The sequence below is a fragment of the Paenibacillus artemisiicola genome, from assembly GCF_017652985.1.
GTDB lineage: Bacteria > Bacillota > Bacilli > Paenibacillales > Paenibacillaceae > Paenibacillus_Z > Paenibacillus_Z artemisiicola.
This window is the reverse complement of record NZ_JAGGDJ010000040.1, coordinates 1-51,396: the sequence shown is the minus strand read 5'-3', so window position 1 is coordinate 51,396 and position 51,396 is coordinate 1. Positions and strand designations below refer to the sequence as shown.

The 51,396-nt window shown below is 48.7% G+C and carries 43 protein-coding genes; 40 read left to right on the top strand and 3 right to left on the bottom strand.

The window, feature by feature from the left end; all coding sequences use genetic code 11:
- Positions 1 to 700 (top strand): YhgE/Pip family protein (locus tag I8J29_RS26900; protein ID WP_208850452.1); only part of this gene is annotated, 700 nt, incomplete at its 5' end.
- 345 nt (positions 701 to 1,045) lie between these two features.
- Here the strand turns inward: I8J29_RS26900 and I8J29_RS26895 are convergent.
- Positions 1,046 to 2,404: an SGNH/GDSL hydrolase family protein gene (locus I8J29_RS26895; RefSeq protein WP_208850451.1), complete on the bottom strand. Its 1,359-nt coding sequence runs from the start codon at positions 2,402 to 2,404 to the stop codon at positions 1,046 to 1,048.
- A 446-nt stretch (positions 2,405 to 2,850) separates the two neighbouring features.
- Here I8J29_RS26895 and gltB point away from each other — a divergent pair, with 446 nt between their 5' ends.
- A complete protein-coding gene (gene gltB / locus I8J29_RS26890) occupies positions 2,851 to 7,455 on the top strand; it encodes a glutamate synthase large subunit (RefSeq protein ID WP_208850450.1) in 4,605 nt (1,534 codons plus the stop codon).
- Between the two features lie 897 nt (positions 7,456 to 8,352).
- Here gltB and I8J29_RS26885 read toward each other — a convergent pair.
- Both I8J29_RS26885 and I8J29_RS26880 read right to left on the bottom strand, forming a co-directional pair.
- Complete coding sequence (locus tag I8J29_RS26885; protein ID WP_208850449.1) at positions 8,353 to 10,629, bottom strand: right-handed parallel beta-helix repeat-containing protein; 2,277 nt, start codon at positions 10,627 to 10,629, stop codon at positions 8,353 to 8,355.
- A gap of 1,186 nt (positions 10,630 to 11,815) precedes the next feature.
- Entirely contained in the window at positions 11,816 to 12,199 is a 384-nt protein-coding gene (locus tag I8J29_RS26880; RefSeq protein ID WP_208850448.1) for a helix-turn-helix domain-containing protein, read from the bottom strand.
- 252 nt (positions 12,200 to 12,451) lie between these two features.
- Here I8J29_RS26880 and I8J29_RS26875 point away from each other — a divergent pair, with 252 nt between their 5' ends.
- The 38 genes from I8J29_RS26875 to I8J29_RS26690 all read left to right on the top strand — a co-directional run bounded on the left by I8J29_RS26875 (position 12,452) and on the right by I8J29_RS26690 (position 51,222).
- Positions 12,452 to 13,207 (top strand): tyrosine-protein phosphatase, encoded by a 756-nt coding sequence (locus I8J29_RS26875; protein WP_208850447.1) that lies wholly within the window; start codon positions 12,452 to 12,454, stop codon positions 13,205 to 13,207.
- 33 nt (positions 13,208 to 13,240) lie between these two features.
- Positions 13,241 to 13,984: a YveK family protein gene (locus I8J29_RS26870; protein WP_208850446.1), complete on the top strand. Its 744-nt coding sequence runs from the start codon at positions 13,241 to 13,243 to the stop codon at positions 13,982 to 13,984.
- A complete protein-coding gene (locus I8J29_RS26865; protein ID WP_208850445.1) occupies positions 13,971 to 14,648 on the top strand; it encodes a CpsD/CapB family tyrosine-protein kinase in 678 nt (225 codons plus the stop codon). Before I8J29_RS26870 ends, I8J29_RS26865 begins: the two co-directional genes overlap by 14 nt.
- 281 nt (positions 14,649 to 14,929) lie before the next feature.
- The gene (gene galU, locus I8J29_RS26860; protein WP_208850444.1) at positions 14,930 to 15,817 is read left to right on the top strand and encodes a UTP--glucose-1-phosphate uridylyltransferase GalU; all 888 of its coding nucleotides are present in this window, start codon (positions 14,930 to 14,932) and stop codon (positions 15,815 to 15,817) included.
- An 18-nt stretch (positions 15,818 to 15,835) separates the two neighbouring features.
- Positions 15,836 to 16,534, top strand: coding sequence for a sugar transferase (locus I8J29_RS26855; RefSeq protein ID WP_208850443.1), 699 nt, complete (start codon positions 15,836 to 15,838; stop codon positions 16,532 to 16,534).
- Positions 16,535 to 16,570: 36 nt separating this feature from the next.
- The gene (locus I8J29_RS26850; protein ID WP_208850442.1) at positions 16,571 to 17,509 is read left to right on the top strand and encodes a GDP-L-fucose synthase family protein; all 939 of its coding nucleotides are present in this window, start codon (positions 16,571 to 16,573) and stop codon (positions 17,507 to 17,509) included.
- A 21-nt stretch (positions 17,510 to 17,530) separates the two neighbouring features.
- Positions 17,531 to 18,517 (top strand): GDP-mannose 4,6-dehydratase, encoded by a 987-nt coding sequence (gene gmd, locus I8J29_RS26845; protein ID WP_208850441.1) that lies wholly within the window; start codon positions 17,531 to 17,533, stop codon positions 18,515 to 18,517.
- A 28-nt stretch (positions 18,518 to 18,545) separates the two neighbouring features.
- Positions 18,546 to 19,811: a glycosyltransferase family 4 protein gene (locus I8J29_RS26840; RefSeq protein WP_208850440.1), complete on the top strand. Its 1,266-nt coding sequence runs from the start codon at positions 18,546 to 18,548 to the stop codon at positions 19,809 to 19,811.
- 13 nt (positions 19,812 to 19,824) lie between these two features.
- On the top strand, positions 19,825 to 20,376 hold the full coding sequence (locus I8J29_RS26835; RefSeq protein ID WP_208850439.1) for an acyltransferase: 552 nt from the start codon (positions 19,825 to 19,827) through the stop codon (positions 20,374 to 20,376).
- 44 nt (positions 20,377 to 20,420) lie between these two features.
- Positions 20,421 to 21,329 carry a glycosyltransferase family 2 protein gene (locus I8J29_RS26830; RefSeq protein ID WP_208850438.1) on the top strand — a complete coding sequence of 303 codons (909 nt, stop codon included), beginning with the start codon at positions 20,421 to 20,423 and terminating at the stop codon, positions 21,327 to 21,329.
- Between the two features lie 37 nt (positions 21,330 to 21,366).
- Positions 21,367 to 22,521, top strand: coding sequence for a glycosyltransferase family 4 protein (locus I8J29_RS26825; RefSeq protein ID WP_208850437.1), 1,155 nt, complete (start codon positions 21,367 to 21,369; stop codon positions 22,519 to 22,521).
- The gene (locus I8J29_RS34300) at positions 22,518 to 23,066 is read left to right on the top strand and encodes an acyltransferase (RefSeq protein WP_338113292.1); all 549 of its coding nucleotides are present in this window, start codon (positions 22,518 to 22,520) and stop codon (positions 23,064 to 23,066) included. The genes I8J29_RS26825 and I8J29_RS34300 overlap by 4 nt, the downstream gene beginning before the upstream one ends.
- Position 23,067: 1 nt before the next feature.
- Positions 23,068 to 24,135: a glycosyltransferase family protein gene (locus I8J29_RS26815; RefSeq protein WP_208850436.1), complete on the top strand. Its 1,068-nt coding sequence runs from the start codon at positions 23,068 to 23,070 to the stop codon at positions 24,133 to 24,135.
- A 41-nt stretch (positions 24,136 to 24,176) separates the two neighbouring features.
- Positions 24,177 to 25,544: a hypothetical protein gene (locus I8J29_RS26810; protein ID WP_208850435.1), complete on the top strand. Its 1,368-nt coding sequence runs from the start codon at positions 24,177 to 24,179 to the stop codon at positions 25,542 to 25,544.
- 47 nt (positions 25,545 to 25,591) lie between these two features.
- Positions 25,592 to 26,752 carry a glycosyltransferase family 4 protein gene (locus tag I8J29_RS26805; RefSeq protein ID WP_208850434.1) on the top strand — a complete coding sequence of 387 codons (1,161 nt, stop codon included), beginning with the start codon at positions 25,592 to 25,594 and terminating at the stop codon, positions 26,750 to 26,752.
- 21 nt (positions 26,753 to 26,773) lie between these two features.
- The gene (locus I8J29_RS26800; RefSeq protein WP_208850433.1) at positions 26,774 to 27,748 is read left to right on the top strand and encodes a phosphoribosyltransferase family protein; all 975 of its coding nucleotides are present in this window, start codon (positions 26,774 to 26,776) and stop codon (positions 27,746 to 27,748) included.
- Positions 27,749 to 27,822: 74 nt separating this feature from the next.
- Positions 27,823 to 29,286, top strand: a complete 1,464-nt coding sequence (locus tag I8J29_RS26795) for a lipopolysaccharide biosynthesis protein (protein ID WP_208850432.1) — start codon at positions 27,823 to 27,825, stop codon at positions 29,284 to 29,286.
- Between the two features lie 35 nt (positions 29,287 to 29,321).
- Positions 29,322 to 30,698 carry a sugar phosphate nucleotidyltransferase gene (locus tag I8J29_RS26790; RefSeq protein ID WP_208850431.1) on the top strand — a complete coding sequence of 459 codons (1,377 nt, stop codon included), beginning with the start codon at positions 29,322 to 29,324 and terminating at the stop codon, positions 30,696 to 30,698.
- Positions 30,699 to 31,478: 780 nt separating this feature from the next.
- Positions 31,479 to 32,816 carry a UDP-glucose dehydrogenase family protein gene (locus I8J29_RS26785; RefSeq protein WP_208850454.1) on the top strand — a complete coding sequence of 446 codons (1,338 nt, stop codon included), beginning with the start codon at positions 31,479 to 31,481 and terminating at the stop codon, positions 32,814 to 32,816.
- Between the two features lie 28 nt (positions 32,817 to 32,844).
- A complete protein-coding gene (locus tag I8J29_RS26780; protein WP_208850430.1) occupies positions 32,845 to 34,035 on the top strand; it encodes a nucleotidyltransferase domain-containing protein in 1,191 nt (396 codons plus the stop codon).
- Positions 34,036 to 34,187: 152 nt separating this feature from the next.
- Positions 34,188 to 36,110: an asparagine synthase-related protein gene (locus I8J29_RS26775; RefSeq protein ID WP_208850429.1), complete on the top strand. Its 1,923-nt coding sequence runs from the start codon at positions 34,188 to 34,190 to the stop codon at positions 36,108 to 36,110.
- A gap of 29 nt (positions 36,111 to 36,139) precedes the next feature.
- A complete protein-coding gene (locus I8J29_RS26770; RefSeq protein WP_208850428.1) occupies positions 36,140 to 36,277 on the top strand; it encodes a paeninodin family lasso peptide in 138 nt (45 codons plus the stop codon).
- 76 nt (positions 36,278 to 36,353) lie between these two features.
- Positions 36,354 to 37,295 carry a phosphoenolpyruvate carboxykinase (ATP) gene (locus tag I8J29_RS26765; protein WP_208850427.1) on the top strand — a complete coding sequence of 314 codons (942 nt, stop codon included), beginning with the start codon at positions 36,354 to 36,356 and terminating at the stop codon, positions 37,293 to 37,295.
- On the top strand, positions 37,292 to 37,579 hold the full coding sequence (locus I8J29_RS26760; RefSeq protein WP_208850426.1) for a lasso peptide biosynthesis PqqD family chaperone: 288 nt from the start codon (positions 37,292 to 37,294) through the stop codon (positions 37,577 to 37,579). Before I8J29_RS26765 ends, I8J29_RS26760 begins: the two co-directional genes overlap by 4 nt.
- 30 nt (positions 37,580 to 37,609) lie before the next feature.
- Positions 37,610 to 38,053 (top strand): lasso peptide biosynthesis B2 protein, encoded by a 444-nt coding sequence (locus I8J29_RS26755; protein WP_208850425.1) that lies wholly within the window; start codon positions 37,610 to 37,612, stop codon positions 38,051 to 38,053.
- 34 nt (positions 38,054 to 38,087) lie between these two features.
- Entirely contained in the window at positions 38,088 to 39,890 is a 1,803-nt protein-coding gene (locus I8J29_RS26750) for an ABC transporter ATP-binding protein (protein ID WP_208850424.1), read from the top strand.
- A gap of 35 nt (positions 39,891 to 39,925) precedes the next feature.
- A complete protein-coding gene (locus I8J29_RS26745) occupies positions 39,926 to 40,882 on the top strand; it encodes an LCP family glycopolymer transferase (RefSeq protein WP_240546520.1) in 957 nt (318 codons plus the stop codon).
- Positions 40,872 to 41,390: a VanZ family protein gene (locus tag I8J29_RS26740; RefSeq protein ID WP_208850423.1), complete on the top strand. Its 519-nt coding sequence runs from the start codon at positions 40,872 to 40,874 to the stop codon at positions 41,388 to 41,390. The genes I8J29_RS26745 and I8J29_RS26740 overlap by 11 nt, the downstream gene beginning before the upstream one ends.
- Positions 41,391 to 41,424: 34 nt before the next feature.
- On the top strand, positions 41,425 to 41,910 hold the full coding sequence (locus tag I8J29_RS26735; RefSeq protein ID WP_208850422.1) for a hypothetical protein: 486 nt from the start codon (positions 41,425 to 41,427) through the stop codon (positions 41,908 to 41,910).
- A gap of 47 nt (positions 41,911 to 41,957) precedes the next feature.
- The gene (locus I8J29_RS26730; RefSeq protein ID WP_208850421.1) at positions 41,958 to 42,413 is read left to right on the top strand and encodes a PilZ domain-containing protein; all 456 of its coding nucleotides are present in this window, start codon (positions 41,958 to 41,960) and stop codon (positions 42,411 to 42,413) included.
- Positions 42,414 to 42,570: 157 nt separating this feature from the next.
- The gene (locus I8J29_RS26725; protein WP_208850420.1) at positions 42,571 to 44,493 is read left to right on the top strand and encodes an asparagine synthase-related protein; all 1,923 of its coding nucleotides are present in this window, start codon (positions 42,571 to 42,573) and stop codon (positions 44,491 to 44,493) included.
- A 29-nt stretch (positions 44,494 to 44,522) separates the two neighbouring features.
- Positions 44,523 to 44,657, top strand: a complete 135-nt coding sequence (locus I8J29_RS26720; protein ID WP_208850419.1) for a paeninodin family lasso peptide — start codon at positions 44,523 to 44,525, stop codon at positions 44,655 to 44,657.
- Between the two features lie 86 nt (positions 44,658 to 44,743).
- Positions 44,744 to 45,673 carry a phosphoenolpyruvate carboxykinase (ATP) gene (locus I8J29_RS26715; RefSeq protein ID WP_208850418.1) on the top strand — a complete coding sequence of 310 codons (930 nt, stop codon included), beginning with the start codon at positions 44,744 to 44,746 and terminating at the stop codon, positions 45,671 to 45,673.
- Positions 45,674 to 45,686: 13 nt separating this feature from the next.
- The gene (locus tag I8J29_RS26710; protein WP_208850417.1) at positions 45,687 to 47,489 is read left to right on the top strand and encodes an ABC transporter ATP-binding protein; all 1,803 of its coding nucleotides are present in this window, start codon (positions 45,687 to 45,689) and stop codon (positions 47,487 to 47,489) included.
- A 223-nt stretch (positions 47,490 to 47,712) separates the two neighbouring features.
- The gene (locus I8J29_RS26705) at positions 47,713 to 47,967 is read left to right on the top strand and encodes a hypothetical protein (protein WP_208850416.1); all 255 of its coding nucleotides are present in this window, start codon (positions 47,713 to 47,715) and stop codon (positions 47,965 to 47,967) included.
- A gap of 164 nt (positions 47,968 to 48,131) precedes the next feature.
- Positions 48,132 to 49,067, top strand: coding sequence for an ABC transporter ATP-binding protein (locus I8J29_RS26700; RefSeq protein WP_208850415.1), 936 nt, complete (start codon positions 48,132 to 48,134; stop codon positions 49,065 to 49,067).
- Positions 49,060 to 49,854, top strand: a complete 795-nt coding sequence (locus I8J29_RS26695; RefSeq protein WP_208850414.1) for an ABC transporter permease — start codon at positions 49,060 to 49,062, stop codon at positions 49,852 to 49,854. The genes I8J29_RS26700 and I8J29_RS26695 overlap by 8 nt, the downstream gene beginning before the upstream one ends.
- A 180-nt stretch (positions 49,855 to 50,034) precedes the next feature.
- Positions 50,035 to 51,222 (top strand): YbfB/YjiJ family MFS transporter, encoded by a 1,188-nt coding sequence (locus I8J29_RS26690; RefSeq protein ID WP_208850413.1) that lies wholly within the window; start codon positions 50,035 to 50,037, stop codon positions 51,220 to 51,222.
- The last annotated feature ends 174 nt before the right edge of the window (positions 51,223 to 51,396 follow it).

Sequence of the window (51,396 nt, the reverse complement as noted above, 5' to 3'; positions counted from 1 at the left end):
ACAAAGCGCGGGCGTCGCCGGCACCGACGCCCTGTACGACATGTTCGCGAATCCGGTCCATGTCGAGGAGCGGAAGCTCACGAGCGTGCCGAACTACGGAACGGGGTTCGCGCCGTACGCCTTGTCGCTCGGCCTGTTCGTCGGCGCGCTGCTCTCGACGATGGTCATCCCGATGCGGGAGACCGGCGCGAAGCCGCGCTCCGGCTGGAGCTGGTACCTCAGCAAGGCGCTGCTGTTCATCGGCGTCGGCATCGTGCAGGCGCTGATCGCCGACGCGATCCTGCTGTATGGCATCGGCCTGCACGCCAACCATCTCGGCGCGTTCGTCGGCTTCTCCATCCTGACCAGCGTCGCGTTCATGATGATCATCCAGTTCCTCGTGACGCTGCTGGACCAGCCGGGCCGCTTCGTCTCCGTCATGCTGCTCATCCTGCAGCTGACGGGCAGCGCCGGCACGTACCCGGCGGAGCTCGTGCCGGCTTGGCTGCAGCGCATCGGCGACTGGCTGCCGATGACGTATTCCATCCGCGCGTTCCGGGAGATTCTGACGGGCAACGACCTGCGGGTCGCGGGCGGCTGCGCGGCGTTCCTCGCGGTCGTCGCCGTCGTCTTCGCGGCGCTGACGCTGGCCGTGTTCCAACTGATGCACCGCAAGGAACGGAATCGCGGCGCAGGAGCTACGGCCGAGCTGTCGGTATGATGATCGAACAGTCGGTTTGAGGACTGAGCTGTCGGGATGATGATCGAACAGTCGGTTTGAGGACTGAGCTGTCGGTATGATGTTTTTAACTGTCGGCTTGAAGATCGAACTGTCGTATGTTGACCAGGCTGACGGTCACTGATCGGTCGGGTCGGCATGTAGGCGACTCCTGTATAAGGCACCGTAAGGCTTTATGCATGCCATTTGCACGACGAAAAGGGCGGGATCCCCGGCGCAGCGAAGGCTGCCCGGGCGATACCGCCCTTTTTGATTCGTCCTCTAATTGTATAGCCGGCCCTGGCGTACTGTGCTATTGCCCTAGGGAGCAGCGTCGCGCCGGCCGTGCTACGAATTAATAAACACCGTCGCGATCGGCTTGCGGTACTCGACCTGGTAGCCCAGCCCGCGCGAGAGCGCGGCGAGCGGCAAGTACGTGTAGGCATTGCCCCCGGACGTTTGCAGGTAGGCCGGCGTCTCGAGCGGCACGGTTTGGCCGTCGACCTTCATCGTGTTCGCGCCGATCGTGAACGCGACCTTCTTGCCGTTCGAGGCGATCGTCGCCGTCCGCGTCTTGGGCTCCCAATTCAGCGTCGCGCGCAGCGCGTTCGCCACGTCGCGCATCGGCAGGAACGTCGTGCCGTTCTTCAGGACGGGCTTGTTGCCGCCCTTCAGGTCCGCGCCGTTCACCACGACGCGCAGCGGCGTGCCGGCGGAAAGCGCGGCCGGCTCCCGGTAGCTCCCCCAGATGCCGTCCGCGAACGCGCGGCCCATGAGATCGTAGCCGTATTGGTTCGGATGGATGTCGCCTTTCGCGATATAGGTGTACGTCAGCTCTTTGCCGCGGAACGGCTTGGAGACGTCGACCGCGCGGACGTCGTAGCCTTCCTTCGTCAGCTTGGCGGCGAGCGCCTCGTCCAGCCCCTTCAGCCGGTCGACGCCCGCGGTCAGAACGTCGTACTGCGACTGCGTGATCGCCTTATTGATGACCGAAGGCGCCGGCACCGGCAAATACTGGTCCGCGAACACGATCGTCGCCTTCGGGTTCAAGCCCAGAATCGTGCGCAGCGACCCTTCGAGCTGCGGGATGTACCCGTCCAGCATGGCGTTCAGCTTGTCTCCGAGCTCGGCGTCCGTCAGACCGCCCTGCTTGATCGCGTCGAAGATGGGGGTAAAGTCGTTGCCCCCGATCGTCACCGTCACGAGATCGGCCTGCTTCAAGTCCGCCGCGAGCGCCGCCGTCTTGGCGACCGTTTCCGGGGCGAGCGGATACGTCGACAGGTCCGCTTGGACGTCCTCGGCGGTGATCGTCTTGCCGCCGGCCGCCGCTTGCAGGAATTTGCCGAGTCCCGGCGTCTTGAGCGCGATGATGCCGTAGTTCTTGAGGTCGGCCCGGCCGTGGTACAGCGCCTGCTCATAGACGCGCTCCGCGTAGCCGTACGGCACGGAGGCCGTACTCATGCCGAGCTCGTACCCCACCGTGAGCGAATCGCCGACGGCGACGATATGCAGCGGCTCGTTCGACTCCGCTTTCGGCGCGGCGGGGGCGGCCGCGGCCGCGTAGAGCCGAAGTCCGGCAGCCGCGGCGCCCGCGGATGTCCGGTTCCCTTCCGCGACGGCGCTTCCCGCGGCTGCCGTTACGGCAAGCAGCGCAGCCGCCGCGAGCAGGGCCGCGAGGCTGGACGGTTTTCGAATCGAATGGAACAAGGCCAACACATCCTTTTGCATAATTATGCGCCCGAGTGAAAAGAAATGTACAAATAGTACAAGTCTTGCCCGCGGGTGCGCGTTGCTTCGTTAAAGAACTCTTATCACTTTCATAAAAATATTAAATTGATATCGTTTGGGGGTGATGATAAAATAATATAATAACGAAAATCCATCTAGATGTTTGCTTTGCCGAGGGATGCTGATGAATACGGCATTTTTATCCAGCCGCAGCTCAGCGTCTTTTTTTGAAGCGAGCCATGAAAGCTTGGAGGAAGGTTTTTCATGTCTTCTCCATTGTACGCGATCTTGGCCCGGAAATGAAGTCGCGACCGATGCATAAGAATCCATCCCTTGGGACGTTCCCAGGATGCGGCCAGGGGCCGGGGGGACCTGCCGTTTGCTTCGTTTATCCAAAAATTTCTTTATAGAAAGGTTGCATCCAAGTGAAAGAGAACCGTTTAGGATTGCCGCCGAAGCAAGGCCTGTACGACCCGCAGTTCGAGAAAGACGCCTGCGGCATGGGCTTTGTGGCCAACATCAAGGGATTGAAGTCGCACACGATCATTCAGCAGGCGCTGACGGTGCTCGAGAACATGGAGCATCGCGGCGGGCAAGGCAGCGAGCCGAACACGGGGGACGGAGCCGGCATTCTGCTGCAGATTCCGCACGCGTTTTTCGCGCGCGAGCTGAAGGCGCAGGGCGTCGAGCTGCCGGCGGACGGCGACTATGCCGTCGGCATGCTGTTCCTGTCGCAGGACGAGCGCGTCCGCGGCATGCAGGAGCGCGAATTGGAAGCCATCATCCGCGAGGAGGGCCAAACGCTTCTCGGCTGGCGGACCGTTCCGACCAACGACGAGAAGCTGGGCCAATCCGCCAAGTCGGTAAAGCCGTACGTGCGCCAGGTATTCATCGGCAAAGACGCTTCGCTTCGGGATGAGCTCTCGTTCGAGCGCAAGATCTACGTCATCCGCAAGCGCGCCGAGCTGGCGATCCGCTATGCCGGCATGGAAGGCGCGGACACGTTCTATTTCTCGAGCTTCTCGAGCAAAAAAATCGTCTACAAGGGGATGCTGACGACCGAGCAGGTCCGTTCGTTCTACGTGGATCTGAACGACGAAGCCGTGGAAACCGCGCTCGCGCTCGTTCACTCCCGCTTCTCGACGAACACGTTCCCGAGCTGGGAGCGCGCACATCCGTACCGTTACCTGATCCACAACGGCGAGATCAACACGCTGCGGGGCAATGTCAACTGGATGCACGCCCGCCAGACGCTGTTCGCGTCCGAGCTGTTCGGCGACAGCCTGGATCAGATCAAGCCGATCGTCAACCCGGACGGCTCCGATACGGCGATGTTCGACAACACGCTGGAGTTCCTGTACCTCTCCGGCCGCTCGCTTCCGCACGTCGCGATGATGATGGTGCCGGAGCCGTGGGCGAACCACGAAGGCATGAGCGACGAGAAGAAAGCCTTCTACGAGTACCACAGCACGCTGATGGAGCCGTGGGACGGACCCGCCGCGATGGCGTTCACGGACGGCACGCAGATCGGCGCGATTCTCGACCGGAACGGCCTGCGTCCCGCACGTTATTATGTAACGAAGGACGACGTCATCATTCTCGGCTCCGAGGCGGGCACCGTCCACGTTGATCCGGAGAACGTCCTATACAAGGACCGTCTCCGTCCGGGCCGCATGCTGCTGGTCGACACGAAAGCCGGCCGCATCGTCTCCGACGAAGAAGTGAAGGCGCAGATCGCCGCCGAGCACCCGTACCGCGAATGGCTCGACGAGCATCTCGTCGGCCTGGATGAACTGCCGGACGCGCCGGAGCTTCCGGAGCCGGACCACGAGACGGTCGAGCGGCGCCAGCAGTCGTTCGGCTATACGTTCGAGGACCTGCGCAAGGTGCTCGAGCCGATGGCGGGCAGCGGCGTGGAGCCGATCGCGTCCATGGGCTACGACGCGCCGCTCGCGGTGCTGTCGGAACGTCCGCAGCGCTTGTTCAACTACTTCAAGCAAATGTTCGCGCAGGTGACGAACCCGCCGATCGACGCGATCCGCGAGGAGATCATCACGGCGACGGGCACGACGCTCGGTCCGGAGCGCAACCTGCTGAACCCGGAGCCGGAGAGCTGCCGCCAGATTCGCCTGGCGACGCCGGTGCTGTCCAACGAGGAATTCGCGAAGCTGCGCCACGTTCGCCGTCCGGGCTTCAAGTCGATCACGCTGCCGACGCTGTTCAACGCCGCCGACGGCGTGGAAGGCCTGCGTTTCGCGCTGAAGCAAATGTGCGAAGCCGCGGACCGCGTCATCAAGAAAGGGCATAACGTCCTGATCCTGTCCGACCGCGGCGTGGACCGCGAGAACGCGGCGATTCCTTCGCTGCTGGCGGTATCCGCCCTGCATCACCATCTCATTCGCGAAGGCACGCGGACGAAGGTCAGCCTGCTGCTGGAATCCGGCGAGCCGCGCGAGGTGCATCACTTCGCGCTGCTGCTCGGCTACGGCGTGAGCGCGGTCAACCCGTACCTGGCGTTCGAGACGCTCGACGACATGATCCGCCAGGGCATGCTGAAGGGCGTGACGCACGAGAAGGCGGTCAAGAACTTCATCAAGGCGGCGACCAAAGGCGTCGTGAAGATCCTGTCCAAGATGGGCATTTCCACGATCCAGTCGTACCGCGGCGCGCAAATCTTCGAAGCGGTCGGCCTGACCGAGGAAGTCGTCGACGCGTACTTCACGTGGACGCCGACGCGGATCGGCGGCATCGGCCTCGAGACGATCGCGGAAGAGACGCTGAAGCATCATAACCGCGCGTTCGCCGAGCAGGAAGGCCGCGTGCGCGAGCTCGATTCCGGCGGCGAATACCAATGGCGCAAGGACGGCGAAGACCACCTGTTCAGCCCGCAGACGATCCACACGCTGCAGATGGCTTCCCGCGCCAACGATTACAAGCTGTACAAGAAGTTCTCGCAGCTCGTGCAGGGCGAAGACAAGAAGCATCTGACGCTTCGTTCGCTGCTCGACTTCAACTATACGGCGGATCCGGTGCCGCTCGACGAGGTCGAATCGGTCGAATCCATCGTGAAGCGGTTCAAGACGGGCGCCATGTCGTACGGCTCCATCTCGAAGGAAGCGCACGAGTCGCTGGCGATCGCGATGAACCGCATCGGCGGCAAGTCCAATACCGGCGAGGGCGGCGAAGATCCGGCGCGCTACGTTCCGGACGCGAACGGCGATTCCCGCCGCAGCGCGATCAAGCAGGTCGCTTCGGGCCGCTTCGGCGTCACGAGCAACTACCTGGTCAACGCCGACGAGATTCAAATCAAGATGGCGCAAGGCGCGAAGCCGGGCGAAGGCGGGCAGCTGCCGGGCCGCAAGGTGTACCCTTGGGTCGCCGAGGTTCGCGGCTCCACGCCGGGCGTCGGTCTCATCTCGCCGCCGCCGCATCACGATATTTATTCGATCGAGGATTTGGCCGAACTCATTCATGACCTGAAGAACGCCAACCCGCGCGCGCGCATCAACGTCAAGCTCGTTTCCGAAGCGGGCGTCGGCACGATCGCGGCGGGCGTCGCCAAGGGCCGCGCGGACGTCATTCTCGTCAGCGGCTACGACGGCGGCACGGGCGCGTCGCCGCTCGCGTCGATCCGCCACGCGGGCATGCCGTGGGAGCTGGGCCTCGCGGAAACGCATCAAACGCTCATGATCAACAACCTCCGCGACCGCGTCGTCGTGGAGACGGACGGCAAAATCATGAACGGCCGCGACCTCGCGATCGCCGCGCTGCTCGGCGCGGAAGAATACGGCTTCTCGACGGCGCCGCTCGTCGTGCTCGGCTGCATCATGATGCGCGTCTGCCAGCTGGACACGTGTCCGGTCGGCGTCGCGACGCAAAATCCGGAGCTGCGCAAGAAGTTCATGGGCGATCCGAGCCACGTGGCGAACTACATGCTGTTCGTCGCGCAGGAGTTCCGCGAAATCATGGCGGAGCTCGGCTTCCGCACCGTCAACGAGATGGTGGGCCGCGTCGACCGCCTGCAGACGAAGGACCTGATCGACCACTACAAGCTGAAAGGCATCGACCTTCGTCCGCTGCTGCACCAAATGGACGTCCCGCAGGACGCCGCGCGGTACAACACGCAGGCGCAGGATCATAAGCTCGAAGAGTCGCTCGACCTGCAGAAGCTGCTGCCGCTGGCGCAGCCGGCCATCGAAACCGGCGAGCGCGTCCGCGCGACGCTGCCGATCACGAACATCAACCGCGTCGTCGGGACGATCGTGGGCAGCGAAGTGACGCGCAAGCACGGAGCGAAGGGCTTGCCGGAGGACACGATCTCGTTCCACTTCGTGGGCTCCGCCGGCCAGAGCTTCGGCGCGTTCGTGCCGAAGGGCGTCACGCTCTCCCTGGAAGGCGACTCCAACGACTACGTCGGCAAAGGCCTCTCCGGCGGCAAGATCATCGTCGCGCCGTCGCCGAAAGCGACCTTCAAGGCCGAGGAGAACGTCATTATCGGCAACACCGCGTTCTACGGCGCGACGAACGGCGAAGCGTACATCCGCGGCATCGCGGGCGAACGGTTCGCGGTTCGCAACTCCGGCGTGAATGTCGTCGTCGAAGGCGTGGGCGACCACGGCTGCGAATACATGACGGGCGGACGCGTCGCGATCCTCGGCGCCACGGGCCGCAACTTCGCGGCCGGCATGTCCGGCGGCGTCGCGTACGTCCTGGACGAGAGCGGCGACTTCTACAAGCACTGCAACATCGAAATGGTGCTGCTGGAGCGCGTCGAAGAAGCCCGCGACATCGACGAGCTGCAGGGCATGCTGAAGCGCCACGCCGAGTACACCGGCAGCGCCGTCGCCGACCGCCTGCTGTCCGACTGGGACAACGCCTTGACGAAGTTCGTCAAGATCATCCCGAAAGACTACAAGCGGATGCTTGAGCAGATCGAGAAGATGGAACAAACCGGCCTCGCCGGCGAAGAAGCGCTCCTCGCGGCGTTCGAAGCCAACATGAAAGAGCTGGCGCGCGTGGGCGGGAATTAAATAACGAAAATCAAAAAGCTAGTAGTGATTGTACCATCCCCTACAAGTAGACATTCAAAAACCTCATCATGGTATCATGGAGGTTGGAGTGCCACTTGGAGGGGATTTTTTATGGTTAAAAAACATAGACATTCCAGATTGTGAATCATGCGTGAATTAGCCAGCCAATCCGTTATAAGGCGGGAAGCAAAAACAAGCCGGTACAAGCTTTTCGTTGTCTATCCCAATCGCCTGCAACGTCAATTCATGACACAGCGCCGCATTGAAAATTGTTGGCCGATAGTACATACATTAACGACGGAACGAACTTTCATGACCTGTCCGTGATGCAGGACCTTTTCAAAAATGAGATTGTTGTGTGACAGTTGACTGAACGGAATGACGTGCAGCTCGTGCTGGGTTACCATCGCGAAGTGGGAAGAAAAAGAGACGACTTGAAATCCGTGCTCCATTCGGCAGGGCTTCCAATAAACGTCTCAGGCGTACAGTACACAATTAGAGGCATCGGCGTTAAAGGCAGCCACTCTCGCAAAGCAACCTGCCTGGATAACGCATGCATTGAATCCTTCTTATCGCCTCAAAAAGAGTGGAACTATACCTCAGTCAGTGTCATTCAGGAACGGAAATTCAGCAAGCGGTGGAGGAGTATATCTATGTACTTCAACTTCCACCGCCTTCAGGGCAAGTTCAAATAACGCGCACCATTGAGTATCGATGCGCGTTAGCAGCTAAGCTTTTCAGTTATTTACTTGACAGTATGACCAGTCCATCTGCTTTTTTGGTAACTAACATCATTCTCGATTGCGGTATCGTCAGCCGGTAATGAATTAAGTTCGGTTACGTGTAACGTTCGATAACCTTCAGGACAGAATCTTAATGAGGTTCAGCTCCTTTGTGTTATGAATTGCTATTGTCGTTAAAATAACCTTGTAGTAGTTTGAGCATGACTTGTTCATTATCTGTATTGATGGAACACAGCCGCGTAACCAATAGCTCGGCTCCGGCATTATCCAATGGGCAGAAAAAAACGTTGTAGTTAGGAAGTGTACTACAAAATAAACAAACGCGTTTCCATTCCCCTGCTTTGATCTTCACATCCATTGCGCTTCCGTTCGGTTCCCCAAGCTCCACTCTCAGCAATGTGTCAACATCTGTCTTCAAATTGACTGCCAAGCCGGAATATTTCTTGCCTACACCATTTGGGAAAATATTAGATGCATAAATGACGGCCTTATCTGTTCCGACAGTTACTCTATTACTGAATTTCACTGCTTTAACAGAGCCCATCTCCGTATCATTCTTGTTCGAAACGGATACGATTCCTCCTGTACCGAGTTTAACAATTGATGGTACAAGGGGGTTGACTGCTGCATTGAGCATGTACTTATCGTATTTGGTATTGTCTTTCATAAGGAAAGCGTTTCTGCTTCTGACAATTAATGCAGAAGGGACCGAGCTGACATTCTCGAAGTTGCCTACGGCATCGAACTTCCCTGTCAGAGATACACTGCTTGTGAAATCGCATGCGACATGGGAGTAGGAAGGCTGACCGTAACCTCTTGGATTTCCATAGTCTAATACGCTTTCATTTTCGAGAAGGATAGATGGTTTGACGGTAGCGTCATTATTCTGCAAGTTATCGATACATAGAATGGAATTGCTGCTGTAGATAGTGGCCTTCTTAATCGTCTTCCCTTTCATATCAATCGACGCTGGATTGGGTGCAGTATTGCCAGTAGCTTCAGGACAACCACCATGAATATAGTTGGTTAAGCAGTCAAAGAAAGCAAAGCAGCTGACGCGATTCCCGAGCGGGATGGTCATGTAGAAATAATTTCCCGATACATGATGCACTAGACAGCCGACAATATTGCTGATGATTGATAAATTGTAGAATGTATTGGAATTGCCGCCGGTAAGGGTCTGATTGCCTGTTCCTGCGTTCATAAAGAGGCCGATTTTATTGTTAAACAATATGAGATTATAAAATTGATTGAATTGAGATTGATTCAACTCGAGTCCAGTATCCTGACAGTTCTCAATGATACAATCATAGAAGATCAGATTAATTGCATTGAACACTTTTATACCAATAACATTCTTGTTCAGACCATTAATCCTTAGACCTGTGAATGTCGTTCTATCGTTTTGCACTTGATACACAGGGAACTCGAACATGTTGAAATTATCCGCAGCAGCAGATGGTTTGAATACGGTGGTGTTACCGCATATCATGCTTACTTTGGGTTTTAATTTGATTGTCTGACTAATGAGATAATCGCCATCTGGTACATAGATCGTGCCTCGGGTCAGATTATTAATGGCGTTCTGCAGAATGGTCGTTATGTCTGAATTTGGTGCTGCATTATAAGGCGGGCGCGTGATGTTGACCCAATTAGGAATCTTCGAAACGTAATTATTGAACGAAAGGATTTGCGGTGCATTATTAATCAGTGGAATAAGCTCAGCTTTTGTTAAACCATTCTTGCTTACCAGATCATTGTCATGTGATTTCTCACCAACTGCAATGCTGTGAAACTTACCTATAAACTGCGCATTGGCTAAAGGTGCAATTTGTATAGTTGCTCTACTAGGATCGATAAGAACAAAGTCATCGTCTGTTGCAGAATAGATATCTGAGCCATTCGTGATGGTCAGCACATTGCCTTCCAATTCCATTTCCATGCTATAAGGGAAATCGTCGATTCGCTTGTCATTCACGATATCCGTTACTTTAGTGACGGGAACGATGATAAAGCTTCCGTTGCTTAGTCTCTTCATCAGCGTGAAGTTGTTTTTGCCTATCAGCAAATGAATCATTGTGCCTAAATTAAAAGTTCCACCTTGCAATATCATAACGATATTGTCGTTGATCCCTGAAGTTTGTCCGTTTACTTTCGTGAAACTAAATGTAGTTTGCATATATTTGATCGGTTTTCCATAGTCAACGCTGGCATAAAAGTTTATACCTTCTGATACTAGTTCGCCATTTTTAATTTTGGCCGACATGTAACCGGTACCGGCTACTTGCCAAGTATGGCCGCTAATCGTCTGCGTACCATTTAGAATAGTATCTGGTTTATCAAAACTATCATAAATTTGACCGTCAATATTTCGTAACCCGAACATTCTGCGCTGCATTTGTATGATTTGCTCTTGATCAGAACTCGCCACTTGAAATCCACCTCCTACTGTAATTCAATTTTTCTTTCTATAAATCTATGTTTAAATGAGACAAATGGTGTGGGCAAACTGTCCATATCAAGCAGTTGTTTGACTCTTACACGAAGGGGGAGTAACGACTTATTAAATTGGAACTAACTCCTGAAAGCTTCAATCTCCTATTAGAGCGTTGACGCCTATTCCGATGATTTTGAAACCGATTCGTATGAATCTCAACCGTTTACCCGCCTCAGCGAGCAGTGAAGCAAGACAACGATCATTGAGATCAAGGAGCATATGATGGCGATTCTTTTTACGCATTCAGAATACGGCTACCCTCGCGTGACGACCACTCTGCGGGAAGCAGGCTACAAAATAAATCACATGAAAGTATGGCGAATGCGTGGCTGTTGTCACAACAGAACGACGTGCAGCATCATTGCGCAAGTGGACAAAAAAGATACGTGTAGTGGAAGCCATTCTAACCAGGGCTTCCAATACACGTCTTAGGCGTGCAACACACGATGGCAGCCACTCTTGCAAAGCAACCAGGCTGGATAATGTATGCATCAAACTACAACTACCACCGCTTTCGGGTTAAACTCAAACAACGTGCACCACTGAGTATCGATACGCGTTAGCAGCTTGCTTTTTTCAGTTGTCTACTTGACAGGGGGATGAGCAGTGAAGAAGTTCACTGGTGGCTTTTTGATTTTATGAGCGAAGTGTTAGGACTGCTAACAGACGTGGATTATTCTTTCAAAATCGACAAAAAAACAAGGAAAATGTGAGGGTGGTCCCACAACCTTCGACATCCTTTTTGGAATGATTTGACTATAATGATATTTAGATAAGATGAGGTTAGAGAGAAATAATAAGGGAGTGGTCTTTTGGGTTGTGCGGATTGCAATTTTGACCATGATCCAATGTCGGCAAAGGTCGGGTTCGAGATAATTAAAGAGAGTAGGAACCGGGGAATGAAGAGAACAGAGACAGGTAATCAAGTGGACGAAACGGAAAATCCAACGATATCATTAGACATTCGCACGATCGTAGAACAACTTGGTGTTGACCTCACCAACTGGCCTATAGAATTACCATCGTTAGGTTCAACGGATAAGGTTACATAGCCGCTGCCCTTATTGGACAAAACCATAGTCAATCAGACTATGGTTTTATTTATTATGTCCGCAGTTAATTAGGGCTTCTTCATATTACGCTCTGCCCTCACGAAAGCAATGAAACGTCGCGCTTCTTCCTCTGATAAGCTGAGGCCATCAATTGAAAGATTGTACTTGCTTAACAAGTCATCCGCCGTAAGGTCGACTTGATCGATTTCATCGACAAATTCACGTACGGGTTCATCTAATATCTGATGAGGCGTATTTGTTCTCCCTACGAGATAATCGACAGAAACTTTAAACAAATCGGCAAACTTCGATAACGTTTCCGTATCGGGTTCACGACGGTTTTTCTCGTAATGAGACAAAGCTGCCCGTGAAATCCCCATCATCCCCGCGGTCTGTTCTTGCGTCCAGCCCCGATCGTCTCTTAGTTTGGAAATCCGATTACCGATGGCCATAAATCTCCTCCTAACTAGCTATATCTCCATATTAATACGAAACGCTTACAAATGCATTCAATGATACGAAACGTCACACTAACAAAAAAACAATAACTTTTGTATTGACTTGTTACGTTCTGTATCGTAAAGTAAGGACAGAGAATGATACGATTTGTATCCAGACCATGACATTAGTATTACCGTCGGCAGTCAAAGTTAAACGGGTTGTTTTGGCAACGCATGACAAAAATTTTAGTAAGGTGAATCATAATGGTAGAAATTCACTCACACATATTACCTTCCATTGATGATGGAGCTCGAAGTAAGAACGAAGCCGTTGAGATGGCAGTACAGGCAGTAAATCAGGGAATTCATGCCATCATAGCAACGCCACATCATGGGAATGGAGTCTTCGAGACTCCTCCGTCTGTTGTTAATCAATCTGTTGGAGCATTGAATGAGTTGTTTCAGCGGCAAGGATTGCCGGTAGCCGTGTATTCAGGCCAGGAAATTAGGGTACATGATGGCTTATTAGATGAATGGGAGCATAATGGACTTCTAACCTTGGCTGGTAGCAGATACATATTACTGGAACTGCCTTCAAACCATGTTCCTGGTTACTTCATGGATATGTTATATGAATTTGCAATCCGAGGAATTATTCCTGTAATTGCCCATCCGGAGCGGAACAAAGTAGTTAGTGCTAATCCTGATTTAGTTCGTGATTGGATCGAGAAGGGAGCGCTCTGCCAACTGACCTCCCAGTCGCTTACCGGTTACTTTGGGCGCAAAGTACAAAAGCTTTCCTTTCAATTATACAACCGCAGAATGATACATTTTGTCTCGTCAGATGCCCATAGCTCTCTGGATCGAACGTTTTCGCTGCAAGAGGCTTATACCTTAATAGGAAGGCGTATGGGGAAGAGAGAGGTGGAGCGCTTAAGAAATAACGCTGAGCGCCTTCTCAGAAATGAAGAAATTCTAGCTGAAACTCCTAAGAAGAAGCGAAGATTGTTATTCCGCTAATAGGAATTTTACCATATATTGGGGGTTTGTTAATTGGAACTGAAACAGTTTATGAATGTGATTCGAAAGAAGTTGATACTCATTATTTCAATCGTTCTAGTGGTTTGTGTGTTAACTGGAATTAAGAGTTTTTTATTTACTACGGATGTTTATCAAGCTTCGGCGAAGCTGATTGTGAATCAATCTTACGTAGTTAACGGAGCTGAAAAGATAGATTCCGGCAGTATTCAGACCAATATTATGCTTATTAGTTCCTATAAAGAAATTATTAAGTCATCTGCAATATTAGATAAGGTCGTTAGTGGCTACCCCGATTTAAAAGTGACCCCAAGTGAAATTAGTTCTCGAATCGCGGTAAGTGCTTCAGACAAATCTCAAGTGATGAATCTGAGCTATACGGATAGTTCATATGAACATGCAGTCAAAGTAGTCAATGCAGTAGCGACCGTATTCAAGAATGAAATTCCTTCAATCATGAAAGTGGATAATGTAACGATACTCTCCAAAGCGAATGCTAGCGAGGGAGGGGGGGCAATAAACACAAGTCCAGTGGTGCTTGTCGTGATAAGCTTTATCGTTTCATTAATGCTTTCCATTGGACTGGTATTCCTGCTGGATTATTTAGACGATACGATCAAGACAGAAGAAGATGTTATCCAAGCCTTGCAGCTTCCGATGCTCTCCTATATCAAAAAGATTAGCAAAGCAGATATGAAGAAATCTGGAAAAAGGGCTATTCAAAAACAGGTAGGTGAAGGTGTATATGCAACAAAATAATACGCTTGTTACGTTACTTAATCCCAAATCTCCAATTTCTGAAGCATATCGTTCTTTGCGAACCAACATTCAATTTTCCGCAATTGATAAGGGAATTAAGGTATTAATGGCCACTTCTGCGCTTGCGGGAGAAGGAAAGACCACCACGATAACGAATCTAGCGATCGCCTATGCTCAAGAAGGTAAGAAAGTGTTGCTGATCGACGGCGATTTGCGCAGGCCTTCTCTTCATGCTGTGTTTCAACTAACCAACCGAGTAGGACTTACCAGTGCACTATTCAATCAGAATATACTGGCGGAGGTTATTCGAGATACTAGTGTGGATCACTTATCTGTTATAACATCTGGGCCAATTCCTCCTAATCCTTCAGAGATCTTAGGATCGCAGCGAATGCTAGCTCTTATCGAAGAGCTAAAACAAGAGTTCGATCTGATTCTATTTGATACGCCCCCGATTCTTGCGGTAACGGATGGCTTAGTTATTTCTGCATATTGCGATGGAGTTGTCTTGGTAGTACATGCCGGAAAAGTGAAAAGGTCATTAGTAATGAAGGCTAAATCGAATTTGGATCATGCGAAAGCAAATGTATTGGGCGTTGTGCTGAATAACAAGAGCCAATCCAAACATAACAATCAATATTATTACTACAATACGAATGAATAATAGGCTTTGATCCTTGCACGTATTTGAGGTAATGTCTACTGCACCTTTATCACTGTAGGCACTCGGTCATGCTGTGGGCTTAATAAGCCTTAGACGTTTATCGTCGATGGTGTGATGTGAGGTCGGGTTTAATGCCCATCTTGTTTATAAAGTTTAAACTCTAATGAATATCAAGATCTAAAAAAGGGAGTTACGCATTACATTATAGTTGGAAAGCATAGCTCTTTTTTTTAGCAGCTTGATTCACTGAATAGAGAATAAATGGGGTAGGGTGAGCGAAGATGAAGAAAGTAAGGAAAGCTATTATTCCAGCTGCCGGATTAGGTACAAGGTTTTTGCCGGCTACCAAAGCAATGCCCAAGGAAATGCTGCCTATTGTCGACAAGCCGACAATTCAGTACATAGTCGAAGAAGCGATTGCATCTGGAATAGAAGATATCATTATTGTCACCGGTAAAGGCAAGAGAGCCATTGAAGATCATTTCGATATTGCATTTGAATTAGAACACAATTTAATGGAAAAGAGAAAATATAGTTTATTAGAAGAAGTGCAAAAGTCATCTCATGTAGATATTCATTATATTAGGCAAAAAGAAGCGAAGGGATTAGGCCATGCCGTGTGGTGTGCTCGCAATTTCATTGGCGACGAGCCATTCGCAGTATTGCTCGGGGATGATATTGTGGTCTCGGATATCCCTTGCACGAAGCAGCTGATTAATCAATTCGAAATAACAGAACGCTCAATTATTGGTGTTCAACCGGTATCGTATGAGCAGACAGAGCGTTATGGGATTGTTGATCCCATAGAGCGGAATGGAAAGTTGCATCAAGTCAATCGCTTTGTCGAGAAGCCAAAGTTGGGTTCAGCTCCTTCTAATCTTGCCATCATGGGCCGGTATATTTTGACTCCGGAAATATTCGATTATCTGGCAAGCCAGGAGCAAGGAGCTGGCGGAGAAATTCAGTTAACGGATGCCATCCAAAAACTCAATGAATCTGAGGGCGTCTATGCATTTGATTTCGATGGCATTCGATATGATGTCGGTGAGAAGCTTGGATTTATCATGACAACAATCGATTTCGCTTTAATGAATAAAGAGCTGAGAACACCTTTATTAGCGGCCATGGAGGAAATAATCGCGCGAGAACGACTCAATAAAATTTTTTAATAATGAGGTGATATACATATGGCCCCATTACAGCAAAGAAACGATGTTGAAGCCTTGGCAGAGGGCGGTTCTTTGGTGAAGAGCTATAGCCTCACGCGGAAGAGACAAATTAGGCTTTATCTAAGGGCGAAGCGAGCTGCCGATATTATAGGCGCTTCAGCAGGAATCCTCTTGTTATCGCCATTATTAGTGTTGATTGCAGTAATAATCAAATTAGAAGATCCAAAAGGCTCCATATTCTTTCATCAAATTAGAATTGGCAAGAACGAACAGCCTTTCAAGATGTACAAATTTCGTTCGATGGTTTCTAATGCTGAAGATATGCTGAAAGAACTATTGGAGAAAAACGAAATAAGCGGCCCCATGTTCAAGATAAAAAAAGACCCTAGGATAACAAAAATTGGGGGATTTATTCGTAGGACCAGTATCGATGAGTTGCCGCAATTATGGAACGTCATACGAGGAGAAATGTCGCTTGTAGGCCCGAGACCGCCGCTTCCCCGAGAAGTAAAGGAATATACGAACTACGATAAGCTTCGTTTAAAGGTCACGCCAGGCTGTACAGGGCTTTGGCAGGTAAGCGGTCGAAATGAGTTGAGTTTCAGTGAAATGGTCGAATTGGATTTGCAATATATTGAGCAACGAGGGCTGATCTTTGATTTTAAGATTATCTTAAGAACCATTAAAGTGCTCTTTGGTTCGAAGGATGCATTCTGACGAATGCAAATTACATACGAGAGATTAGGTGAGTAGATGGACATTCAGGCTAGAATTTATATTGCCGGTCACAAAGGTCTTGTTGGCTCCGCGATACTAAGAGCGCTTAAAAAGCACGGCTTTGCAAATTTGGTATACCGAACGAGCTCCGAATTGGATCTGAGGAATAAAGATGCGGTGAATGCCTTTTTTGAACAAGAGCAAATCGATTATGTATTCTTGGCTGCTGCAAAGGTTGGCGGAATCGTAGCAAATAACGATTATCCAGCTGACTTTATTAGAGATAATCTCTTGATACAAACCAATGTCATCGATGCAGCTTATAGAGCCAATGTCAGAAAGCTGTTGTTTTTAGGTTCCACTTGCATCTATCCGAAGCTAGCTCCTCAGCCATTAAAGGAACAATATTTATTGACAGGCGAACTGGAGCCGACGAATGCGCCTTATGCAATAGCCAAAATTGCAGGTATTAAGATGTGCCAGTCCTACAATCGGCAATACGGCACACGATTCATTTCAGCAATGCCGACGAATATGTATGGTCCGAATGACAATTTTGACCTGAATACGTCGCACGTTTTACCGGCTCTGCTTCGGAAATTCCATGAAGCAAAGCAAGCAGGTTCGCCATTCGTGGAAATTTGGGGTACGGGAGCGCCGCTCCGTGAATTTTTGCACGCTGACGACCTTGCGGATGCATGTTTGTTCCTTATGCATAACTACGAGGAAAGCGAAATTGTGAATGTTGGCGTAGGCGAGGATATTTCGATCAAGCAGCTGGCAGAACTGATTCAATCAATCGTTGGGTATGAGGGCGAGCTTCGATTCAACAGTTCCATTCCAGATGGGACGCCAAGAAAGCTGGTCGATGTGAACAAGATTCATTCATTGGGCTGGAAGGCTACTATTCCGCTTGAAGCTGGTATTCGCTCTGTATATAAAGAGTATTGCAAACAAATCGAGATTACGATCTAGTACCGGAAGGGGTCAATTCTTATGAAACGAGCATTAATTACAGGGGTTACAGGACAAGACGGCTCTTACTTGGCAGAGTTTCTGCTCGAAAAAGGCTATGAGGTGTACGGGCTCAGAAGACGTACGAGTACGCCGAACTTTGAGAATGTCGAGCATATCAAAAATAAAATCAAATGGCTCTCCGGCGATTTGAACGATCTGGCTTCGCTGCTCGAAGCTGTACGTCTGTCTGATCCAGATGAAGTATACAATCTGGCTGCTCAATCATTCGTAGCTGCTTCATGGCCGCAGCCGATTGCAACTGCTCAAATGACCGCACTAGCAGTAACGAATATGCTTGAAGCGGTAAGAATTATAAAGCCGAGCGCACGTTTCTATCAAGCATCGAGCAGCGAGATGTTCGGTAAGGTTATGGAGACGCCGCAGAAGGAAACGACACCTTTCTACCCGCGCAGTCCATATGGTGTTGCTAAGGTATACGGCCACTGGATTACGACGAACTACCGTGAGAGCTACAATATGTTCGCCTGCTCGGGCATTCTGTTCAATCACGAATCCCCGCGTCGGGGACTGGAGTTCGTTACGCGTAAAGTTACGGATGCTGCTGCCCGAATTAAGCTCGGCTTGCAGAATGAGCTTCGAATGGGCAACCTGGATGCACTCCGTGATTGGGGCTTCGCTGGCGACTATGTGAAAGCGATGTGGCTGATGCTGCAGCAGAACGAGCCAGATGACTATGTCATTTCTACTGGCGAAATGCATACGGTCACGGAGCTGTTGGAAGTTGCTTTTGGTCATGTTGGCTTGGACTATCGCGATTATATTGTTATCGATCCTGAGTTTGTTCGTCCTGCTGAAGTCGACCTTCTGCTTGGCGACTGCTCCAAAGCAAAGGAGAGGCTCGGTTGGAAGCTGGAAGTGAGCTTCAAACAATTGATTGAGATGATGGTCGACAGCGATCTGGAAAAGGCAAGACAACAATTGAGCATTGCAGCTATCCCGCAGTGAGCAACGCCGGAAGGGAAGGAACTTAGCTATGGGATCCCCTATCGTTAAGAAGAGCCGGCTGCTTATATACGCCCATTATTATTATCCCGATGTCGCGTCCACGGGTCAAATTCTGAAGGAACTGGCGGAAGGCATGCAGCAATCATTCGATATTACCGTCATCTGTGTTATTCCTTCTTATACTGGAGTTATTGAAAATAGTTATAAACAAAAGGTGTTTTATAAAGAAAATATTAACGGAATTCAGGTTATTCGTATACGTGTACCAGAATTCACGAAAAAAAATAAGCTAAGCCGCATTCGTAACATTATAGCTTATTTCTTAGGTGCGCTTATCGCGACGTTTAAGACGGGTTCTATGGACTTCGTGTACTCTATCTCGCAGCCCCCCATCCTGGGAGGTCTGCTTGGAGTATGGGGAAAATGGATGAAACGTGCTCAGTACATCTACAATATTCAAGACTTTAATCCGGAACAGACTGTTGCGGTTGGCTACAGCCAAAATAAACCGGTATTAAAAGTGATGATGGGGTTCGACAAGTTCAGCTGCAGTCGGGCAGATAAAGTCATCGTCGTTGGTAGGGATATGGTGGATACCCTGAAGGATAGGTTTAAGGGCAGGAAGGTGCCAAACCACGTGTTTATTAACAACTGGATAGATGAGAAAGAGATCTATCCGCTGCCTAGTGATCACGAGAAAGTCGCAACGTTCAAGCAGAAGTACGGGCTGGAAGGTAAGTTCGTGATTATGTATTCCGGTAACCTTGGCCTTTATTACGATCTGGAAAATCTAATGCCCGTCATCGAGAGATTCAAGGATCGAGATGATGTGGCATTTGTTTTTGTAGGCGAAGGCTCGATCCGAGAGCGGTTGGTACAATATAAGAACGAGCATGGCTTGGATAACGTCGCCTTCATTCCATACCAGGCCAAAGCTGATTTGGTTTACAGCCTGAATGCGGGAGACGTCCACTGGTGCATTAACGCGAAGGGAATCAAGGGCGTTTCTGTTCCGAGCAAGCTGTATGGAATCATGGCAGCGGGTAAGCCGATAGTAGGCGTGCTGGAGCCAGGCTCGGAGGCGCGCCTCATTATTGAAGAAACGATCTGTGGCTATGTAACCGAACCTGGCAACTATGATCAGATTGAGCAAATCATTAAAAGGTTTTTGAACGAGAAAGACTCAATTATTCCAATCGGCATGAGCGAGCGGGCAAGAGCCTATCTAGTCAATCATTTAACGAAGGAAGTATCGATTCGGAAATATAAAGAAGAGATCTCTATCTTGTTATAATGAGGGCTGCATAATGAATAGCAATTGGTTTAAGTTATTGATGCGTGTGACCAAGGTGAGATATGGAAAAGGCTTAATACTGAAGGGTGTACCGGTTATTTATAATAAATCAGGCGCTCTGCTTACCATTGGGGATCATGTCGTGATCAATTCATCGTTCTTATCGAATCTCGTGGGCCTCTATCAGCGCACGATTATAATGACAAGAACGCCTGAGGCGAAGATCGAAATCGGGAATAGAGTCGGCATATCTGGTGCGACTATTTATGCCAGAGAATCGATTACGATTGGTGACAACACGAATATCGGCGGTAATGCGAAAATACTGGACAATGACTTCCACCCTCTTGAGATTGAGGCAAGAAATGCGGATATCAAGGAGAAAATTAGGACGCGGCCTGTTACGATCGGGAAAAACTGCTTTATCGGCTGCAACTCGATCATCTTGAAGGGAACGGTGCTCGGCGATGGCTGCGTCGTTGGCGCTGGGGCGGTCGTTAGCGGCGTATTCGCGGACAATTGCGTCATCGCCGGCAATCCGGCCAAGGTCATAAAGAAACTATAACGGCTAATGAGAGTGGACACTCTTAATTAGAAAGGAATTTCGTGATGGTTGATCTTACAGTTGTGATCCTTACGAAGAACGAAGAAAAGAACATAAGGAAGTGCATCGAGTCTTTCCGGGGCATCGCCAAGCGGTTCGTTATCGTAGACAGCCACAGTACGGACGCTACAGAGCAGGTGTGCGCGCAGCTGAATCTTGAGCTTCAGCAGCAGGGCAGCCGTCTGGATTTCTACGAGAACCAATGGATCGACTACGCAACCCAATTAAATTGGGGGTTGACGCAAACGAACATTACGACACATTGGTCTATGCGTATGGATGCAGACGAAGAGCTAATGGAGGATTTGGCTCAAGAAATTAACGACCAATTGTCTGCTGTGGCTGACAACGTCAATGGCGTCGTTTTGCGCAGACGCGTTTATTTCATGGGCCGCTGGATTAAGCATGGTGGAAGATATCCGGAGTTGCTGCTGCGCATATTCCGTACCGGCAAAGCGTTATGCGAGCAGAAAATTATGGATGAGCACATGATTTTGAGCGAAGGCGAAACGGTTAACTTCAAGCATGATTTGATTGATAATAACCAGAAAGATCTGGAGTGGTGGATCAGCAAACATAATTGGTATAGCAATCGGGAAGTGCTCGATCATCAGATAACTGTTGAAAAGGCCGTAGAAGGTGCGGCAATACTGGAGAATGGCATTTCGACCCAGCAGGCCAAAATGAAGAGGGTCGTAAAGAATCGGGGATATTACGGACTTCCCAAATTCTTTCGCGCACACCTCTATTTTTTTTACCGTTATTATGTGAAGCTCGGGTTTCTTGATGGACCGGAAGGCAAGATCTTTCATTTTCTGCAAGCGTATTGGTACCGTTTCTTGGTCGATGCCAAGATGTATGAGTGCGAGAAATATGATCGGAGAATGAAGATGCAAGGAGACCTCAAAGCATAAGGCAGCCTATATTCATAGTCAAGGAGATAACTGAGGCATGATGACGAAGAATAAACGAAATGTCTTGATTATTACAGGCAGATACCTGCCTGGTTACAAAGACGGCGGACCTGTTCGGTCAATCAAGAATCTCGTTGACTATCTCGGAGACCAATACAACTTTAAGATTCTGACCTGTGACCGGGATCATGGCGATACAGAAGCTTATTCGAACGTTAAAGTCCACGACTGGAATCAGGTTGGCGGCGCACAAGTTTACTACGTACCTCCGAAGGGCTTTACTTTCCGTATCATTAAGAAGCTTGCCAGTCAGGTCGATCTCGTATATGTATGTGGATGCTTCAGCGACTATGCCATTAACACGCTGCTGCTGAAGCGAATAGGGTTAATCAAGAAGCCGGTGTTCGTCGCTGCGATGGGCTTATTCTCTCCGATGGAATTCAGGCTCAAGTATAAGAAGAAGAAGCTGTTTACGACACTGTTCAATCTGACAGGCATATTCAAGAACATTCATTGGTCGGCTACCTCTGAGATGGAAGTCAATGAAATAAGCCAACAGGTTAGAACGTACGGCAATTTTATCATCGCTGAGGACCTTCCGCGCAGGGTAGAGGATACGCCGATTAATAAGCGTAAGGAAGAAGGGGACTTGAAGGTTGTTTGGATATCTCGAATCGCACCTAAGAAAAATCTGATTGGCGCCATCCAGGTGCTGAAGCGGGTAAGAAGCAATATTGAATTCACAATCTATGGTCCAATCCATGAACCTAATTATTGGGAAGAGTGCCAAGCAGAGCTGCAGCTTCTGCCGCCAAATGTGAGTTGGACGTATGCCGGCAATGTGGAATCTGAGCAAGTCGTTGAAACGTTGAGAGAGCATCATCTATTCCTATTTCCGACACTGGGTGAAAATTATGGGCATGTCATTCAAGAAGCATTGTCAGCTGGATGCTATACCTTATTGAGTGATCAGACACCTTGGCAAGATCTGAATAAGTACGGAGCCGGGAAAGTGTTTCGAGTCGATGATATCCAAAGGTTTGTGAACGAGATTGATGGGTATGCACAGCTAAATCATGAGGAGTTTAGCAGCAAAACGAAGGACGTCATCGCATACGTAATGAACAATAACAAGCTTAAAGTGAGCGGCACAGGATATCATCATATTTTCGGAAGAGGGGTTGTACAGTGAAGATCGGTCGTGTCATAAAGAAGGCCTGGAAGGTTGCGGAAAGAAATTACGTAAAGAAGCTGGCGCATATTGACTCCAATTATTACACGAGACAATATGCAAAACACCTGAAGAAATATGGCATGGATATTGATGGTGTGCCGCGCTACATTGCAACAACAGCTACATTCGATGGCAATGATTATTCAATCATTCACTTAGGTGATGGATGCGTCATTTCCAGTGAAGTACAGCTGTTGACACACGATTACTCAATTGCTCGAGGGCTGCAGGCCATTGGTAAGAACAATCCGGACCCATTCAGAGATGAATTGTTCTTGAAAGGTATCTTTGTCGGAGCGAACAGCTTCGTTGGCACAAGAAGCACATTGCTTCCGGGTACGCATATTGGGGACAACGTGATCGTTGGCGCTTGCTCTGTTGTGAAAGGTACGATTCCCGATAACAGTATCGTTGTTGGCAATCCTGCCAGAGTGATAGCGAACACAAAGGACTGGGCAGAAAAGAAGTATTCAGAAAAAGAATATTTTGTAGAAGGATTCTAATATGGAACTGAAGAGACGAAAACGAATAGTTATTGCCGATATCACTAGCCTGAAAAGCGATAATAAGAGCTTTGGGCATTTCTTCTATGTCGCCGAAATGTATAACAGCATCTTTGATAAGAGGTTCGATGTAACTATAGCAGGCGGACCTATTTATGCGTCCAAATTCAGTAATATCATGAGACTAAAATACAATGTGGACTTGAAAGAGTTCAACAAGCGATTCACGAAAATACTTACAAAGTTAAAAGAGCTAATCAATGCAAGAAGAGTGCTGAAGGACAAAAACAATGACTATATCATTTTCCAGGATTATAGTAACACGATGTTGTTCCTAAGTATTCTGTTATTTGGATCACGGAGTAATATCTATCTTATCCAGTATAAGAATGAACTGAAGTCACAGATGAGAAGAAGGATCTTCAACCTAATCAAGAATAAAATCGCAGGGGTCATCGTATCCAAAGAAAGCGTAGGAGCTGAATATGGAACACCGTATATCGTCGTCCCGGATTATATTTATTTGGGCAAAGAAAACGAAACCGATCAAACGGCTTGTACATATGACTACGGCGTATTCGGAATTATTCGGAAAGGCAAGGATGTCGTTGGCGTAGCCAAACAATTCTCGCAAAGCAGCTTAAAGCTGCTTATTGCCGGCTCGATTCAAGATGATGAGATGAGAACGGAGCTCTATGCAATTGCATCGACGAGTTCGAACATTACGTTGGTCGATAAATACTTGCCAGAGAATGAATACGACCAATTGATTAAAAGCACAAAGTGCATCATTCTGCCGTATGTTGACGATTATTATAACGAGTCAAGCAGCGGTGTCATATTTGATATTCTTTTTAGGCGCAAACCAGTTATTACCAGAAGGTATGAAATATTCGATTTTGTATCTAGTCAAAACCTAGGCATGCTCTATGAGGAGCTGGATGAAATCGATTGGACATCCATGATTGCGGAGGATAAATACCGCCAAGTTCAAAACGATATCGGTACGTATTTGGAACAGCACTCAAAGAAAAGAGAAGCGCTGGTAAGCTTTATTGACAACAACTGACGAACAGCCGGACCGCTCGTGGATAAAAGGAAGGTGTTTCCATGAACCAAGAAAATAATCCCCATTTTAATAGGTCGTTCATCGCATTTGTATTCGTGATGTCGTTGCTAATTGTAAGCATAAAGAATGTATCTGTAGAGATGGGTATAGTCTTCATAACGCTTATAGGCGGCTTGTTAGTTATCCGGAGACATCAGGTCATATTCGCAACCTTCCTAATTGCTTCGATTGCTTGGGGAGCATCGGTGAACTTAGCGCTGCGAATGGGAAATGTTATGCCATCAGATTTTATGCTGGCGATCCTGTTCGCCGCGATGAGTCTTGCGTCAATTAAAGGAGAAATAAAATTAAGGCAAGTGCTAGGTAAAGTGAGTAATCTCTATTTATTGCTGATAATAGGTTCATTCCTGGCAATGGGGATTGTTAAGGGATATGCAATCGGCAGTATTTTTCAAGATTTCAAATTGTTCTTATACATATATGTTCCTTACTTGTACTTACGCTCCGTGAAGTTTGATAAACAGCTCGGCGAACTGCTGCTTTTGGCTGTTCAAATATACATCTGTGTTATATTTTTGCAGGAGTTGTTGCATTTTAGAGAAGTCGGTTTAGACGTATTAGTTGAGAATGGATTTGGCCAACGAAATGTAATGATCATCGTCCAGTTCCTTCCGGTGGCAGCTTCCGTTTTGTATGTCCTACGGAATCAGTTGGGATTTGTGCGATTAACTGTGTTACAAGTCATGGCATTTATAGGTTGCTTTTTCAGTTTTACAAGAACGATATGGATAGCTTATATTCTGGCTTTGTTTATTGCTATCTTGTTCGAAGATAAACGGCCGGAGAAATTGTTGAAGAAGATTATTATTGCAAGCTTCTCGCTAGCTGTTGCCTACTACGGCTTAATCAACCTGTTTCCGGATAAGTATCATCAGTTTCATGACGCCATTATTTCCCGCATAACAGATTCAACGAATTCAACCAATACGTTGAGTGATAGGATGGATGATTCTGCCGTCGTTTTCGAAGAAAAGGTGTATCGGTTTTCCACGATATTCGGAAGCGGATTTGGTGAAATTTGGAGCGGAAAAAACTCTGTATTTATAGAGAACTCATTCTTTTATTACTTATGGAAATACGGTTTAATTGCAACCGTATTTTTTATTGCCAAAATCGGTATACATGCTGTTAAGAGTTTGTTTGCGGGTGCGCTGATTAGAATCGTTTGTTTAAATATCGTTTGCTTCATGATAATTGGTAATTTCTCCGGTAACCTCAACTTGTATTACTGTGCGCCAGTGCTAAGCTTTGCGTTCGCATATGGATACATCCATCAGCAGCGTCAAACGAGTCTTGCTAGAGAGAGCACTCCGGCTGACCTGCCGAGCACGCCGCTTAGCCTCAATTGATTTCCCCTAATTCAGATCCAGTTACCGCCACAAAGGAAGAGAGATGAATGATGAAAATTTTATATATTACTCACTTTAGTGTGAATGATATTAATGCTTCATCTGGGACGATCTATCATATCAAGCGCATGCTTGAAAAGGCAGGCAATGAAGTCATCGTCATCGATAATTTAAAGCTGGGCAAATACTTCAAATTGTATAAGAAGGTTGAGGCCAAATTGTCCAGTAAGAAAACCTTAATTGAAAGAGAGCCTTACGTACTGAAGCAGTTCTCCAGAGAACTCTCAAAGCGAATTGAAGATATGGAGTTTGATCTCATCTTTGCACCGAGCAGCTTGTATTATACCTTCTTCAAAGACAAACAGAACAGGCCGATGGTTTTTTACACAGATGCCACATTCGGTGGTATGGTTGACTACTACATTTACCAAAGCGATTACAGCAAGAAAGCAATTTCGAATGGCTACAAGCAGGAGACGATGGCGATCCGCAATGCGGATCTCATTATTTATGCTTCGGACTGGGCGAAACAGACGGCAATCGATTTCCATCAGGCGGATTCACGAAAATGTGTCGTGATTAATCGGGGTGCGAACATTAAGCATAACTACTCCCGTGACGAAGTGATGCAGATCATTCAATCGAGGAAAATGTCGAGCGGTTCAAGTAAGTGCGACTTTATGTTCTTCGGGACGGATTGGAAGCGTAAAGGCGGACCTATCGCGTGCGAGGTCGTTAAGATTTTAAATCAGACCTACGGCGTACATGCGAAGCTATATGTTGTGGGATGCACGCCTGATATTCCAATTGACTACGCAGCATACACCGAAATTGTTGGATTCATCAATAAGCACATTCCCGTAGAATACGAACGGTTAGAGAATACGTTCAAACAGTGCGATTTCTTCCTGCTTCCGACCAGACAGGAAGCGCAAGGGATATCATATGCGGAGGCATGCTCGTGGGGAATGCCGGTCATAGCGGCGAATACAGGCGGTGTAACGGGCATTGTTAAGCACGGTGTCAACGGATTCGTACTTGACTCAGCTGACGAGGCACATGTTTACGCTGGCAAGATTATGGAGTATGTCGGCGACGGTTCTAAGTATATGAGATTGGCGGAAAGTACATTTGATTATTTTGTTGATCATTTGTCGTGGGATCAGGTTGGAAGCAAAATTAACGATGCGCTAAGACAAATCATTTAGCTGTGAAATGGAGGTACTTAGATGAATTATAGGAGCTACTCGGATTTAGGTTCCCTGATTAAGAGGAAGCTACCGCTTATCAGGTCAGGTAATTATGATCTTATTGTTGGAATCCCAAGAAGTGGAATGGTCCCAGCCTATATGATCGCCCTTTACTTGAATCAGAAGTGTTGTGATCTGGGGGCACTGATTCACAATTATCCTCTTAAGACAGGGTCTACAAGGCATTCGAAGAGCTCAATAAATTTTCCGAGTGAAGCAAATCGGATTCTTCTTGTAGATGACAGTATTTTTAGCGGGGTATCTCTTGCAAAAGAGATGGAGAGAATTCCCGAAGAGATGAAAAAGAAAATAACGACGCTAGCTGTATATTCCTCCGATCAGGTTCGAGATGATATTGATATTTTTTTAGAATGCGTGCCGTTACCGAGATTATTTGAATGGAACATCTTTCACCATCAAGTTGTTGAAAGAGCTGGTTTTGATATTGACGGAGTATTATGCGTGGATCCTACAAAAGAGCAGAATGATGATGGCAGTAAATATATTGAGTTCTTAAGTAATACCCCTCCTTTATTTATACCGACGGGTAAGATACATAGTATTGTAACTAGCCGACTGGAGAAATATAGGGAGCAGACGGAAGCCTGGTTGAATAATCATGGAATTCAATACGAACATTTAATTATGCTGGACCTTCCGAATAAAGAAGAGAGGCAGCGCCTCGGAGCACATGGTACTCATAAGGCGGAGGCATATAGGAAGTCGCAGTTGGATCTGTTTGTCGAAAGCGAGCGCCATCAAGCGATCAAAATCCATGAGCTCACCAAAAAGCCGGTGTATTGCACGGAAACTAATGAAATGTTCGCAAAGGGCGCTATCGTATCGTTCATTTTTAATACGAAGTCGAGGAAGGTGTATCTCCAAAACTTGTTGAAACGTCTTCCGAAACCGATTTACAACTCGTTTCGCTATTTCTATAAGTTAATAAGTTGATACGTCACTCGGCATAACTCTAAAAATAGGAATGTGATCGCAATGCAAAACAGAGTAGAAGGAAAGTACCGGCTATGAACGCCACATCGTTGAAAAGGGCAGCCCTTATCAATTTCATATCCAAGTATACGGTTGTTATTATACAGATACTGTTCACATCGGTCTTGGCGCGATTATTGACACCAGAGGATTTCGGGATTGTTGCGGTTACGACTGTGTTCACCACATTCTTTCTAATGATTGCTGATATGGGCATTGGAGCAGCCATTATTCAGAATAAGTCATTGACCAAACAAGACGTGAATCATATTTTCACGTTCACAATTTATTTCGCAGTCATCCTAGCAGTGACATTTGCTTTATTCTCTGTTCCACTGTCATATGTTTATGGGAATTCGGTCTATATCACCATTGGGGCTGTGTTGTCTGTATCCCTATTCTTCAATGCGCTTAACATTGTGCCGAATGCGTTATTGCTTAAGGACAAACGTTTCGCTGCTTTAGGAGTAAGGTCAATCATTGTGTCGATTGCAGCGGCTGCACTTACAATCGTTCTTGCTGTTGCAGGCTACAAATATTACGCAATAGTGTACAACTCCGTGTTTATGGCCTTTTTCACATTCTTATGGAACATTTTAAGTGTATCCGTAAGGCCAGCCTTAAAGTTTAATAAAGCAAGTATAATCAAAATTAAAGAGTTCTCTACGTTTCAATTTCTGTTTAATTTAGTGAATTATTTTTCTCGAAATTTGGACGCCTTGCTGATCGGCAAATTTCTAGGCAGTGTGGCACTAGGGTATTACGACAAAGGTTATCGACTAATGCTCTATCCGCTCAATATTTTGACTGGAGTTATTACACCAATATTGCTGCCAATATTATCTGAGCACCAAGAAAATAAAGACTATATCTACTCGCAATATATGAGGATTGTAAAACTACTTTCATTAATGGGGGCATTTGTATCCGTATTTTGTTTCGTTAGTGCCAAGGAAATCATTACGATTATGTTCGGAGCAAGTTGGCTTGCAACAGTCCCAGCGTTCAAAATGCTAGCGTTATCCGTTTGGCCACAGATGGTTACATCAAGCACGGGAGCGATATTTCAGAGCTTGGGATCTACGAAGCTTTTGTTCAAGACTGGCGTTATCAACTCATTAATTACCGTTATCTCAATATGTGTTGGCATATGGTTTAAAGATATTAGAGACGTTGCTTTATGCGTTTCAATTGCTTATACGTTGCATTTCTTCATCGCCTTCTTCATTCTTGTTCGTTATGGGTTTGAACGAAGGTATACCCAATTCCTTAGACAATTCTTCCCTGATCTGCTGGTGTTTGTCCTTACTTTCGCCGGTCTTTTATTATCGTCGTTTGTTAAGATCGATAATGTTATTTTTACAGCGTTGTTCATGGTGATGGTTGCGGGTATTGCCTTCTTCGTTGGATTAGTTATTACAAATCAGATTAGCTTTCTGTTTTCACTCGGCAAGTCGAAGCGTAAAGATCGGATCAAGCAAGAATATGATCCTGGCTAATGGATGTAAGTTGTAAAATGTTTGGGGGAGAAAAGATGAAAATCGTACTGTTATCCGGTGGATCTGGTAAACGCTTGTGGCCATTGTCGAACGACGCTCGTTCGAAGCAATTTCTTAAAGTATTGGAGAACGAGGACCAAGAGCTAATTTCGATGGTGCAGCGCGTATGGGGGCAAATTACTAAGAGCGGTTTAGCGGGGTCCAGCTACATTGCGACTGGCAAATCGCAAATCGAAATGGTGCATAATCAGCTTGGCACGTCGGTACCGCTTATTATTGAACCTGAACGCAGGGATACATTCCCGGCAATAGCGCTGACAGCTTCGTATCTATACTCGGTTGCAAATGTTGATCTAGGTGAGATCGTTGCTATTCTACCAGTGGACCCTTATGTAGAGGGCCACTTTTTTAATGCCGTCCAGAAGCTGGAGGATACGATTCGAGCAACGAACGCAGATCTTGCGCTTGTTGGTGTAAAGCCGACCTACCCGTCTGCAAAGTATGGCTATATTATTCCTGAACATGAACAGTCGCCTGTTGCCGGCTCGCTGCGAGTTAGCCATTTCCAAGAAAAACCTTCTGAAGAAGCAGCCATAGGCTTAATCGAACGGAAAGCAATGTGGAACTGTGGCGTCTTCTCCTTCAAGCTTGGATATCTCATTAGCATCCTGGAGGCGAAAGGTTATCCTCTCGAATATGACCAGCTCGTTGAGCAATATCATAACCTTCCTAAAATCAGCTTCGACTATGAGGTAGTTGAGAAGACCGATAACATCGTCGTCATTCCATATGACGGGTATTGGAAGGATCTTGGCACGTGGAATACGCTGACGGAAGAGATGAAGCAGAACCAAATCGGCAGAGGGACTATCAGCGAGGATTGCGCGAATACCCATTTAGTGAATGAGCTTGAAATCCCTGTCACCATTCTAGGTGTATCTAATGTGGTCGTTGCAGTAAGCCCAGATGGGATATTGGTTACGGATAAGAGTGCGAGCCCGCGGATTAAAGATTTCATTAATTATAATCAGGGCCCGATGTTCGAGGAGAAGGAATGGGGCTGGATTCGGATTCTCGACAACGAGAAGTATGAGGACGGCCGCTGCGTAATTACGAAACGGGTAGCGATTAAGGAAGGTCGAAACCTTAGCTATCTGATGCATCTGTATCGTGAAGAGGTATGGACGGTCGTCAAGGGTATAGGGGAATTTGTCCAGAACGGAATTCCGATTAAAGTAAAGGCAGGGAATGTTCTACACATCCCGATGAAAACGTTGCATAGCTTAAGGGCTAGCACGGATATGGAAATCATTATCGTACATAGCGGACACTCGCAAGAAGACACCGTGATGGAGATGTTTTCGACATGGTCGGAAATGTCTGAACACTGCTTGAATGTTTCAATGGGATGACAGCAACGATAGGCCGATGGAAGTTAACCGAGAGGCGGACTTTCTGCGTTCGGAAGAAGTCGTTCTAGTTATTGCCGACATCTCTCCGATCGCCGTCAAGGCTGCTAAAGGGGCAGGTGTTACCTCGGTTGGGCTTTCCAATTTCACATGGTACACCATCTATCAAGCAATGATCGATGATTCGTCATTGGAGCCGCTATATGAAGCCTATGCAGGCTTGGTATATCGGATAGCAAGGACCGGATTGGGGCGTAAGTGGGCTCGATGCAGGCTGGCTTCTTCTGTCGGGACATAGACTGGCAAGCAGTGGACGAAATTCGCAAGACCATCAATCCTGACCATACAAAAAGAATCATTTACAGCAGCATTGGGATGAGCATTGATCTGCAGAATGTCATGAGATGGAAACTGTGGGAGAATGAATCGCTGCAGTTCATTGTATCGAGCAATATGAAATTACAGCGGTCCAATGTAATTGCTATCCTGGCAGATTATACAGAGTCCCAGAACTTTGGAGCCGGATCGAATATCGTCATCAGCAAGCCGGGCTGGAGTACGGTGAGCGAGGCTGTCGTGTTGAGCAAGCCGCTTATTCTATTAACTCGGCATGCAATGAAAGAAGACGAGAATACGATTCGGTCGCTGCCCGAATATTATCCGCACTTTATGGCGGATTGGGAGCAACTAAGAACTGGTGAACTTCATCAAGCAATGTCTAGAATGCCTCGCGACTCTAACGAGGTCAATCTTATTGGAACAAATCGTGAGGGGTGTAGGACAATGAAACTAGCGGTTATTGGAACAGGGTATGTAGGGCTGGTCTCCGGTGTATGTTTTGCAGAGCTCGGCAATGAAGTGATTTGCGTTGATAATGTTAAAGCCAAAATAGAGCGGTTGAACAACGGTGAAGTACCGATCTATGAGCCGGGGCTTAAGGAATTAATGACTAGAAATATTGAAGCGGGACGACTGGCGTTCACATCGGACTTGGCCGCAGCGGTTAATCGATCCGAGATCATAATTATTGCGGTCGGAACACCGTCTCTGCCGAACGGCGAAGCGAATCTCTCCTTTATCGAGAAGGTCGCAGAAGAGATCGGCCAGGAGATTCATGACTATAAGGTTATTGTTGTGAAAAGTACGGTCCCGGTAGGAACGAACGAAAAGGTTGCGGCCATCATCGAGCAACACGCATCCGTACCTTTCGACTTCGCATCGGTACCTGAATTCCTTCGTGAAGGCACTGCGGTGTCAGACACGCTGAAGCCAGACCGCATCATTATTGGTACCGAGAGTGAGAAGGCAGCACAGACGCTGCAGGAGCTTCACTCTCCACTTACGGAGCGCATCATTATTACTGATGTTCGAAGTGCGGAAATGATCAAGTATGCTTCTAACGCATTCCTGGCAACGAAGATATCATTTATTAATGAAATCGCGAATATTTGTGAGAAAGTAGGCGCTAACGTAGAAGAGGTTGCTGGCGGCATGGGGCTGGACCACCGGATTGGCTCTTCGTTCCTAAGAGCGGGAATTGGATACGGCGGGTCATGTTTTCCTAAAGATACGCAGGCGCTTATTCAGATCGCGGGCCATGTTAATTATGATTTCAAACTATTGAAGTCGGTTGTTGAGGTCAATCGTGATCAGCGCTTTAACGTTATTCATAAGCTGGAATCCATCTTAGGAGAGCTCGAAGGAAAGACGATTGCGATTTGGGGGCTTGCCTTCAAGCCTGAAACGGATGATGTACGGGATGCGCCAGCATTCGAAATTATATCTGCACTGCTGGACAAAGGTGCGGTGGTGAAGGCATATGATCCTATAGCCGCTCATAACTTCAACCAATCTTTCTGCCGTTCGGGCATTGTTTACTGTGAATCGGCAGAAGAAGCAGCGTTGCATGCAGACGCTCTATGCCTGCTGACGGAATGGAAGCAGTTCAAACAGATCTCTCTGCAGGAAATTCAAAAGTGGCTTAGATCGCCGAATCTGATTGATGGGCGTAACATGTACAGCGAGGAGCAATTGGTAGGAACCGACTTTGTCTACTATTCGGTCGGCCGTCCAAGTTTGAACCGAGGTGTAAGAGAGCAGATTCCGCTTGTTTCTTTATAACACTTACTTATGACGAGGTGCTCATACGATGAAGACCGGAACCCATGAGATTGCTCACAGTCTCCCAATTGAATTGCAGTTGATGCTGTCAATCTTAAATATTGATAAGTCCAGCTTGTCGCTGGAATCAATTCAAGATATGGCTGGACCTCATATCGACTGGGATCGGTTTCTTCATCTAACTAAAGAGCATCGCCTATATCCGATTGTGTATGCGCAGATCAATAAGCTGGATCTTCAATTCGTCCCTGCGCATATCATATCGACATTGAATCAAATGTGCGTATGCAATACGATGAAGATGCTTCAATTGACAGCTGTAATGGAGAAGGTTTGTCACACGTTGGAGCAGGCTAACATCAAGTCACTCGTCCTTAAAGGCCCCGTGCTCGCAGAGGCCTTGTATGACGACTTCTCCCTTCGTACATCGAAGGATATTGATTTGCTAGTACCTGAAGGCAGTTTTGAGCAGGCAGAGGAATTATTGTTGCAGCTTGGTTTTCAGCCGGATGAGTATGTCCCTAGAGCATTGAACGCGGTGAGACGTAATAAACATCACCTCAGCTACACTCATTCTGAAAGCCGCGTTCAAGTAGAATTACATTGGCGGATGAGCTCGGATTCGTTCAGGGAATTCACATTCAATGAACTATGGAATCGCAGAAGGCAAACAAAAAAAACAAGCATACCAGTCTCTTACTTAGGACACGAGGACCTGTTTGTATATTTGATCTCGCACGGAGCTCGTCATGCTTGGTTCAGGCTGCGCTGGCTAGCTGACATCAAATACATGATGCACTCAGAGATGAACTGGGCAACCGTCGCTGATTATTGCGGTAAACTGGATCTCATGCATGTCGTCGGCCAAGTTATGGTGCTGCTCTCTGAACTATTTGATTTTTCGCTCGATTCAAGATGCAGAGCGATGGCAGCTCATGCGAAGTCACAAAGACTTGCGGATGAGGCCATTAAGATCATCGACGAATATATTTATCTTCTCGATAAACAAACGCCATCTATGGCACAAGCTTATTTCAAATCGTACAATTCATTGCTTCTCACTTCTCGCCAGCGATGGAAGCGAAACGTAAACAAACTGTATCCGAACTATTTGGATGTCAAAGCGCTTACCCTTCCAAGGTGGCTTCACTTCATGTATTTCCCTCTTCGTCCATTCCTTTGGTACTGGAGAAAGAAAAAACAACGAGTACCTGTTTAACTGTACCCGCTTTAACTAGGATGGCTCCTCCAGCCCCTGGTTATAGTGCCCAAAATGATACAAAAAGTATATTACCAAAAATTTATAGTTACAAATTGTATCATATGCGCTATAATTCAAATAGGCATTTAGGTGTGGAGAGGAAGAGCTATATGGGGGTTATCCTAGGTATTCATGCATACAATCAAAACGATATCACTGAAGATGCTCAGCTGCTGATGGAGTCAGTTCAAGAATATCGCGTGGACGCTATTGGGAGCTGGCAGAGGGATTCGATTGCGCTTGTCTGCGGCGAAAGAAGGCTGCTGGCCGATGAATGCTATAGCCCGATGCCTTATTGGGATGAAGAGAGTGAGATTGTCATTACGGCCGACGTCATTCTGGATAACAGAGAAGAGCTGTTCGACCGGTTAGGGATCGCTAATGAACGACGTTCTTCTCTCTCGGACTGCGAGCTCATTATTCGTGCATACAAACGATGGGGCTATGATTGCCCTCGATATCTATATGGCGACTTTGCTTTTATGATCTGGGATCAACGTGAGCGAACGCTATTCGGTGCACGGGACCTAGTAGGGACTCGGACACTGTATTTCCATCATGATGCGGGCCGGGTTGCATTTGCTACAACGATGAAGCCGCTGCTCATGATGAAAGGCATCACCAAGCGGATTCGGGAGTCGTGGCTGGCGGAGTTCATTACGATCCCGCTCGTGCTCGACTGTGTGGATACGCGAGGCACAGTTTATCAGGACATCGAACAGCTTCCGCCTGCGCATCGTTTACTAGTTAAGGATGGTCGTGTAACGGTGTCGAAGTATGGGTCGCTCGAACCGGAACAGAAGCTTAAGCTCAAGTCGAATGCGGAATATGAAGAAGCATTTCGTGATGTATTCTCGCAAGCGGTGAAATCGAGGCTTCGAACGAATCAACCGATAGGTGCAACGTTGAGCGGGGGACTGGATTCGGGTTCGGTTGTAAGCATCGCATCGCGTGAGCTGGCCATTGCGAACAAACCATTGCATACATACAGCTATATTCCACCGCAAGACTTTGTTCCGTGGACGAAAAGGACGCGGCTGCCGGATGAGCGTCCGTATATCAAAGAGACGGTGCGGAATGCAGGGAATATCGCGGATCATTATCTCGATTTTGATGGCAAAAGCTCGCTCACGGAAATGAACGAGTGGCTTGACATTATGGAAATGCCTTACAAATTTATAGAGAATTCTTTCTGGTTCAAAGGAATCAAAGAGGTTGCGGCAGACCAAGGAGTAGCCCTTATGCTCATGGGGTCAGGAGGCAACTTCTCGATCTCATGGGGAGATGCCTCAGACTATTACATACACCTATTAAAAAGACTCAAGCTTTTGAAGTTCAACCAGGAGCTTAAGCAGTATGCCCACAACATAGGAGTAGGACGCAAATGGATGCTGAGGTTTCTGGGCGAGAAGGTATTTGCCAGAGGCTCTGCAGGTGCTGTGAACGATGCGTATCAATTCATCAATCCTGCGTTTGCGAAGTCTACCAATGTATATGAGTGCTTGAAGCCATATGAAGTCGGTATTGGGGGATTCTCCTTAACGATTGCGAATGAAAGGCAGAAGTTTTACGAGAATGCGGCAATAGTAGGGATGCAGGGAACGGTTGCGACGAAGCTATCTCTCCGATATGGCGTGATCGAGAGAGATCCGACCAACGATCCGCGAGTCATTCGGTTTTGCTTATCGCTGCCCCTGAACCAATTCGTTCAGAATGGAATGGATCGAGCGCTTGTTCGTCGGTCCATGAACGGACTGCTGCCAGATGCCGTTCGATTGAATCAACGTACGCGAGGCGTGCAAGGCTCGGATTGGGTTCACCGTATCCTACCGCAATGGAATTCTTTCGCGGCGGAGATCGACGAGTTGTGCAGCAACGGCTTAGTGTCGCAATATCTGAACATTGATCGTGTTCGAGCGGCTTTCGTCAAAGTGAATCAACAGCCAAGAGCAGAGCTAGCGAACGATCCGGCAATGAAGATTGTGATCAGAAGCCTTGTCTTGTATCGGTTCCTGAAGAGACTTGCCAGTTAACTATGCGTTTTTGAAGGGAGGTGAGAAACATGAAAAAAGTATGGGAAGCTCCAACGATGGAAGTATTGGAAGTTAGCCAAACGATGGCTGGTTTTGGTGTGAACAAAGTGGATAGCGTTGTATTCGACAAGGATGGCAACCCTATCGACGCTGACTTGTACTCCTAAGACTGATTCAACCGTACTTAACGGGTGGTCTAATACAGCTCGTGCTGTATTAGATCACTCCAACAGGAGGATTGTAATGGATCCATCAGTAGGGTCGGACTATAAAGCTTTCGGAATGATCCTGAGGAGTGAAATTCCACTCCCAGAGCTGCACGCGGTTGAACGTTATGAAGGGCCACCGGACATACAAGTTGTGCTTGGAGACTTGCATTCAACTTGGGAAGGGCTGAGCGCGAATCAAGGTATCTATGCCTATGAGGACCTCAGTTACCTTCTTAACATTCCAGATGTCGCAATATTCAGAGTTTCGCGAGATGGGATTATTACCGTATGTCCGGCTGCTGACTGCAGTATGAGAAAGCTTCGGTTATTTTTGCTCGGCAGCTGTATGGGCGTGATGCTCCTATATCGTAACCTACTGCCCTTGCATGGCAGTGCTGTCGTCATAGGTGAACAAGCTTATGCAATCGTTGGACAGTCGGGAGCAGGCAAATCAACGCTTGCAGCGGCGTTGCTTCATGAAGGTTTCAAGCTGCTGACAGATGATGTCATTGCGATCTCGATGGACCCGAATACAGGGATGCCAACGGTTATACCTTCTTATCCGCAGCAGAAGCTATGGGAGGAAAGCGTAGCAGGCCTCCAAATGAAAAGCAGCGGACTTGAAACGCTGTACCAAAACGATGACCGTCCAAAGTATGCGATTCCGGTTCGGGAGCAATTTGCTAATAAATCTATTCCTTTAGCCGGCATATTCGAGCTAGTAAAGACGGACAATGCTCATCCAACATGCGAGCCATTGCATGGACTTGAGCGTCTGCCGCTATTATTCCGTCATACATACCGTAATTACCATATCCCATTGTTAGGGCTGATGGAATGGCACTTTCAATTCACGACTCGCATGACGGAGGAGGTAGATGTTTATCGGCTAAGCAGGCCAGTCTGCGGATTTAAAGTGAATGAACTTGTGTCTATTTTTCTTAAAAAAACCTTGGAGGGAGTATCCGTATCATGACAATCTCGAAGAACGAAACGGTTGTACAGACGAAGGGGAATCTGGCAAGTAATATGAACGGCGAAATGGTTATGTTTCGCATTGAATCTGGAAAATATTTCAATATTGGACGAATTGGCGGCCGGATATGGAGTCTTATCGAATCGCCAATTACAGTTGAAGCGCTGATAACCGAACTGACAAGCGAATTTGAGGTTACCGAGGAAGCGTGCGAGGCGGAGGTTGTCAATTTCTTGGAGAAAATGGCTAAAGAGCAGTTGATTGTTGTTCAAGCGGTATCATGAATTTATTTTAATTGGAAGGGGTAATGCCCCTTGTTAAACAAACTGAAGGCTTTCGCAGCTTGGCCGCTGAAACGCAAATGGTTGTATGCTGAAGCTTTTCTATGTTTGGGCTGGGCACGGATTTTGAAGCTGCTTCCGTTCGCCAACATTGCACCTAAGCTTGGTTTACGAATGTTTGAGACTCCCTTTGAACATGCAGCAGACGAGAAAATGGTAAAGAGTGTCTCGCAGGCGGTAAGAACCATGAGCCGTTATACCTGGTGGGAAAGCATGTGCTTGGTTCAAGCGATCGCTGCATCGAAAATGCTGGAGCGGCGGGGCGTTTCCAGTACGTTGTACCTTGGTACCGGTAAAGACCCCTCGGGTCGAATGATTGCCCATGCATGGCTGCGCAGCGGGAAAATCTATTTAACAGGCTACGAACAAATGCAGCACTTTACTGTTGTTGCGTTATTCGGCAACACAGTTAAATAGGAGCCCAATACCGCACCGACAAAGAGGTGACCGCATGACTGATCTTATTTACTATATGAAGAGGCTTCACGCCGTTTCGGGGATAAAACTGTACCTTAATCTTATTATGATGATCGTGATTAGCTCAATTGAGGGCTTCAGCATTTATCTGCTCGTGCCGCTGCTCGGCATTACGGGTCTTGTAAGCATGGGTTCAGTGAATATCCCCTTTCTTGACCATATCGATCGTGTGGTGCAAGAAATTCCTCCTCACACACGGCTCCTGACTATGATTGCCCTTTATATTCTACTTATCATTGTGCAATCGGTTATTCAAAAAAACCAAACTGTTCAAAGCAGCAATATCCAGCAAGCTTTTATCCGCGACATTCGCCTCAAAACATACAAGGATTTGATTCAGGCGGATTGGAGTCTATTCCTACGAACGAGGAAGTCGGACATTAATCATATCCTTAATTACGAACTTGTCCGCATTATTTTGGGAACCAACTTGGTCCTGAAACTAATGACCACCTTCTTGTTTACGGCTATCCAATTGACGATCGCATTCTTGCTTTCCTATAAGCTTACCTTGTTCGTTATGGCAAGCGGACTGATTCTTGCGTTATTCTCCCGCCGATTCTCAAAACATGCGAAGAAAATCGGAGCAGAAACATCTGAGCTTAACAGACAGTATGTCGCCAATATTACCGATCATTTCAATGGGATTAAGGATATTAAAACGAATACGCTGGAATCCCGGCATTACGGTTGGTTTAAAAGACTGTGCGAACAATTGGAGACGAATATGACCCAATTCGTACGCCTGCAATCGAATACGCAGCAATTTTATAAAATCACATCGGCTATTCTTATTGGCGCATTGATATACGTCTCATTCGAGGTGCTGCATTCGCAGGCAGGCCAGATGCTGTTAATCGTCGTTATTTTCTCTAGATTATGGCCGAAGTTCATTACGGTTCAGAATAGCTGGGAATCAATCGTTTCGTCGCTTCCGTCTTTCAGGAGCCTTAGAAAGCTGCAGCAGGAATGCGAACAGGCTAAAGAGATGGATCTGTTCCAGCCCGCGAGTACAATCGAACCAGTAGCAATGGCTTACGAGATTGAATGCCGAGGCTTGTATTTCCGATATAGTGAAAACCATAGCGAATATGCGCTTAACAATATAAATGTAAAGATTCCTGCTCGGGGAATGACGGCGATCGTCGGCAAGTCTGGAGCGGGCAAAAGCACACTGATCGATTCGATCATCGGACTCGTTCAGCCTGAACGTGGCGAAGTTCTGTTCGACGGCGAACAGCTTACTCAATACAATATCCAGGCCATTCGCCGCATGTTCAGCTTCGTATCGCAAGAGCCTTTCTTGTTCCATGCCAGTATAAGAGACAATTTGATGCTCGTAGATCCTCAGGCAACCGAAGAGAAGCTATGGGAAGCACTCAGCTTCTCTGTCGCTGATGAATTCGTTCGAAAGCTGCCTGAGGGCTTAGATACGATTATTGGCGACAGGGGAGTCCGCTTGTCAGGCGGTGAACGTCAACGAATCGTACTTGCAAGAGCGATCCTACGAGAGCCTTCCATTCTTATTCTCGATGAAGCCACTAGCGCATTAGATACGGAGAATGAGGCGCGAATCCAGAAGGCCTTGGATCTCTTGAAAGGCAAAATGACGATTATTATAATCGCCCATCGGCTATCCACTATTCGGAATGCCGATCAAGTGCTTGTGTTGGAGAGAGGAATGCTTGTGCAGCAGGGTGGTTTCCATCAGTTGTCTGCAGAGCCGAGAGGAACATTCAGCAAATTACTGGCTTATCAACTGGAAGCAAACGCGTAATTCATTTCCATTTAAGCAATAAGGAGTCTTGTTATATGAAACTTCGAATGAAGCGAGTACTCATCTGGACGGGGACAGCCGCGGCAGTCATTGCTATTTTGGCAGGCAGCTTAGTGTGGTATGCGTATCATAGCGCAGAAAAAGCAGCCAATAAAATGTATGAAAATATTGATGCTGTGAAACCGGTCTATGTTAGTAAAGATACGACGGTAACGAAGAATACGAAACCTGCAGAAACGAAGCCGATTAAGAATATGGCTCCATTTACGGTACTGGTATTAGGCGTCGATCAACGCGCTAATGATCGGGGGCGTTCAGATACGATTATCGTATTGACGGTCAATCCGGCCAAAAATTCGATTTTGATGTTCAATATCCCTCGAGATACGCGTACGACGATTGTCGGACACGGTACAGTAGATAAAATCAATCATGCCTATGCGTTCGGTGGAGTGCCGATGTCCATAAACACGATAGAAAATTTCATTGATTATCCGATCGATTATTATGTCAAGGTCAATATGGAGGGCTTCTCGCGTTTAATTGATATCGTTGGCGGCGTTGAGGTGGACAATCCGTTTGCCTTCGATTACATAGACCACCATTTTGACCAAGGTCATCTTCAATTGAATGGTGATGAGGCCCTTTTGTATTCACGTATGCGCTATGATGACCCAAGGGGCGATTTTGGCAGAAATACGAGGCAACGCGATCTTCTTCGGGGGATTATGAAAAACACGATGAATATTTCTTCAATCACCCATGTCAACTCCTTATTACGAGAATTGGGTGATAGCGTAAAGACCGATATCACATTTAAAGAAATGAAAAGTTTTGTCGCGAATTACCGTCCGGAGATTAATAAAATCGATACGGTTGAAGTTCAGGGCAAAGGACAGACCATAAATAAAATTTGGTACTATATCGTGGACGATAAAGAACGGGAGAGAGTCCATGCCTTGATTAAGGAGCATCTCCAGAATGGAGACTAAAATGATACATCGGTTATTTATTGCCATACCGCTGTTGGTTTTGTTAGCCTGGATTGTAATTGTGTTCTTGCTTTCTTCAGAATCTTATCAGGAACAGAGCCTGCTGCCATTCTTGCATCGAACTTTCACAGCGCATATGCTCCAGAAAATACTTCCGACAATCAACTTCGAATATCATCATGCTAAATACTCTTCCCAAAGTGATCCTTATGCGTTGCTTGAATTTTTATTTCGTAAATGTGCGCATTTGTTTATGTATGCAATGCTGGCGATCCTTGCCGCATTCGCACTTGGTGTAACAAAGCGGCCAGTGTATCGGCTGCTTTTGCCTTTAATAATAGTTGCTTTGATTGCCTCATTGGATGAACTCAATCAAAAAAGGATCCCGGGTCGGACTTCTAATCCTCAAGATATTCTCATAGATCTGACAGGGGGATGTATAGGAATCCTGATTTATTATCTGAGCCATTATGTCTATCGAAGAATAAGATACCCCAAAGGTTCATAAAGTGAAATAGCTTTGTGGACAGGGGGATGCTTAGATGAGGCGACGCGGCAAAGGTCGAGCATGGTTAACGATAGCGATTGGGGTCACGATCGTATGGGTACTGTGGCTGACCTGGCATAATGGAGCAAAGCTATTTTCCTCTGGTGATAAGGGCGGAGCAATCGAACTGGTGGAGCAATTTTACCAAGATGAACAAGCAGGCGATTATGGAAGCGCCTGGGAATTGTTTCATCCGCTTATGCAAAAGCATTATGGCAAATCGGAATATATACAGAAGCGGGCACATGTAACCATGCAAGATTTTGGTGCGCAGACCTTTGAATATACGTTAGGACCGCCCAAACTTTTATCCGGTTGGAAAATGAGCAGCGACTCAGCGGAATTCCAAAATGTCTATGAAATTGTTGTCACGCAGAAATTCCATAGCGCATATGGCAACTTTGAGCTTATTCAGTCATGTTATGTCGCGAATGAATCGGGAGCATGGAAGTTATTGTGGTCCTTCCAGAATGACGTCTAGCATGATACGAAATGTATCAAATTGATGATGGAAAAGGCGGATTCCGAATGGAAATCAAGAACAGTTACCTACGTCGAAGTCCTGTAAGAATCCGGATATGGAACGATGTGAAGGCTGAGATTGCAATATCTGATGTTAAGGGAAATTACGTAGATTCGAAGGCGTCCTCAGCACTCATTCAGGACATAAGTCCTACGGGGGCTCGATTGTTAACCCATCTTCGATTTCCGGTCAATAAGGACTACCATATTCGGATAATGATCACCATCGGAGAGTGGGAATTCAACTTGACGGGGCAGATTGTCTGGAGACGTAAGGATGAGAATTTGTATATGTATGGCTGCGAGTTTGTTCCTGATCGGCATATTCGCCAAGCGCTTGCCGTGGCATTGAAGGAGAAGCTGCGACTGATGAATCCTGAACGTCAGCGAATTCATCTTATGTATCAACAGGTGTTAGATGCTATGCTTAGGCCTTCGTCATCTATGGACGCAAGCTTATAATGATGGAGTTAGAATCTGATTTTCGCACAAGCGGAGAGGGGGTTCTTTTTTTATCAAATTATATAATACACACAAAAAAAATAGTTACAAATTGTATCATTTATAGTAAAATAGAACCAGATAGGAAATTGATACATATGCTCAAGTGGAGGGACCTATGAGCGCTATTGTCGGAATTCATCATTTTAACGAGCCTCCCATTGAAGAGCATACCATCCAGAAAATGATGCAAGCATTGCAGAAATATCCAGCTGACGATGTAAGGATCTGGGAAGGTAATCAGATTTCGTTGGGCTGTCATGCGCAATGGATAACGCCGGAGTCGGTCAACGAGCAGCTTCCTTATCACGATGTCAAACACCGCCTTGCCATAGCGACGGACGCGATTCTTGATAATCGGGAAGACTTGTTCGAACAATTGCAAGTTGACAGTGCGTTAAGAGCGTCCATGACCGACAGCGAGCTTATCGTATTGGCTTACCGTCGGTGGGGGATCGATTCTCCGCAATACCTTGTCGGCGATTTCGCCTTTATTATCTGGGACGAGTTGAAGCAGTATCTTTTTGGCGCCCGTGATCTATTGGGGAATCGCACCCTCTATTATCACCACAATAATAGGCATTTCGCCTGCGCGACGGTTATTCCTCCTCTATTTGCTTTGTCAGGGTTCAAGAGGCAGTTTAACGAATCATGGTTGGCCGAGTTCCTGGCCATTCCTTCGATCTTGGATTCCTCCAATGTTCAATCGACAGCCTACAATGATGTATTTCATTTGCCTCCAGCTCATTCGTTTATCGTTGCCAATGGAATTTTGACCATACGCCAATATGCATCACTGGTATCGCCGGTGGAGTCGCTTCGGCTTAGATCGAATGAAGAGTACGAGGAAGCTTTACGAAGTGTGTTCTTGAAAGCGGTAACATCTAAACTTCGATCGCGAAAGCAAGTAGGATCAAGCTTGAGCGGCGGACTGGACTCCGGCGCAGTGGTTAGCTTTGCGGCAAAGGCGCTGCAAAAAGAAGGAAAAATTTTACATACTTATAGTTACGTTCCGCCGTCGGATTTCGTGGATTGGACATCCAAGAGAAGATTTGCCGACGAGCGCCCATATATCTATGAAACGGTTCGTCATGTAGGAAATATCGCAGACCATTATCTGGATTTCCCTAACCGCAGCTCGTGGTCGGAAATCAACGATTGGCTGGAATTATTGGAGACCCCTTACAAGTGCTTTGAAAATTCCTTCTGGATGTCGGGGATATTCGAAGAGGCGAAGAAGCAGGATGTCGGCGTTCTGCTAACGGGGGCCGGTGGTAATCTATCAATCTCCTGGGGCTCGGCCATTGATTACTATGCACATTTAACTAAGCGATTGCGATTAGTAAAGCTGAAGCGCGAGCTTGGACAATTTAGTAATCAAATTGGGATCGAAAAATCTTGGTTACTGAGGATGATCGTAAAGACTGCTTTTCCATTGCTGGATCGTTCTTCCTATGGAGATTTGGCACTGATTCATCCGGACTTCGCCAGGGAATCTCGTGTTTATGAACGACTGAAACAACGGGAAACCAGGCTGCCGGATTCAACATCGGATTATATTAAATCTAGATACTATGAGTTCAAAGATTTGGTTTTTCCACATATGACTGGAAAAATGGAAACGCAGCTATCCTTAAGGTATGGCATATGGGAGCGGGATCCGACCTATGACCCAAGAGTGATTCGATTCTGTCTGTCCGTCCCGCTCGATCAATATGTGCAAAATGGTGTCGACCGTTCGCTCATCCGCAGAGCCACCAAGGGGCATTTGCCCGACAGGGTTCGGCTAAACCAGCGCTACCGCGGCGTGCAAGGAGCCGACTGGATTCACCGGATGATGCCGTCATGGCGTATGTTCACGGATGAGCTCCGCCAATTGTGCCAAGACAGCGTATGCGTACGATTGTTGAACATTGAGCAGGTCAAAAAATCCCTCGCTGCGATAGGAGAGTCGCCGCGACCTGACCAAGCATTCGATTCGAATGCAAGGTTTCTAATGAGGAGCTTGATCGTCTATCGATTTATGAAGCAGCTTGCATAAGGCAAAGGCTTTGAAAGGAGGTGATAACAATGGAGAAATTGACGACGAAAACATGGGAAGCACCTCAGTTGGAAGTACTCGACGTAGCAATGACGATGCACGGGGCAAAAGGTACAATCGTTGATAAAAACCGGATCGATGCGAAACACCCTGAAAAGTCTTGATTTTCTTCAAGGTTTTACTTACGGCCCTTATATGCGTTGCCTATAAGGGCTCTCTATTAAATTGCTGCAGGAATGGGGATGGATAGATGAGAACAACTGCCTTGCAAACGCGCTATACGGTATTCAGCCTTAGATTGGAAAGTGAGTTCAAGATCCCCGAGCTCATGCAGGCAGCAGATTGGGAAGAAGAAACGGATGTTGAAATTCGGTTTGGAGAGTTAACGGAAGCCTGGGAAGAATGCAGCATCGAAGGGGAGTACATGGCATTCGAAGGAGCGCATGTCTTTTTACGCGTTCCCGATACGGCCATTTATCGCATCAGCGAAGGCAGCCAAATTACCGTATCGCCCTTTCCTGGAGCAGATGAGCAGAACATTCGCCTCTACCTGCTAGGAACGTGCATGGGTACGCTGTTGATGCAAAGAAGAATTCTACCGCTTCATGGCAGTGCTGTCGTCATCGATGGAAAGGCCTATGCGATCGTCGGGGAATCGGGAGCAGGCAAATCGACGCTTGCTGCCGCATTTTCAAATCTTGGCTACCAGCTCTTGACCGACGATGTCATCGCGGTATCGATGAACCGGCACGACCAGGTCCCCATCGTATACCCGGCTTACCCGCAGCAAAAGCTGTGGCAGGAAAGCATCACACAATTGGGAATGGATTCAAGTCGGTATAGCCCGTTGTACGAGACTAAGTTTGCCATTCCGATACCATCCCTTTTTTGCACGACTCCCGTACCACTAGCAGGTATCTTCGAACTCGAAAAGACGAACGGCCACGAGGTGGGAATCCGGCGATATGACGGCCTAGAACGGCTTTTTATCTTGCGCAAGCATACTTATCGTGAATATCTGATTACGCAGCTTGAAGGAGATCAATGGCATTTCAATACGATCTCGGGTCTCGCCGGTCAGGTACAGATGTATCAAATTCGCAGACCTATTGACGGGTTTAGCGTCTATGATCTCGTAAACGAAATCCTTAATGCCGTAGACGAGGCCAATGTAAGCTAAGGAGAGAACAACAATGGGCCGGATTTTAATTTATGTGAGGAAGCTTCATGACTATGCTGGTTTCAAGCTCTACCTCAATTTGTTCGGCATGATGGCTTCCGGTGTACTGGAAGGAATAGGAATATTCCTGTTGGTCCCGTTGCTGGCCTTGTTCGGCCTAACCGATGCCGGGGGAGGAAGCAGCCTGCCTCTTGTCTCTTCCGTTGTTGCTTCACTGAGCAGCCTCTCGGAAGATCGGAAGCTTGTTATCGTTCTTAGTCTCTTCATCTTGCTTGTATTGGGGCAGGCTTATTTGCAGCGAGTGTTAACCAATCTAAATGAAGTCATTGAGCAAGGGTTCATCCGTTATTTGAGAGTGGAAGTGTATCAATCGCTGTTGCAGTCAAATTGGTCTTTCTTTCTAAAGAAGAGAAAGTCGGATTTCGTCCATATCATGACGCAGGAATTGTCTCGCGCAAGCTATGGCGTTTATTTATCGCTGCGATTAGTGACGACACTGCTATTTACTTCAGTTCAGATAGGGCTGGCGATGCTGTTATCCTGGAAACTAACGCTTTGTATCCTGATCTGCGGCTGCATCGTTGCGGTGTATTTACGTGCGTTTATCCGGAAATCACGAGCGAACGGCTTCGAATCGTCGGAGCTAGTACAAAGCTATTATGCCGGAATGACCGAGCAATTCAACGGTATCAAGGAAATCAAGAGCAACAGGCTGGAAGGGCAGCATATGGACTGGTTCCGTTCGCTGAGCGTTCAACTAGAACAAAACTCCGTAAGCTTCACGAAGCTGCAATCCAACACGCAATTTTATTACAAAGCCGCATCAGGGCTGCTTATTGCGCTATTTGTTGTTTTATCCTTGAAAGGGCTTCATGTCGATTCAGGGCAATTGATATTAATTGCCATTATTTTTACGCGGTTGTGGCCTAAGTTCGCAATGCTTCAATCCAGCTGGGAACAACTTGCCCAGTCGATTCCCGCTTTCAAGAATTTAATGGATTTGCAAATCGAGTGCAGGGGTTCGCAGGAACTTGAAGATAACCAACATCCTTTCGACCATCCAGCGCGAATGGAACAAGGAATCGAATGCCGGAATGTCTACTACCGGTATAATCCTAACCATTCCGAGTACGCGCTTGAAGATATCAGTCTTTGCATTCCGGCGAACAGCATGACCGCCATCGTTGGCAAGTCCGGCGCGGGCAAGAGCACCTTGATCGATCTATTGATCGGGCTAATCCAGCCCGAACGGGGAGAGGTGCGGGTAGACGGCAAGCCGCTGGGAAGCGCCGGCGCGCTTTCCTTGCGGAACAGCGTGAGCTACGTCTCGCAGGATCCGTTCCTGTTCCATGCCAGCATCCGGGACAATCTCGCGATCGCCCGCCCCGGCGCGAGCGAGGACGCGATGTGGGAGGCGCTGCGCGCGGCCGCGTCGGAGACGTTCGTCCGGCGGCTGCCGCTCGGCCTCGATACGGTGCTGGGCGACCGGGGCGTCCGCCTCTCCGGCGGCGAACGCCAGCGGATCGTGCTCGCGCGGGCGCTGCTGCGCAAGCCGGCCGTGCTCGTGCTCGACGAAGCCACCAGCGCGCTCGACGGCGAGCACGAAGCGCGGATCCAGGAAGCGCTGGACCGCCTGAAGGGCAGCATGACGATCATCGTCATCGCCCACCGGCTCTCGACGATCCGCGGCGCGGATCAGGTCGCGGTGCTCGAGAACGGCCGGCTCGCGCGGCTGGGGGAGTACCGGCAATTGGCCGGCGAAGTAGACGGGCCGTTCGGACAACTGCTGAGCTATCAGCGCACGAGCAGCGGGTGAGGCGAAAGCCGGGCCTGCTGCTTTTTTTGTTTTGCCCATTTTCGTAAGCGATTTCAGAAAAAAGGGTCCTCGCGGCGACAAAATTTCGGCCCTTCCGATTGACAATTGGCGAATGTTGTCATATTCTAATCTTAAATGATACGTATCGTAACATGTAATTCATATTTTGATACAAAAGGTATATAAATAGAGGGGACATTCGATACCGTAAAAGGGGAGATCCATGATGAATAAGGATCAATTTTATTGCGTCGGCTGCGGGAAACTGACGGTCAACGCGGAAGCGGACAAGCTGTTCACGACGGGCTATTACCGGATCGTTTACCGTCTCGGCTGCTGCAAGGCTTGCTTGAAGCGGGCCGCCGAAGAGGACCTTGGGCAGCGGAGCCGCACGCTCCCGCAGGATGCGCCGCCCTATGGCAGGTTCTCGGCGATCGGCTTCGTAGCGCCGAAGGAACGGTTTCTCGTCTTTAATTGATCGCCGACCGATTCACTGCGTTTCCCAAGCATGATCTCGCCGCCCGCTTCGCCCCTCGTTACCTTCCCGCCTTCCAATCGCTTCCTGCATTCGGTATACTGATGGGGACAAGACGCGGGCGCGAGCGGCAACGCCGGGCACCGCGGTTACGGGGGGTTAGGACAATGGCGTATGGGACCGTATCGGACGAGCAGCCGATCGTGCGGCTGCAGCAGGTCACGAAGGTCATCGGGAAGCGGACGATCATCGACGGCTTGACGCTCGACATTCCGCGGGCGGAGGTGCTCGGCTTTCTGGGGCCGAACGGCTCGGGGAAGACGACGACGATCCGGATGATGGTCGGGCTGATGCGCATGACCAAGGGCGACGTGCTGATCGGCGGGCACAGCGTCCGCGACGAGTACGAGCAGGCGATCCGCCATGTGGGCGCGATCGTCGAAAATCCGGAAATGTACAAGTATTTGACCGGGTATCAGAATCTGCTTCATTTCTCCCGGATGGTGCCGGGCATCACGAGCCAGCGGATCGACGAGGTCGTCGAGCTGGTCGGGCTGAAGGAGCGCATCCACGATAAAGTGAGGACTTATTCGCTCGGCATGCGGCAGCGGCTCGGCGTGGCGCAGGCGATTATGCACAAGCCGTCCCTGCTCATCCTGGACGAGCCCACCAACGGGCTCGATCCGGCGGGCATCCGCGAGCTGCGCGACTACCTGCGCAAGCTCGCCAAGGAAGAGGGCATCGCCGTCTTCGTCTCCAGCCACCTGCTGAGCGAGATGGAACTGATGTGCGACCGGGTCGCCATCATTCAAGGGGGCAAGCTGATCGACGTCCGGCTGATCCAGAGCGGCGCGCAGCTGGCCGAGACGAGCGGGCCCGTGGTGTTCGAGGTCGACCGGCCGGACGACGCCGTGCGGTTGCTGGCGCAGCACGAGCCGGCGCGCGTGGAGGAAGGCGCGCTCGTGCGGGCGGACCGCGAGACGGTGGCGCGGATCAACGCGGAGCTGGTCGGAGCGGGCATTAAGGTATACGGGATTCGCGTCCTGAACAAATCGCTGGAGGATCAATTCCTCGAGATGACGGGAGGCCAACAGCTTGTATAACTTTTTGCAGCTCGTCCGCAACGAGAATATGAAGATTTACCGGCGCATCGGCACGTGGATCATGTTCGGCATCATCCTGCTGATCGTCATTCTGCTCAGCGTCCTGTCGAAGTCGTTCGACAAAGGCGGGGAGTCGATGTGGAGCGTCATGAACAGCATCGAGCAGTTCAGCTACCTGCTCGTCACGATTTTCACGGTCGTGGTGTCCGCGGAGAGCGTGGCGGGGGAATTCTCCTCGGGCACGATCAAGCTGCTGCTCATCCGGCCGTGGAGCCGTTCCAAAATCCTATTATCCAAGTACGTCGCGCTGCTGCTGTTCGCGCTGCTCATGACCGTCGTCATGCTGGGCAGTTCGTTCGTGCTGAACCTGATCCTGTTCGGCTACGGCGACGCCAAGACGGCGAGCGACGCGCTCGGCGTTCCGAACAGCTCCAGCCCGTTCAGTTATATGATCCAGGCATACATCCTCGATTATATCGGGCTCATCATGATCGTCACGTTCAGCTTCATGCTCTCGACGCTGTTCCGCAGCGGAGGGCTGGCGATCGGCCTGTCGATGTTCATCTACTTCTTCGGGATGATCGGAAGCAATCTGCTGATGATGCTGGAATACAAATGGGTGGACTACCTGCTGTTCCTGCACCTGAATTTGAAAGGGTACCTGGGCAGCAAGGAAATCGCCCACGGGATGACGCTCGGCTTCTCGCTCGCCGTGCTCGCGGGCTACTACATCGTGTTCGTCGCGATTACGTGGCTCGTGTTCAACCGGCGGGATGTCGCGACCTGACGGCTTCCCGCGCATCGCGTTCCAAGACGGCTCCTGACTTCGGTCGGGGGCCGTTTGCGTTGGTATCAGCCATTCAGATGCCGGGTATCGGTATCTCGTATTAACCGCGATGGCAAGAGGCGCGGTATGCTGGACATACAAGCTTGCGTCTAGCGCAGATATCGGGAGGTAACGGTAACCATGGAACGACCTGCAAGCGAGCGTAAAACGATCCTCGTCCTGCTCGGAGGCGCGGCTGCTTTAATCGTCGCGATGGGCATCGGGCGGTTTGCTTTCACGCCGATCCTGCCTTCGATGCTGGAACGGCATTTGTTCACGGCCGCGGGGGCCGGTTATTTGGCTTCAAGCAATTATTTGGGGTATTTGCTCGGCGCGGTCGCGCTGACGCTGGTCCGGGTGAAGAACCGGTCCGCGGTGCTGGCCGCGGGACTGCTCGCCAGCATCGCGACCACGTGGGGCATGGCCGCTTGCGGCAGCCTCGACGGCTGGCTGGCGCTCCGCTTCATGTCGGGCTTCGCCAGCGCGGTCGTCTTCATTCTCGTATCCGGCATCGTGCTGGAACGGCTGTCGGCGCTGCAGACCGGTTTGTTTTACGGGGGCGTGGGCACGGGCATTCTGCTGACCGGGCTTTCGGTTCCGCTGCTCAGCCGGCAAGGGGACTGGAGCGCGGCCTGGCAGGGCTTGGGGGCGATCAGCCTCGTCTTGGGCGCTGCGGCGTGGCTGGCGCTGGGGGTTCGCTCCGGCGGGGCGAAGCCGTCCGTCCAGGCTGCGATTGACGCTATGCCGTCCGACGCCCGCCGGATCGTCATCGTGCTCATGATCGCGTACGGGCTCGAAGGCTTGGGGTATATCGTAACGGGGACGTACTTGGCGGCCTTCGCGAAGACGGTCTCGAGCCTGCCGAATTTGCCGTCGGTCAGTTGGATGGTGGTAGGCGTCGCCGCGGCGCCGTCGTGCCTCGTCTGGTCGCTGCTTGCCTCCGCGTGGGGGAAGAAGCGGACGCTGACCGCCGCCATGCTCCTGCAGGCAATCGGCATCGCCGTGCCGGTGCTGGCGCCGTCGTCCGTCGCCGTGTTCGTCGGCGCGTTCCTGTTCGGGGCGACGTTCATGGGCATTACGACGCTGTTCGTCGCCTACGCCAAAGAGCTGTATCCGCAGAACAACCGGACGATGATCGGCTGGCTGACCGCGTTCTTCGGGCTCGGGCAGATGATCGGGCCGCTCGTCGCGGGCATCCTGCTCGCGGGGAACGGCGGTTATCGCGAAGCGCTGCTCGGCGCGGCGGGCATCGTCCTGCTTGGCGCGCTGAGCCTGCCGCTCGGCATCGGCCGTACGTCGGGACGGGCGCCGTTGAATCGGACGGTTTAGGAAGGGTTCGCGGCCCGCAAAATCGAAAGCGCCCGGAAAGGGCGCTTCAGGTTGTAGAGAAACCCACGTTTTTTTAAACGTCGGGTTTCTTTTTCAATACTTGAGGGCTTCGGAGGGGCGGGTTATCCCTCCGAAGCCCTCCTTTCTAGGTGAAGGGCGATCTTCTTCATGTTC

Excerpts from the sequence above, each read along its gene's own strand:
- I8J29_RS26880 (WP_208850448.1), bottom strand. The coding sequence starts at position 12,199 with ATGGCCATCGGTAATCGGATTTCCAAACTAAGAGACGATCGGGGCTGG.
- I8J29_RS26875 (WP_208850447.1), top strand. The coding sequence starts at position 12,452 with ATGGTAGAAATTCACTCACACATATTACCTTCCATTGATGATGGAGCT.
- I8J29_RS26865 (WP_208850445.1), top strand. The coding sequence starts at position 13,971 with ATGCAACAAAATAATACGCTTGTTACGTTACTTAATCCCAAATCTCCA.
- galU (WP_208850444.1), top strand. The coding sequence starts at position 14,930 with ATGAAGAAAGTAAGGAAAGCTATTATTCCAGCTGCCGGATTAGGTACA.
- I8J29_RS26855 (WP_208850443.1), top strand. The coding sequence starts at position 15,836 with ATGGCCCCATTACAGCAAAGAAACGATGTTGAAGCCTTGGCAGAGGGC.
- I8J29_RS26850 (WP_208850442.1), top strand. The coding sequence starts at position 16,571 with ATGGACATTCAGGCTAGAATTTATATTGCCGGTCACAAAGGTCTTGTT.
- gmd (WP_208850441.1), top strand. The coding sequence starts at position 17,531 with ATGAAACGAGCATTAATTACAGGGGTTACAGGACAAGACGGCTCTTAC.
- I8J29_RS26840 (WP_208850440.1), top strand. The coding sequence starts at position 18,546 with ATGGGATCCCCTATCGTTAAGAAGAGCCGGCTGCTTATATACGCCCAT.
- I8J29_RS26835 (WP_208850439.1), top strand. The coding sequence starts at position 19,825 with ATGAATAGCAATTGGTTTAAGTTATTGATGCGTGTGACCAAGGTGAGA.
- I8J29_RS26830 (WP_208850438.1), top strand. The coding sequence starts at position 20,421 with ATGGTTGATCTTACAGTTGTGATCCTTACGAAGAACGAAGAAAAGAAC.
- I8J29_RS26825 (WP_208850437.1), top strand. The coding sequence starts at position 21,367 with ATGATGACGAAGAATAAACGAAATGTCTTGATTATTACAGGCAGATAC.
- I8J29_RS26815 (WP_208850436.1), top strand. The coding sequence starts at position 23,068 with ATGGAACTGAAGAGACGAAAACGAATAGTTATTGCCGATATCACTAGC.
- I8J29_RS26810 (WP_208850435.1), top strand. The coding sequence starts at position 24,177 with ATGAACCAAGAAAATAATCCCCATTTTAATAGGTCGTTCATCGCATTT.
- I8J29_RS26805 (WP_208850434.1), top strand. The coding sequence starts at position 25,592 with ATGATGAAAATTTTATATATTACTCACTTTAGTGTGAATGATATTAAT.
- I8J29_RS26800 (WP_208850433.1), top strand. The coding sequence starts at position 26,774 with ATGAATTATAGGAGCTACTCGGATTTAGGTTCCCTGATTAAGAGGAAG.
- I8J29_RS26795 (WP_208850432.1), top strand. The coding sequence starts at position 27,823 with ATGAACGCCACATCGTTGAAAAGGGCAGCCCTTATCAATTTCATATCC.
- I8J29_RS26790 (WP_208850431.1), top strand. The coding sequence starts at position 29,322 with ATGAAAATCGTACTGTTATCCGGTGGATCTGGTAAACGCTTGTGGCCA.
- I8J29_RS26785 (WP_208850454.1), top strand. The coding sequence starts at position 31,479 with ATGAAACTAGCGGTTATTGGAACAGGGTATGTAGGGCTGGTCTCCGGT.
- I8J29_RS26780 (WP_208850430.1), top strand. The coding sequence starts at position 32,845 with ATGAAGACCGGAACCCATGAGATTGCTCACAGTCTCCCAATTGAATTG.
- I8J29_RS26775 (WP_208850429.1), top strand. The coding sequence starts at position 34,188 with ATGGGGGTTATCCTAGGTATTCATGCATACAATCAAAACGATATCACT.
- I8J29_RS26770 (WP_208850428.1), top strand. The coding sequence starts at position 36,140 with ATGAAAAAAGTATGGGAAGCTCCAACGATGGAAGTATTGGAAGTTAGC.
- I8J29_RS26765 (WP_208850427.1), top strand. The coding sequence starts at position 36,354 with ATGGATCCATCAGTAGGGTCGGACTATAAAGCTTTCGGAATGATCCTG.
- I8J29_RS26760 (WP_208850426.1), top strand. The coding sequence starts at position 37,292 with ATGACAATCTCGAAGAACGAAACGGTTGTACAGACGAAGGGGAATCTG.
- I8J29_RS26750 (WP_208850424.1), top strand. The coding sequence starts at position 38,088 with ATGACTGATCTTATTTACTATATGAAGAGGCTTCACGCCGTTTCGGGG.
- I8J29_RS26745 (WP_240546520.1), top strand. The coding sequence starts at position 39,926 with ATGAAACTTCGAATGAAGCGAGTACTCATCTGGACGGGGACAGCCGCG.
- I8J29_RS26740 (WP_208850423.1), top strand. The coding sequence starts at position 40,872 with ATGGAGACTAAAATGATACATCGGTTATTTATTGCCATACCGCTGTTG.
- I8J29_RS26735 (WP_208850422.1), top strand. The coding sequence starts at position 41,425 with ATGAGGCGACGCGGCAAAGGTCGAGCATGGTTAACGATAGCGATTGGG.
- I8J29_RS26730 (WP_208850421.1), top strand. The coding sequence starts at position 41,958 with ATGGAAATCAAGAACAGTTACCTACGTCGAAGTCCTGTAAGAATCCGG.
- I8J29_RS26725 (WP_208850420.1), top strand. The coding sequence starts at position 42,571 with ATGAGCGCTATTGTCGGAATTCATCATTTTAACGAGCCTCCCATTGAA.
- I8J29_RS26720 (WP_208850419.1), top strand. The coding sequence starts at position 44,523 with ATGGAGAAATTGACGACGAAAACATGGGAAGCACCTCAGTTGGAAGTA.
- I8J29_RS26715 (WP_208850418.1), top strand. The coding sequence starts at position 44,744 with ATGAGAACAACTGCCTTGCAAACGCGCTATACGGTATTCAGCCTTAGA.
- I8J29_RS26710 (WP_208850417.1), top strand. The coding sequence starts at position 45,687 with ATGGGCCGGATTTTAATTTATGTGAGGAAGCTTCATGACTATGCTGGT.
- I8J29_RS26705 (WP_208850416.1), top strand. The coding sequence starts at position 47,713 with ATGATGAATAAGGATCAATTTTATTGCGTCGGCTGCGGGAAACTGACG.
- I8J29_RS26700 (WP_208850415.1), top strand. The coding sequence starts at position 48,132 with ATGGCGTATGGGACCGTATCGGACGAGCAGCCGATCGTGCGGCTGCAG.
- I8J29_RS26690 (WP_208850413.1), top strand. The coding sequence starts at position 50,035 with ATGGAACGACCTGCAAGCGAGCGTAAAACGATCCTCGTCCTGCTCGGA.